The organism is Vibrio sp. 10N.247.310.23 (assembly GCF_041467155.1).
GTDB classification, from domain to species: domain Bacteria; phylum Pseudomonadota; class Gammaproteobacteria; order Enterobacterales; family Vibrionaceae; genus Vibrio; species Vibrio crassostreae_C.
Map to the genome: position 1 here is coordinate 1 of NZ_JBFSTZ010000012.1, position 57671 is coordinate 57671.

The following is a 57671-nucleotide window of genomic DNA, read 5'->3' on the forward strand; positions in this document are numbered from 1 at the left end:
CAGCTGATGCTGTTGGCTTAGTAGAAATACTGTCAACGTATTTTAGGACGAGACAAAAGCATAACTCAAAATACTCATATTCAGATACTTCAGCTCATAATACAAGCCGCTCATAGTCCAGAAGCTTTCAAAGCCAATATTGAACCTTAAAGCACATCTACTTAAAGATCTCAGAGCGATGAAAAAATGGCTATGAATTTTTCAATTTCTAAGTGATTGTTCCGCTGAAATAAATAACACTTTATTTGTGTGGGCAACCGACTAAATGATCATTGACCATACCTGTTGCTTGCATAAATGCGTAACAGATTGTTTCTCCTACAAACTTAAAGCCTCTCTTCTTCAAAAACTTACTCATCGCTTTAGATTGCTCTGTAGAAGCGGGAACTTGAGACATCTCAGTCCATTGATTCACGATCACTTCATTATCAACAAATTGCCATAAGGCATTAGAAAGAGAGCCGAACTCTTTCTGTAATTCAAGCGTTGCTCGTGCATTGTTGTATACCGAAGCAATCTTACCCCTGTGTTTAACCACATCGAAGTTTTCAATGATGTGCGGCACGTTGTCTTCATTCAGCTCAGCTAGCTTGTTTAGATCGTAATTATCGAACGCGGCACGATAGCCTTCACGCTTTTTAAGGATCGTAATCCAACTCAGACCTGCTTGAGCACCTTCTAAAGTAATGAACTCAAACAGAACTTGGTCATCATAAACAGGCACGCCCCACTCTGCATCGTGGTACTCCCTTTCAAGCTCATGTTTAAGCGCCCATGCACACGTTCTATCCACTGTATTAGCTTCCATTTCGATGGTCTCTTTTAGTAATCATACATAAAAATAATGCCCCAATTAGGGGCATTATTTCAAAGGTCAGTTGACGTTAAGCCACTTCAATTTTATGGAACAAACGATACAGCACAGGCACTACGATTAGCGTGAGTACAGTCGCAAAGCCTAAACCAAACATGATGGTTACTGCCATTGGTTTGAAGAAGATATCCGGTAGTAGAGGGATCATACCTAGAATGGTGGTAATCGCCGCCATACATACCGGGCGAACACGACTCAGAGCCGCATCAACAACCGCTACATACGGATCTTTACCAGATTTCATCTCAATCTCAATTTGATCAAGTAGTACGATACCGTTCTTCAGAAGCATCCCAGATAGACTCAAGAAGCCCAACAGCGCCATAAAGCCGAATGGTGTATTCAAGGCTAGCAAGCCTGTCGTCACCCCTATCAACGCCAATGGAACCGTTAACCAAACGATCAGAGGCTCTTTCACCGAGTTAAACAAGAACACAGTGATTAAGAACATGAACAAGTAACCCAGAGGCATGGTTGTGAACAGTGACGCCTGTGCATCTGCTGACGACTCATATTCACCCCCCCATTCCAATGAGTAACCCGGAGGCATCTCAATCGCTTCAATCTGTGGTTGTAAGCGTTTCTGTAGAGTTGAGGCCGTCTCTTCACCCAATAGATCAGGATCCGCCATTACCGTTAGCATACGCTTACGGTTCTTACGGATGATCAGTGGATCTTCCCATTCTAGCTCGTAACCTAACGTTACTTGTTGAAGTGGGATGTACTCACTTAATGCTGGGCTCCAGATCTTCATGCCTTCGATGTTACGAATATCGACACGCTCGTCTTCAGGCAAACGAGCCACAATCGGCATTAACGTTGTACCATCACGATACACACCAATCGACTTACCAGAGAAAGACATTGCTAGGAAATCATCAACGTCAGATTTAGTAATACCATAACGACGCGCTTGGCTTTCATTGAACTGAGGCTCTAATACCTTAGTTCTTTCACGCCAATCGTGACGAACGTTAAATGCGCCTTCATCAGCACGCATGATGTCCATCACTTGTGCAGCGATTGAACGTAAAACCGTTGGATCAGAACCCACAATTCGCGCTTCAATTTTCGCACCGCCACCAGGACCTAATTCGATCTGTTTAAGCTTGTAGTCAATCTCTGGGAACTGACCATTTACATGTTCACGGAAGCGTTTCATTAGCCCTTCAAGTACTTCATAACTTTTCACACGAACCGTTATCTCGCCGTAAGCGCTATAACTTTTCTCTGGCGCATAAGTCAGCATGAAACGTTGCAGGCCTTTACCCGCGGTTGTCGTGATATGTTCAACTTCGTCCTGCTCAGCTAGCCAACTCTCAAGCACTTTAAGCTTGGTATTGGTCGCTCGAATATCGGTACCTTCTGGCATCCACACATCCACTTGGAACATAGGTGTGGTTGAAGACGGGAAGAAGGCTTGCTTAACGAAACCAAAACCGTACACACTCGCGCCTAAACCAATAATCAGAACAAACATGGTTAACCAAGCACGCTTCATACAGAACTCAAGGAAGTTTTTGTAGATAACAAAAACCATCCCGTTGTATGGGTCCTTACCTTCGTTATCTGGATCGACCTTCTGACCTTTAAAGAACATGTCGGCAAAGAACGGCGTGAGCGAGATGGCAGTAAACCAACTCAGCATCAAGGAGATCAGTAACACCGTGAACAAGGTGCCACAGTATTCGCCTGTTGAGTCTTCAGATAAACCAATTGGAGCAAACGCAGTCACCGCAATAACCGTCGCACCAAGCAGCGGCCATTTGGTTTGGGTTACGATATCGGTGGCGGCCTGCATCCGGGTTCGCCCCTTCTGCGTGCCGATCAATATCCCTTCCACCACCACAATGGCATTATCCACCAGCATCCCCAAGGCGATAACCAACGCGCCCAGTGAAATACGTTGTAGGTCGATCTTGAAGTACTGCATGAAAATGAATGTACCGAATACGGTCAATAGCAGTATCAAACCAATCAATAGGCCCGATCTTAGTCCCATGAAGAACAGTAACACCACGATTACGATCGCAACCGCCTGCCCTAAACTCACCACAAATCCGCTTACCGACTTGTTCACCTCTTTAGGTTGGTTATAAACCTCGGAGATGTCGATACCGACGGGTTGTTGATATTTAAGCTCGGCGAGTCTTCGATCAAAGTCTTCACCCACTGCGACCACGTTCACGCCTTGCGCAAAAGAGACACCCAGGTTAAGCGCGAGTTCGCCGTTATAACCAATGATGTTACTCGGTACCTCAACGTAACCACGGGTTACATTCGCCACATCTTTTAGATAGATAAGCCCTTGAGCGCCACCTTCTGTCAGAATTAAATCGCCAAGCTGCTCAACATTCTGGAACTCACCCGTTGGATGGATTCGAATATATTCATCACCAATCCTTACCGCTCCTGCACTTGATACAATATTTTGAGTCGATAAAAGGTTAAATACCGTGCTTGGAGACAGACCCAGAGAGCTTATCCGTTTCATCGATATCTCAATGAACACTTGCTCTTGTTGTTGGCCGGAAACGGAGACTTTACTGACCCCATCAACCAACTCTAGCTCTCGCCTTAGGTAATCAATGTAATCCAGCAGCTCTTTGTAGCTATAGCCATCCCCCGTCACCGCCAGCAAAATACCGTAAACGTCACCGAAATCATCGATGACTTGAGGATCATTGACGCCGGGTGGCAGTTCAACCTTGAGATCATTCACTTTTCGGCGAAGTTCATCCCATATTTGCGGAAGATCATCTGGGCCGTAGTTGTTCTTCATCGTCACCGTTACCTGTGATAGGCCGCGGCTAGAGATAGAGTTCACTTCGTCCACATAGGTAAGTTGTTGAATCGCTTTTTCTAGTGGGTAAGTAACTTCTTCTTCAACTTGTTGAGGTGTGGCCCCTGGGTAAGAGGTCACAACCATCGCATCTTTGATGGTAAAGGCAGGATCTTCTAAACGACCCAAGCCGAAAAAGGCAGAGACACCACCAATAAGAAAGATCAGAGATAGCATCCAGCTAATGACTTTGTTACGTATAAAGTAAGAAGCAACACCTGTGATCTGATCATCACCCTGTTGATCGTCATTTTGGGGCTTGTTATTTACTTCACTCATTGTTCGTCTCCTGAGACAATACTTCCACTGTCATCCCATCTCGCAATCGCGATACGCCTGCAACAACGACATGCTGCCCCATTTCTAATCCTTTCATGATCTGCAATGTTTTCTGATTGGCTTTTCCTATTACGACTTGCTGTTTTGAGACGGTACTGTCGTCATTAAGCACCCATACAGAAGAGTTCTGGCGCGTTAAATCATCGCCATCCGCATTAAACACAGCTTCGATTGGGATAAGTACCCCAGCTTTTAACTCCAAGCCGATATCTCGCCCATTTGACGTCACCTCAACGGCCATACCATCCAGAATCAAATCATCTTCCGGCATAGGTAGAGCAAGCGTCACCGTGAACGTGCCCGTGCTTGGGTCAGGTTCAGTGGTAAACTCCTTAATAGCCGCCGTGTATTCATTGCCACTGGGTACTCTTACCACAGCCTCAACATTCGATAACAGCTGTTCGCTAGGCTGATTCACGTAAATCTGGTCAGGCAGTTGGATAACAACCTCAACATCCTCGACACTGTGAATGTTCACAACCTGCTGGCCTACCTGAATATTTTCATATTGATCGACACTGACACGAGAAATGATCCCATCAACAGGAGCACGAAGCTTAGTGAACGACAAGCGCAGTTTTGCGAGTTCCAGCTCGGCATAAGCGATCTGGCGTTGAGCAGCAATTTCATCAAACTGTGACTTCGCCAATAAGCCTTTCTTCACTAGCGGACTTGAACGTCTGTATTGGCTGTTAATTACCGTGTAACGCGCCTGAGCATTGTCGACATCCAGTTGATAATCGGTAGGGTCAAGCTCTGCAATGATGTCTCCTTGTGAAACACGCTCACCTTCTTTCACATCAAGCTTATTGATTTCACCAGCGACTCGAAAGCTGAGATGAGCCTTCTCGGCAGCGTTTGCAACCGCTGGGAAATAGAGTTTGTCGCTAAAGTCGATGACTGAAATCTCGATAGCTTTAACCAAGGGCGTGTTATTCACTTCTACAACTTGTTTATCTTCACAAGCCGTAAGTAAAGCCAAACACGACAGTCCAGCGGCCACTTTAAGTGTTTTCATGTTATAGCCCCCTTTCCTTGATCCACTCTCGAACTTTAACGCCCGGTTCAAGACCATTAACACCAGAAGTTACGATGCGATCACCATCGTTCAACCCTGAAACAATATGGCGCTTTTCATCGATGATGATTGCGACATTTTCAACAATACCGTCGCTATTCACGCGCCACACAGAGACATCATCGCCATCAGTCATCATTGCTGATGTGGGAATTTTTGTGGCGGCTGCTAACGCTGAAACTAAATGAACTGTGCCTGACATACCCGGCAAAATACCAACATCGGTGGGTCTTTCCATTACCATGGTGACTTTGTACGACCCGGTTTTGGGATCCGCTTCAGTATCAACTTCTTGGAATGCTAAAGCGTAGGAGCTACCAGGGAAAGCATCAAAAACCATGGTTGCATCCGTCTCAAACCCTGAAGAAAAGCGCGTGATAAGTTGGTCGGGTAATAAGAATACGACTTTGAGGATTTGATTGGTTTGAATATTCATCACGCCTTGTTTGGCAGCGATATATTCATGGTTTTCAGCAGGAATGATGGAGATAGTACCATCGTAAGGCGCAACCAAAGTGGTATAACGTAGGTTGGCTTTTGCTTGGTTAAGCACCGCTTTAGCAGAATTATGATTAGCTTTCGCTTGGTCGAAGTCTTGCTCAGATACGACGCGATCTTTGCGCAACTTAATGGAACGTTGGTATTGAACATCGGCAAGCTTAAAGTTGGCTCTCGCTTGCTTCTCTAACAACTGATATTCGTCAGGATTAAGCGTTGCAAGCCCATCACCTTTGGTAACCTGTTGACCAGATGTGACATCGATAGTCTGAAGTAGCCCTGGAACACGAAATGCCAGTACTGCTTTGTCACCAGCTTCTGTGGTGGCTGGAAAGCTACGTTCAAAAGCATTACTACCGACGGAGACAGTGAAGAGTTTGGCGGGTCTAGAATCAGGTTCAGGTACGGGAGGAAGCTCCTTACCACACCCAGACAACCCAGCTAAGGCTGTCAATAGGACAACGGAGGCTCTATACATTAGTGATCATCCATAACTATAAATATTTTTATAACATAGATTAATTACATGTAACTTACCAGTTAACGTAAGATTTATTTAGACAAAATTATTAAAAAAAATAACGGCTTGGAATAAATTTTCCTAAACCGTTATCTAATGTTTTTCAGGTTTACCACTACATGTTCTTAAATGCGCGGTCGACTTTGAAAGTATCCGAAGTCACATAAGCTTCCATATTGCGGACACTGGTCTCTAATTTCTGGAAATCACCCTCTAAAGTGCCCAGTAACGACTCTGCGGTTTGCCCTTTTTCCCAAGGTTTTTGCTTGAGCGTGTGCTCTTGTTTGGCCTTCATCTGATCGACATACTGAGGTGGTTGTTTTTCAAGCATAAATGTCAAAGCTACATACGCTAATAACACCAAAAAGCTACCACCAAGCAGTGCCGCCGAGATAACCAAGATGCGAACCAACCACACTTCAAGGCCAAAGTAGTTCGCTAACCCTGCACACACTCCAGACAACTTACCGTTAATAGGATCGCGATACAGTTCTCTACTCATAGTTTCGTCTCCAGTTAGGTGACTCCGCATCCAGTATTTTTTCTAGCGTTTTCACTCGATCTTGCATCGATTCAGCTTGAGCAGAAAGCTTGTGCAAACGCTGAAGATCCGTTTCTGAAAGACCATTACTGGATTTCTTCTTGCTGCGGTAATGTAAGAACAACCATAGCGGTGCCACGAAGATTAAAAAGACAATCAGTGGGCCTGCAATTAGAAATGTTGACATAGACAACTCCTAAAATTATTTATCGCGGTTTTCAACTTGTTGCTTCAGTTTCGCCAGCTCTTTTTCAATTTCATCTTGAGCTTGTAGATCTGCAAATTCTTGGTCTAACGATTTTGCGTTACCTGTTTTGGCGTAAACATCTGCTTCAGCTTCTAATTCATCCACTTTACGCGAGAATTGCTCAAACTTCGCCATTGCTTCGTGGGTTTTGCTTGAATGCAGATGCTTTTGAACATCACGACGATTGCTTGCCGCATTATTACGAATCATTAATGCTTGCTGCTTCGCACGTGTTTCTGCGATTTTGGTTTCAAGCTTGCCAATCTCACTGGTCAGCTTTTCGATGGTTTCGTGAACCAAGGTTTGCTCTGTGTGAAGGCTTTTGATTATATCTTCAAGTTTTTGCTTTTCTATTAGCGCCGCTCTAGCTAAGTCTTCACGTTGTTTAGTTAGTGCTAGTGTCGCTTTATTTTGCCAATCTAGAATCTGAGTTTCGATAGCTTCAACTTTACGCGCTAACTCTTTTTTATCTGCGATAGCTTTAGCGGAGTTAGTGCGAACCTCAACCAGCGTATCTTCCATTTCTTGGATAATCAGGCGAATCATCTTTTCAGGATCTTCAGCCTTGTCTAAAAGTGCACTGATGTTCGAATTTACAATGTCTGCAAAGCGAGAAAAAATACCCATGAGGAACTCCTTAATTACAATGATGGCAAATGCGTTTCAAATCGTTGTGCGACTTTATCAATCCACTTGCTCAAAAATTTACGTTTGTTGTTAAACCTACCATAAATAATCCAAGTAGCGTGCCAACTTTTAAGCCATTTATTATCAGTTACTTACAATAAAATGGTGATTAACTCGAACCATGCTATGATGAATTTAGCCAAGTATTGGTATTTTTCACCACTATGGCTCTTACATGACCTCTCCAGCGATTAATTCATACAAGGACCCGCTATGCAGCAGAACCTCATTGGTGAATCACCTAGCTTTCTCTCTGTGTTAGATAAAGTGTCCCAACTCGCACCAATCGAAAGACCGATTCTGATCATTGGAGAGCGTGGTACGGGTAAAGAGTTGATCGCACAAAGACTGCATTACCTTTCAAGACGTTGGGATCAACCTTTGATCTCATTGAACTGCTCAACCTTAAGTGAAGGTTTGATTGATTCAGAACTGTTTGGTCATGAATCGGGATCCTTTACGGGTTCGAAAGGGCGTCATCAAGGTCGTTTTGAAAGAGCAGAAGGCGGAACGCTGTTTCTGGATGAGCTGGCGACCACTCCCCTTGCGGTTCAAGAGAAACTACTGCGCGTTATTGAATACGGGCAATATGAACGTGTCGGTGGGCAAAAGGCGCTAAGTGCCAATGTCAGACTGGTGTGTGCAACCAATGCCGACTTACCAGACATGGCATTAAAGGGCGAATTCCGAGCAGACCTATTAGATAGACTGGCGTTTGACGTCATTACTATCCCTCCTTTGCGTGAGCGAAAAGAAGACATCATGCTACTGGCAGAATATTACGCCATTAAGATGTGTCGTGAATTGGAATTGGAGTTGTTTGTTGGCTTTGCCCCCTCTGCCGTTGAATCGCTTTTGGATTATTCTTGGCCAGGGAATGTACGAGAACTCAAAAACGTCATTGAGCGAGCTATCTATCAGCACGGAAAAGATCCATATCCTATTGAATATTTGGTGTTTAACCCATTTAAACCCGCATGGAAAACAGAGCAAGATTCCTCTCCGGAAACTGGCAATGAGCCGTCTAACAGCCATACTTCATCAGAGAGCTTGTTTTCTTTGCCGCTTGATTACAAAGCATGGCAAGAACAACAAGACATCAAGCTACTCAACCAAGCCCTCAAACAGAGCAAATATAACCAGAAACAAGCCGCAGAATTACTTGGGTTAACCTACAACCAATTGCGTGGAATGGTGAGGAAGTACGCGATTGTCGGACAAGCTAACGATAAATAGCTGTCCACGCTTGATTATTATTTGGAGCCGAATAAATAAAATGTTAAATTGTCCGGATCTTGAGGCTCCTCTAACGCCTCGTTTCGAAAAGTATTTCTTTTTATGAAAGCACTAATAAGACTATCACTGAGCATCTGTACGCTGAGCTTTCTCGCTGGATGTGGTGAGAGTGTGAATCACGAGCAAATCCGTGAAAAAGGCTTCATTTATTGCGGCCAAGGTAATCCTAGTACCTTCAACCCACAGCTGGTTGATAGTGGCATTACCGCAGAATCGCTGAGTCCTCAAATTTTCGATACACTGCTCACTCTTGATCCGATGACGTACCGACCAAAACAGAACTTGGCGACAAGTTGGTCTGTTGATAAATCAGGTACAGAGTACACGTTCAAACTGCGCCCAAATGTTGCGTTCCAAACGACAGACTGGTTCACCCCAACTCGTAGCATGAATGCACAAGATGTGGTGTTTAGCTTTGAACGTGTCATTGATAGTTCAAACCCATTTCATTATGTGGGTGGCGGCCTATACCCGTGGTTTGCCGGAATCGACTTCAAGACCCTGATTGTCGATATCACCGCGGTTGACGACCTAACAGTGAAATTCCAATTAAGTCGCCCAGACAATTCATTTCTCAATAACATCGCCACCAGCTATGCGGTCATTCACTCTAAAGAGTATGCCAATCAGCTCATTGCAGCGGATGAGAAAAATCGAATCGATTCCAATCCAGTCGGCACTGGCCCTTTCTACTTGGATGAATACCAAATCAACGACCTAGTGCGCTTGAAAAAGAACAAGCACTACTGGAAGGGTGAAGTACAAATGGACCAAGTTGTGTTCGATACTTCGCAACGTGGAACAGGCACACTTGCCAAGCTTCTGCGTAGTGAGTGTGACGTGCTCAACTCACCAATTTCTAGCCAAATCCCTATTATTCAGGCTCATGAAGAGTTGAAGATTTCTGCTACTCCGGCGGTTAATGTCTCTTTCATCGCGCTGAATACTGAGCACCCTGCACTGCGTGACTCTCGAGTTCGTAAAGCGCTCAACTTAGCCATCAATCGTCAGAACATTCTTGATTCTGTGTATTACGGTACAGGAACCAAAGCCTACACCTTGCTTCCTCCGACTTCTTGGGCTCACCAAAAAGACAGCGTTCAAGTTCGCTACGACCGAAACTATGCGGTTGCGCTTCTCAAAGAAGCTGGCGTTGAACCTGGGTTAGAGCTTTCAATGTGGGTACCACTAGAGCCACGCGCATACAATCCAAGTCCAAGAAAAACGGCAGAACTTATCCAAGCAAACTTAGCCGATATTGGTATTGAATTGAAACTCTATACCGACGACCGATTTGACCGCACACAGTTGTCCTCTATTTCCTCAACAGACTTGTTGCTTACAGGCTGGATAGGCAATACCGGTGACCCGGACAACTTCTTACGTCCGCTGCTCTCATGCAGCTCTGAGCGTGCAGGGTTAAACGTCTCGATGTGGTGTAATTCAGACTTTGATTTCCTTCTCGACTTAGCATTAGAGATCAATCAACAAAGGCACCGTGTGAACTTGTACCGACAAGCCCAAAACATTCTCAATGAAGAAGTTCCTGTGATTCCTTTAGCTCATGGCGTGCAATTTCGCGTGCACGATCGTTCGCTAACAGGCTTTAAAGCAAGTCCTTTCAATGCCCAACCTTTTGATCAAGTCAGAAGAGAGGTGCAGTAATGTTTTGGTATACATTGAGACGTGTAAACTTATTCGTTATTACGCTAGGAATTCTGACCTTGGTAGGTTTTTCCCTGCTTCGATTAGACCAAACCTCACCTTGGGCAATTCAAGATTTTTGGCCCGGTTGGATTAGCTATATCACTGAATTATCGACGCTAAACTTTGGCCTAAGCAAACAAGGTGTGCCTATCATCGATGAGTTGGTCCTGGTGTTCCCTGCAACGCTAGAGCTGTGCTTCTTTGCCTTTGTGTTGGCACTCATCATCGGTATCCCTTTCGGCACCATTGCTGGTATGAGACAAGGTAAATTTGTTGATACCACCATATCGTTCACCTCAATGGCCGGTTACTCTGCGCCTATATTTTGGGTCGCGTTGCTGATGATCATGGTGTTTTCACTGCACTTTGAAATGTTCCCAGTTGGTGGCCGATACGACCTACTTTACGAGATTGAACACGTGACTGGATTCGCGATGATTGACGCCTTTTTTGCCGAGGGTCGCTACCGTGCGCACGCACTACAAAGTGTTATCGAGCACATGGCGTTGCCTTGTCTTGTTTTAGCACTGGCGCCAACGACTCAGGTCATCCGATTGATGAGAGCGTCAGTGGCTGAAGTAATGACGCAAAACTACATCCGCGCTGCGCGAATTAAAGGTCTTTCCACTAGAGAGATCATCACGCAACACGTGCTAAGAAACGCGATACCTCCGATTATTCCTAAGGTCGGTGTTCAGCTATCGAGTATGTTAACGCTTGCTATTGTTACCGAGTCTATCTTTAACTGGCCGGGCATTGGCCGCTGGTTATTGGATGCCTTATCGAATCAAGATTACGTTTCAATTCAAGCTGGTGTAATTGTGGTGGCTACCTTAGTTTTGACCGCTAATATTCTGTCCGATCTACTGGGCGCGATGATCAATCCACTGGTAAGGAAGGAATGGTATGCTAACAAATAACGTCTACCAAGAAGAACAGATTCCAACCCAGTTCGAACGTTTCTGGCGCAGCTTCCGCAGCAATAATCTAGCGATGTTTGGCTTGTGGTGTTTGGTGCTTATCATTCTGGTCACCGTCACTTCACCGTGGCTAGCCCCGCATGATGCACAAGAACAAACCGGTCACCTATTAACGCCGCCCTCTTGGGATCCTGCGGGAACGGTAGAATACTTTTTGGGTACGGATGACTTAGGCAGAGATATTCTCTCTCGCCTAATAATTGGCTCTCAGTTAACCTTCGGCGCCGCGGTGGTGATTACCTTTATCGCAGCCGTCATTGGTTGTCTGATTGGCGTACTTGCTGGTATGACGCGCGGTTTACTATCAAGCACGCTAAACCACCTGCTTGATACTGTTATGTCGATTCCATCTCTTCTGTTGGCGATTATCTTCGTGGCATTCCTTGGCTTTGGGGAGTTTAATATCTTGCTCGCCTTGTGCTTGGCACTGATCCCGCGCTTTATACGCTCGGTGTACATTGCCGTGCATGCTGAAGTAGAAAAAGACTATATTCTGGCTTCTCGCCTTGATGGTGCGAACGATTTTTACCTGCTATGGAACTCAATCCTTCCGAACATCCTTACCGTGATCGCTCTTGAAGTTACGCTGGCACTGTCAGTCGCAATTCTTGATATCACGGCTTTAGGTTTCCTAGGGCTTGGCGCTCAAGCACCGAGTACCGAATGGGGCTCCATCTTGGGTGATTCGGTCGAGTTGATTTACCTTGCGCCATGGACAGTTACCCTACCCGGCTTAGCTATTATGTTTACAGTTATCGTGATTAACCTCGTCGGTGAAGGTGTTCGCCAAGCGCTAAATGCAGGAATCGAATAATGCCGTTACTTGATATTCGACATCTAACCATCGAGATTGAGACCCCTCAAGGGATGGTTAAAGCCGTAGATCGAATGAGTATTACCCTCAATGAAGGGGAAATTCGTGGCTTAGTAGGTGAATCAGGCTCAGGTAAGAGTTTGGTTGCAAAAGCGATCGTCGGAGTATGTAAAGAAAACTGGAAGGTTTCTGCAGACCGAATGCGCTTAGGTAATATCGACCTACTGCAACTGACGCCGAAAGAAAGACGCCGAGTGATCGCCCGCGATATCGCAATGATCTTCCAAGAGCCATCAACGTGTCTTGACCCTTCTGAAAAAGTAGGTAACCAGCTCGTTGAAGCGATCCCTTCCCATTCGTTTGAAGGTCGTTGGTGGCAACGATTTAAGTGGCGTAAGAAGCAAGCGATCGCATTACTACACAAAGTCGGCATCAAAGACCACTCTCGCCTAATGGACAGTTACTCTTATGAGCTGACAGATGGTGAGTGTCAAAAAGTCATGATCGCAATGGCGATCGCTGCCAAGCCAAAAGTCTTGATTGCTGACGAGCCAACCAACGATTTAGACCCAATTACACAGTCTCAAATATTGCGTCTTTTGAGTCGTATGAACCAGATCAATAACACCACCATCGTGTTGATCGGCCATGACTTAACCACCATTACCCAATGGGCGACTCGCATTACCGTGATGTACTGTGGTCAATCGGTAGAATCCGCTGATACACCGAAGCTGTTGGATGCACCAAAGCACCCGTACACCGTTGCTTTGTTAAAAGCGATGCCAGACTTTAACGACTGGATTCCCCACAAGGAGAAGCTCCAGTCTTTGCCGGGGTCAATTCCACCGCTGCAACATCTTCCTATTGGTTGTCGATTAGGGCCTCGCTGCCCATACGCACAAAGGCAGTGTGTCGAGATCCCACATACGAAACGTATCAAGAACCATAAGTTCAACTGTCACTTCCCTCTGAATATGGAGAAGAAAAAGAAATCATGAGTGCATTATTAGAAGTCAGTGATTTGTCTAAAGACTTTACGACTCGCTCTGGTCTTTTCCGAAAAAAGATTCATCAGGCGGTGAAGCCAGTTAGCTTTTCTCTTGAAGCAGGCCAGACAATTGGTTTTATCGGCCAGAATGGTTCTGGCAAATCAACATTAGCCAGAATGCTCGCAGGCATGGTGGAGCCAACCGCAGGCGAGATCCGCGTGAATGGCGAAAAGCTAGAGCACAAAGACTACTCGACTCGTTGTAAGCTGATTCGAATGATCTTCCAAGATCCGAATACGTCACTTAACCCGCGCATTCAGATCGGTCGAATTCTTGAAGGTCCATTAAAGCGAAACACCAACATGCCTCCAGAAGCTCGTATGCGTCGTGTGAAAGACACACTACTGCGCGTAGGCCTTCTACCGGAACATGCGTATTTCTACCCTCAGATGCTTGCTGCAGGCCAGAAACAAAGGGTTTGTTTGGCTCGTGCCTTAATACTTCAGCCATCCATCATTGTTGCTGATGAAGCTTTAAATGGTTTGGACATGGCAATGCGCTCGCAAATCATCAATCTGTTCTTAGAGTTACAAGAAGAGATGGGCGTATCGTTCGTTTATGTATCTCAACACCTCGGTATTGTTAAGCACATTACCGACAAGATTATTGTCATGCATGAAGGCAATGTGGTTGAGAGTGGGGAAACAGATCAAGTGCTAACCAATCCAACTCACCAAATCACCCAAAGATTGGTTGAGAGCCATTTCTCCAAAGCGCCGAACCACTAACCTGGAATCACGCTACATTTAGCAGAGGGGAAAAGTATGTATCGAACAGCTTCAATGCTTCCCCTCTTGTTGGTGCTGTTGTCCTTTAACGCGACAAGCACACCGCTCACATGGCTAGATAGAAGCTTCGTCTTAACTGCCTTTTATAACGTCGCGCTTCAACACGAATACTCCCAAGGCAACAAACCGCTCGCCAAGTGGAAACAACCGATCAAGATTTGGATCGATCATCGAGTGGGCGATGAGGAACTGCATCAAGAGCTCACAGAGCTTCATATCAAACACTTATCTGAAGTCACCCAACATCCAATAACAATCGTCAGTAAAGAGTCCGAAGCGAACGTTAAATGGATATACACAAGGCAGAGCCAGTGGGTATCTGAGGCGAAATCGGTGCTCAAGCTCAAATCAACTCAACATTTAAATAGCGCCATCTGCACGGCGGGCTATAGAACCAATTCTAAAGGCGAGATTGTATACGCTGGGATTGTAATCCCAGTTGATCAGGCAAGATCGCGAGGTAAGCTGGTCGCCTGTATCGTGGAAGAGATCACACAAGTTCTAGGCCTGCCGAATGATTCAGATAAAGCCTACCCTTCTATTTTCAACGACCACACGCCAGAAGACTTATTATCGCCGTTAGACGTAGTGCTACTGCAATTGCTGTATGAACCAGAATTGAAAGCTGGAATGACAAAATCTGAAGTAAAACCTATCGTTCGAAAGATACTCAAGAGATACAGCAAAACAGGTGTGCTTCAGCAAGCTTCTAAAGCCGCACAGCAAGCGCCTTTGTATCAGTTGATTGGGTATTGACGAATATACGTTGGAAGCAGCTTAGATGGGATAATTGAATGATAGCGCTGCCTAAGAAAGGCAACGCTGACTTACGATGTTACTGTATTACGAAAGAACTAGCGCTTAGCTGCCTGCTTTTTCAATTCGAAGTCGAACTCATCCGGGAACAAGATAACGCCTTCTTCTTGCTCGTTCGGGAATACTACAACAGCAAGTTCGTCGTCTTCTAGACCGTTCGTCCAGCGACTGTGCCATTTGTTCAACGAAATAGACTCAGCTTTACACTCAGACCAATCACCCGTTGCCCATGATTCTGCGAACTCTTGGTTTGGCCATACTGGAACACAATCTTCATCTTCTGTGTTCAGCATTACACAACCGTGTTCATCGGTTAAGATCCATACTTCACGGTTTGCTACGATTTCTTTCACACAGTATTTCAGGCGTTGCTCGCCCGTGTACTTGTTGATTTCAGCGATTTTTTTATCGTCTAGCTGTGTAGTCATCTTAATTTCCTACTTTAGTCAGTAACTTTGCTCTTAAAGCTATTTTATGCCGAGTGTTGTTAACTTCAAACATTATCGATGAAGAAGAAAGTCTACTTCAAAGAAAAACGCCTGCTAAATAAGCAGGCGTTTAATATTAAGCGACTTGATTAAACAAGCTCACCTTGTAGCCAAGGCCAGCCTTGCTTCTTACGGCTTAGTGTATTTTCCATCATTAATACGCCGCCTTTCTCGTGCTTAACCAATTTCTCAGCCCACTCACCTTTGTATAGAAGACGAGTTTGAGCAGTAGTGATATCTGTTAGCATTACCGCAGCGAACGCTAGACCGTCTTTCTCACAACGCTCTTCAAGATCAGCTTCTAGCGCTTCGATCATGCCGTCTACTTGCTCAAGAGTCGCAAGTTCAACTTGACCAACAACAACATCACGACCGTTGAATGGGTAGCCTTTAAGGTCTTTTTCTACTAGCTGTGCAGCAGATAGGCCTTCGATGTTTGTTTTTGCGATTAGAAGCGCTTTGATGAATGCATCAACGTCAGTTACGCCAGCAATTTCAGCAAGCTCAGCAACCGCGTCTTTGTCTTTTTGAGTACATGTTGGAGAAGCGAAACCAACTGTGTCTGAAAGAATTGCAGACATCATTAGTTTAGCGATTTGTTGAGAGATTGCGTGACCTTCAATCTTGAACATGTTGAAAAGTACAGTGTTTGTACAACCAACAGGCCAGATCCAAGCTTCCATTGGGTTTACTGTCATCACGTCGCCTAGACGGTGGTGATCAACAATACCTACGATCTCTGCATCAGCAACATCATCTGGTGCTTGTGCTAGATCTGAGTAGTCTACTAGCCAGATTTTCTCACCAGCAACAGAAGTACGAAGCTCTGGCTTTTCAGCACCAGCGACTTCTAGAATGTGTTGAGTTTCGCGGTTGATCTCGCCTTGGCGAATTGGTGTCGCTTCCTCGCCACGAGCCTTAAGAAGCTCAGTTGCAACTAACGCACTACAAATACTGTCACTATCAGGGTTTTTGTGACCAACAACTAAAATCATGTTTCTTCCTATTACACTAACAATTATGACTCTACCTTTAGAGCCTCTCTTTATTAGCCATACTTTACCTCATTTTTTTAGATTGGTCATGTTTCGTGGGTTTAGCCAATAGTAACAATAGATAAAAAAACAACAAATGCAATTGATAATTATTATCATTCGTATATATTTATCTTAAGCCACTAATTTTGAGTAACACCTATGGATCGACTAATCTCTTTTTTGCCAAGCAGTAGTGCTGCGAAAACAACTCAGTTTTCACTGTCATTTAAGCGCCTGCTTTTGCCTGTCTCACTTGCAGCTTTGGTTGCAGCCCCAGCTACACGAGAGCTGACGGTGACTACTTTGTCAGACGCGTTTTGGGCAGTGTCTTGTTATGTTGCTTTAACCTTGGCTATTTACCACTGGTTAAGTCTGTACATAAACAAAGATAACGTCTTCAATAAGCTCGTCCATCAATCTCGTTCAAACCAAGTGGTATTCGCGGCTCTCATGGGCGCGTTGCCCGGCTGTGGCGGTGCGATAGTGGTAACCACACAATTTATCTCGGGAAAACTCGGATTTGGTGCGGTAGTTGCGGTGCTCGTCTCAACCATGGGTGACGCGGCGTTCCTGCTCATAGCGAGCGAGCCTAAGACAGGTTTAGCCATGATGGCGATGGGCGTGATCGTGGGTACTGCGTCAGGCCGAATCATTAACTTGTTTCACGCAGACGACTTCTTACGCCCAAAAAAAGCAGAGAAAAATGAAGTGGTGAGCAGCTGTGCTTCTCAATCTCAAGACAAAGAATCGGTCTCTAAAAAAGCGATAAACCTGCAAGGTTACCTGTGGTCTGTACTGATTATTCCGGGTGCTGCCGTTGCCCTACTTGGCTCTTTTCAAGTCGATGTGAACGAGCTGCTCGCTTTGCCTGAAATGTCGATGGAATGGGCGGGGACAGTTTTGCTGATCAGCTCGATGTTTCTGTGGGGGCTAACCCGTGAAATTGAGGATTACAAATCAGCCGTGAGTGAGGACGAAAAGTGTATAGGCTCTCACCCATTGCAAAAGACCGCTCAAGATACAAACTTTGTCACCGCTTGGGTGGTGGTTGCCTTTCTTTTCTTTGAATTTGGCTCTGTGATAGCAAATGTTGATTTTGCGACGCTATTCTCAAGCTGGGGCATCATGCTCCCCCTGGCTGGCGTGTTGATGGGTTTGCTACCGGGCTGTGGACCGCAATTATTGGTCACTAGCTTATACCTTTCAGGCGCCCTGCCACTTTCGGCTCAGGTAGGTAACGCAATTTCAAATGATGGTGACGCGCTATTCCCTGCGATTGCGATGGCTCCCAAAGCGGCACTGGTCGCGACCTTATACTCTAGTGTGCCCGCACTAATCTGTGCTTATAGCTACTGGTTTATATTTGAGATCTAACTTGAGTAGAGTTAACTCCATAGGCTTCTGTAAGGTCGGTACTTTGTATCGGCCTTTTTGTTTCCGCCTGCTTAAGTCTTTCCACAGGTTCTTTTTACATTCCCTTCCTGCTTCACTGCTTCTACCACCTCTCTCAAACAGCGCGTTACAGCCTGTCTCAAAAACGCCCTCTATTAGCCCTGTATAATGCTTATTTAGAAACACCAACACTGATATCAAAAATACAAAAAGCCCCTGTAAGAGTGCTTACAGGGGCTTTAATTCAAGCTTTAATCTTGGTTCTTAAGACAAGACTTAAGAAACTTCGATTGGACCACCGAATGAAGTTACTGGAGGCAGTTTGCCTTGGAACTTCTCGAAATCAACCAAACATGTGTTTGCTGACGTTGCTTGAGCAAGTTCAGACGTACCGATATCTTGAGTCAGTGTGTTTGGATCGCCGTATGTATCTAGCGCGCCCACTTTCTCGTTGATCGGACCGTACCAAGCACCTTCTTCGATACGAACAACACCAGGAGCGTAGCTATCCATTAGAACAGCACCTGCTAGTAGTTGACCACGGTCGTTAAACACACGTACTACATCGCCATCTTTGATGCCTTTCTTCTTAGCATCTACTGGGTTGATGTAGATTGGCTCACGGCCTTGTACCGCGTAAGTCGCACGCCACTCTTCAGATTCACACATCTGAGAGTGAAGACGCTTGTCTGGGTGACAAGATTGTAGCCAGTACGGGTGCTTGTCAGAGCCTGGACCACCGTGTGAACGTTCAGATTTCTCGAACCACATTGGGTGTTCTTGACAGTGCTCGTAACCCATGTTGCCAACAGTACGGCTTGTGATTTCGATGAAACCAGAAGGCGTGCCTAGTGCGTTGATCTCTGGATCTTCACGGAATGAAGCGTGACGAGTCCATGGCTTACCTTTGCCGAAGTCTAGGAAACCTTTCTCCCAGAACTCAGCAAACTCAGGCATTTCGAAGCTACCTTCGTTTGATGCGCGACATTCGTCGTACAGAGATTTAACCCACTGCATTTCGTCCATACCACGCGTGTAATCGTCGTAACGACCCCAACGCTTAGTTAGGCTAGACATGATCTCGAAGTCAGTCTTAGACTGGAACAGAGGATCCACTAGCTTGTGCATTGCGATCAAACCACGGCCAGAGTATGCGCCATAACCATCAATATCGTTTCGTTCCCACTGAGTACATGCAGGAAGCACGATGTCAGAGTGACGACAAGTTGCAGTCCAAGCAAAATCAACAGCCACTACAGTTTGTAGGCTCTTGAATGCTTTACGCATCTTGTTGCGATCTTGGTGGTGGTGCCACGGGTTGTTACCACTAAATACCATCATCTTGATATCAGGTAGTGTTACCGTTGAACCATTCGCTTTGATCTTCTTACCAGGCTCTAGCAAGCTATCAACCCAACGAGCAACTGGGATTACGCGGCTGTAGCCGTTGTAATCTGTGTTGGTGTACTTAGGTGATTGACCTTGGTCGATGTTCAGCGGGAAAGAACCCGGAGCAGCGAAGCCAGTTGAAGATACACCGATACCAGAGTAGTGGTGACCGTAAGAGATACCACCGCCCGGTAGACCAATTTGGCCAACCATTGCTGCGATAACTGCACACATCCAGTAAGGCTGTTCACCGTGCTCTTGACGTTGGATACTCCAACCAACAAGAATCTGTGTACGACCGTTAACCAGCATCTTAGCGAAGTCACGAATAGAGTCCGCGCTTGCGCCACAGATAGCAGAAGCCCATTCTGGCGTCTTCTCAACTCTGTCTTTCGTTTCACCTTGAACGTACTTGATGAAATCTTCAAAACCTAGACAGTAAGTTTCGATGAACTTCTTGTCGTATAGGCCTTCGTTGTAAAGAACGTGAGCAACACCAAGCATGAACGCCACATCAGTTTGTGGGTTGATGTACATTTGCTCGTTTTCTAGGTAACGACCTGTTTTGTTTTTAACAGGGTCAACAGAAACAACGTTGATCTCTTTCTTAGCAACTTTTTCTTTCAGCTGTTCTAGGTATGCGAACGACTCGTGAGTCTCACATGTCCAACCTACTTGAAGGTTTTTAACTGGATCGTTACCCCAAAGAACAATGTTGTCACTGTTTTCTAGGATAAGTTCCCAAGATGTACCTTGTGCGTAAACTTCAGTAGAACCTAGCACGTAAGGCATGATCGTTTGACCAGCACCTGTTGAGTAGTCACCGATTTTCTTCACAGAGTAACCGTGAAGTGCCATTGCACGTTGCATGTGGTTAGTACAGCTATGGAACTGACCTGTTTGTCTCCAACCAGTTTGACCTGTGTGAAGCGCCCATGGACCGTAATCTTTCTGTACGCGCTCTAGCTCGCGGTAAACAAGGTCTAGTGCCTCATCCCAAGTCACACGAATAAAGCGGTTGTTACCACGCGTGTCTGCGCTGTACTTATGCTTCTTCAACCAATCTAGGCGAACCATTGGGTAACGCACACGTGATGGGCTGTAGATAATACCTTTAATACCTTTCAGCATCTCTGTTGGGTGCTGATCGATTTCTAGAGGTTTAATTTCTTGTACTTTACCCGCGTAAACGCGAGCTCGGAATGCACCCCAGTGAGAACCAGAGACTTTCCACGCGCCGTCTGTTTCTGCAGCAGATGCTGAAGCCGACGCCAATAAGCTTGGACCGATAACCGATGCCGCACTTGTCGTCGCGACACCTTTCAGAAAACTTCTTCTTGTAATTGCCATTGTGTTACTCCAATTGACGTCTTATTAGTGATGGCCTTCAGAAAAATCTGATGAGTGCTTCTGTAGATACTTAAGAACAAGTGCTTCTGTATCTGTATCGAAGTTAACGAATGCAATCATACCATCTAGCATGCCTACCCAACCGTTAGCGCTGAAGTGAGCTTCATCTGGCTGTGAGTGACACGTTGAACAGTTAGATTGGTACGCTTGACCAGCTGCGTTCCAGATTGCATCGAAGTTATCAACCATAGACTCTTTCTTCATCCAAAGTGCTAGGTTAACTTCTTCCCAAGGAAGGCCAGTTAGCTCATCTTCTTTCTTCTCACCAACAGTGATTACGTCACTTTGAGATACTTCTTTCGTCAAGATTGCAGTCGAGATGTTCATACCGAAGTCTTCTTGGATTACACGTCCGAAGCCTTTCGCTTTACGCCAACCGTCGATTTGAATCTTGATCATGTCGCCTTTTTCGTCGATCACAGCAACTTTACTTGCAGGGCTTAATAGACCCGCTTCAACTTCAGCTGTTTCATCTGTGTACATTGGTAGGTGACGAATAGAGATCACGTCTGAACCATTTGCGTAAGATGTGCTGCTTGCTACGTTTTCTAGCTCGCCAACAATACCGCTCGCTGATGCCATATCTAATGGAAGGTTGTGAGCAATACCTTTGTGACAGTCAACACAGCTTTGATCACGCTCTGCCGCGTTCTTCATCTGGATACGCGCTGTTGGGCGCATGTTTTCGAAATCCATTGAATCGTAGTTGTGGCAGTTTTTACACTCTAGAGATTTGTTCGAAGAGAAGCGATCCCATTCGTGTTTAGCCAGTTCGATACGACGAGCTTCGAATTTCTCAGGCGTATCTAGGTCACCAAATACTTGAGCGAATACTTCTTTAGAAGCTTGCATCTTACGAGCGATTTTTGCTGTCCATTCATGTGGAACGTGACAGTCAGGACAAGTAGCACGTACACCAGAAGTGTTTTTCCAGTGAACCGTTTCTTGTAGTTCTACGTATACGTTGTCACGCATGGTGTGACAGCTTACACAGAATTCTTCTGTATTTGTGTGCTCTAGAGCTGTGTTAAAACCGCCCCAGAAAATAACACCGGCGATAAAGCCACCCATAGTTAGTACACCAAGACTGATGTGTACTGCTGGGCGAGTCATTGTGCGCCATAATTTAACTAAAAATGATTTCATGTTTAGCTCTCTTAAATATTGATTTTAAAAAATGTTGTTACTTAGAGGGCATTACATGCCGCCGTGAGCACCTGGAGGTCCGAATACAAACACTTGCAGTGCCCAAACTAGGAAGCCGTAACCGCCTACAAAAGCCACACTTAATATTGGGAAGAGAACCACCGCGATGAAGAGGAAAGACTTCCACTCCAGCGAATGTTTTTCGCTAGTTTCAATTTTATTAACATCACTCATACATTTTGCCTATTTTGTATTTAGTAATTTCGAGTAACCCATTCTATGGGGCTAAAGTTCTTAAGTATCTAACGACAAATTTTAGACCATACTCAAAGTAGGGTTCAATCAAATCTCCCGTTATAACCCTTGCTAATCAATACTTTTTTGAGCTCATCCAAAGTTGTTTTTAGTTAAACAAAGTTATTAAAAAGTATTAACAAATGTGAAGAATTAAGTATATTTCACAAATGTTAAATTCCAACACCTGCGCAACCGTATTGTAACCAATTTTAACGTTTTACCTACTAAGTAGTAGCCAAAAATGCCTCAAAAAACCAATATTTTGTGGTTTGATTGTTAAATTATTGATCGTTTTTCGAATCGATGACTTTGCAGTTGAAATGCATCATTTGGCACTTTCATATATGATAGAAGCCTTATTAAAAGGAAGCATTATGCAAGACGTTATTGATATATCTTGGTGGCAATTATTGTTTTTCAGTTCACTTCTCTTGCTGCCAATTGTAATCAACTACAAGCTAAAACTTGGCCTTGGCAAAGAGGCTTCTATCAGCATCATTCGCATGACTGTTCAGCTATTTCTGGTTGGCCTCTACCTAGAATACCTGTTCACTTTGAATAGCTTGTGGGTCAATTTACTGTGGTTATTTACGATGATTATCGTTGGGGCAAGCTCGATTGTTGAAAAGTCCAAGTTACCCCGAAACCTCTTGTTAGTCCCAGTCGCTGTGAGCCTAGCGGTAACCTGTGTACCCATTGTCTTGTTTATCTGCTTATTCATCATTAAACCAACACCGGTTTTTAACGCACAGTACTTAATCCCTATTGCAGGGATGCTGTTAGGTAATAGCTTAAGCAGTAACATCGTGGCATTGCAGAACTTGTTCGGTGCTTTTGAAACGCAGAAATCAGAGTACGAAGCGGCTATCGCTTTAGGTGCCTCTCCTTCCTATGCTGCAGCGCCTTTTGTGCGTAATGCTATACAGAAAGCGATGTCTCCTATTATGGCCTCAATGGCAACCACAGGCTTGGTAACGCTACCAGGAATGATGACAGGACAAATCTTAGGGGGTGCTTCACCAATGATCGCGATTAAGTATCAACTGATGATCATGTTGGCTATTTTCGTGATGATGAGCTGCTCCTTAGCGCTTGCACTTCACCTATCGTTAAAGACTTCTCTGACCAAAGAAGGGCGAGTTCTCGCTCAAATACAGCCTTCAAAATAACCTCCCGACTCATCTTAGATCTGGTTACTCACTGAATTTGATACAGGTTATCCACAGAAATTGTGGATAACCAAATCAATATAGATCCTTTTTTGTCCATTTCGGCTCGCGCAAAGATCATTGCCATTGATCCTTCGGTGATTTCAAAGACATATACACACGTGCAGAACTGCGTTGTTAAGCGTTCAAATGATAATTTAAGAATTCAACGAGTAAGTTTTCCACAAATAAAAAACGGCCTGCAATGCAGGCCGTCTTGTAAATGTCATAAGTCAGTTCAATGTTTCCACTCTGAGCTTTAACTAATCTTGTCACTGAGCTAGTCACACAAGCTTTGTTGATCCGCCATCTTTATTAATCGCGTAAATAAATCAACCAATACCACATGCCAACAAAGATACCGCCGCCGATGATGTTACCGATAGTAACGGGCAGCAAGTTGTTCATCAGAAAGTCCATCATGTTTAGGTCAACATAGTCTGCTGGATTAGCCCCTGTCATTGTCCAGAATTCAGTTGGAGCAAATGTTTTGATACCGATAGCTAAAGGAACTTGGAACATATTCGCAATACAGTGCTCAAAGCCCGATGATACAAACATCGCGACAGGTAAAATCAGTACTGCAATTTTGTCAGTCAGTGTTCGTCCACTAAACGTCATCCATACCGCGATACAAACCAATACGTTACACATGATGCCAAGCGCGATAGCTTGGATAAAACCATGGTGCATTTTGTGCTGAGAGATGGCCATGGCATTCAAACCCACTTGCCCATGGTCGAACATGTACTGTTTAGTCAGAAGCATGCATGCCACTAGCAATAAAGCACCAATAAGGTTACCGATATAAACGGTCGCCCAGTTCTTTACTAGGGTTCCCCAGCTAATCTTGCCACTTGCACGAGCAACAAGAGTGAGCACCGAACTGGTAAATAGTTCACCGCCAGTAACAACAACGAGGATTAGGCCCAAGCTAAATGCAAGGCCACCTAGGACGCGAGTAATACCCCACGGCAAATCACCAGCACCAGTCGTTACGATGGTGTAAAACACAAACGCAATACCGATATGTATGCCAGCGGAAATCGCTAGGAGAAAAGATTTGGTTGGATCTTTGGTTGCTTTACCTACGCCAATATCTGCAGCGCGCTCAGCCATTTGTGGCGGTAATAATGAGTCAAATTGGTTTAGATTCATGATGATTTACATTTTGAAACATGTTGTCGGGAGCGCGATAATCCTCTCTTTCATTTCTGAATTCAAGAGCTATTTGGGACTCAAAATACCTCCCACAACCTTGTGGAAAGGAAATAGCCCAAGTTATTCAAAATTCATACGACTTTAGTAGTAAAAAGAAAACTATGCTGAATGATTAGTTATCAGCATAGAAAATAACACATCTATAAATATCAACAAGTTACGTTAAAAATAAAAGAATAACGTACACTAAAATGGCTCACAGAGCGCTTTTATTTCTAGATTTTGACATAGATCAACAGAACGTAAAAAAGCGCCCTAAGGCGCTTTTAACTCAATCACAAATAAAGAAATTAGTGATGCTAAACCGAAGGTTCAATCACTTCTTCTGATGATTGTTCTAGGGTTGAATCCTCTAGAGTAGATTCAACAGCTGGGGACATCACATCAGAGTCACTTTCGTTGGCCACTTTGCCACCTAAGCTTTTCAAACTATCCACTAACTCTTCTAAGCTTTTAATGTGAGCATCACTCTTGGTAATCTGCTCACCGAGCAACTCACTGTGCTTGGTCGCTTCAACCAATTTCTGTGTTTGTTTCTGATTCTCACTTTCTAACTTAGCGAGTCGTTCAGTCAAAGTTTTAATCTCTGACTTTAATGACGCCGTCATGTCTGAGCCTTTCAGCGCTTTAACACTCGCTACAATTTTTTGAGACTGAAGGCGCAATACAACATCACGGTGATCTTCATCATTAACCACTTGTGAAATGCTCAGCAACTGATTCTCTGCATTCAAAACCGATTGTTCGAACTTGTCGCCTTTTACACTCGCGAGCACTTTTACTTCATGAGCGACACTGCGCACGTGGTTCAACTCAAACTCCGCAGCGTGTACCGCATCTTCAATGATCGACTTTTCACGGGGACTGGCTTTGACTTGGCTTTCTGCCAAAGCAATTTGAGATGCTGCTTTAGCAAACGTCAGTGGAGCAACGTCATCGAAATCTTCATCTTCCAAGAACTCTAATTCGTTCTTCAAAGGTTCGATGTATTTCTTATGTGCCACTTTAACTTCTAGTAAGCGAGCATTGTTAAGAAATTCCACCTGCGCTTCTTGAGCGTCTTCAAGCTCATCGACCAGAACATACTCAAACAACTCGCTGTATTCTGAATACAAACGTTTGTAGCTCGAGGTAAACATGGTATCTGCGCCAAGAAACTTCAGGTAATCCATTTGGACAATCGAATCCGCGAGTACTCGATCAGCCTTCTTCTTTAACACTAAGATCGAGTCATAGTTTGATTTGATCAAAGCGATTTTTTCATCGAAGGCTTCAGCGTAAGTTAGGCTCGAAAAAATGGAGTAACTCTTGGTTATCCGAGTTTCGTCTTTAAGTAAGTCCGCATAAATGCTTTCAGCATCATCCCATGCGTCTAATAGTTCATTGTAATTCTCTGGTGCATAGAGAGACAATTGAGCATGGTCTTCAAGCTTAACTTCCCATTCGGAGTAAACGCTTTGGACAGACTGAAATGAACGGACCTCTATTGTCGATTCATTATTGTTGTTTGTGGTTTGGTTCGCGTCTGTCTGCTCTGAGGGTGTACTTTGACAACCTGAGATAGCAAATAGCATACTGATCGTTAATGCTACTTTGTTCGCTCTCACTTATGCATATCCTTTTTATACAATATTCGCTCAATGCAAATTATTTCTAGTCACAATATATTACAACCACTTAGCAATAAACATCACTGATGATTTAAGTGGGTGCAAATCACCCAATATAACCAAAATAAACTCATCACTCGATGATTAATCAATCAATTTGGTATCACTTATCAATTCTCTTTATTTGCTATTGCCTGAGCCGAGAATGCGCACTAAGGTGAAGGTAGAGAACGTTATGAATATATAGGTCAATTATGAAGTACAACGCTGAACATATTGCTGATTTAAACCTCCTTCTTCAATTTGATGTAAGTAGTGCAGCTACTGGAATTAAAGTCCATCAAGAGGCAGCTCAAGAAACTCAAGACGCTGTTAAGCGCCTATTCGAAAAAAACCTTTGTACTCAGCCAGACGGCGGTTACCTAACAGATGAAGGTATCGAGATGGCAGAGCGCGCAGACAAGCTTCTTCGCGTACTAAACTAAAGCTCCATTGTTCTAGTAAAAACTCCACTTGCTTCGGCCGTGGAGTTTTTTCATTTTTGGGCAAAGCTTTGTTAGGCTTATTGTAAATTCGTCATTTGCAGTTGTGAGGAACACATGGCTTCTATATTTATTGTCGGTGCAGGATGGGTAGGTGCACCTTTATCTGAACATTTAGAAAAACATGGTAACCGAGTAGTGGTCACGAAAACGACCCAAGCGGGAGCAGATGCCATTGGTAGCGAACAAATTCCATGTGAAGTGTTTAGCTTTGATTCATCCGATCCACAACAGACTATCGGGCGACTCTATTCATTGTTACTCGAAAACAACACTGAAATTGTGATTGGCAGCTTCCCTCCTGGCTTTAGAAAGGGAGCAGGACAAGAGTATGCCGACTACTGGCAGCAACTCACCAATGCATGCCAAAAGGCCAACATTAAAAAGCTCATTATGGTTAGTTCAACTACGGTATACCCAACTAAGCCGGGTGTGCTGAACGAGCTGGATGCATCACTCCCCCTTTCGACCTCAGATAACGAGCACGCGTCTTTATTTTCCGATAACGCACGAATCATGCTGCAAGCTGAACAGTCAGTGATTGATTCCGGTATCGACTACACCATTCTTCGCTTTAGTGGCTTAATCGGCCCAAGCCGTCACCCATCACGCTTCGCAAGCAAGTTAAAACAAGTCAGCACTCAAGCTCCAGCCAACATGCTGCACCTTGATGATGCAATTGGTGCTGTCGATTTCGCTATCAGTCAACTGCACAATGAAATAGTTAACGTGACCACACCAAATACAGTCAGTAAAGCGGAGTTTTATGCCGCGGCACTGAAAAGCGCCAACAGCAGTGAGCCTCTGCCCGCTGTTGTTGATACCCCAGACAAGTTAATCTCTTCGAAGAAGATTCTCGACTTAGGTTATTCATTTAAATTCGAATCCACACTGGACGCACTTCATGACTGAACAATCTATTGCTAACAAAAATCCCAACATAAAACTGCATCGCTCAGTCGACACCCTTTGGAACTTTATGTCGATGGGTCACAAGGTTACGCCTTCCGACTGTATCTTTGTATTGTGTAGCAACGATACTCGCGTAGCTGAATATGCAGCCGAGCTTTATCACCAACAGATCGCGCCTTACATCGTTTTTTCTGGCGGTGTGGGGCGCTTTACCGAAAGAAGCTTTGAACGCTCAGAAGCAGAAACATTCGCTTCTATCGCACGGGATTGTGGCGTGCCTGACTCTGACATTATCATAGAGAAACACGCAACAAATACTGGGGAAAATGTACGATTCACTCATGAGTTGCTGACAGAAAAAGGGTTATCGCCGAAGAGGCTAACCTTAGTTCAGAAGCCCTTCATGGAGAAACGTACCTACGCAACCTTCAGTAAACAATGGCCTGACGAAACTTCCGAGATTACCGTGACGTCGCGATGGCAAACTTGGGATGATTACTTTAACGAAGAGTTGCCGTTAGATATGGTGTTAGGCGCATTAATTGCTGATTACGAGCGAATCAAATCCTACCCAGAGAAAGGCTTTCAGATTGAGATGCCGATCCCCGACGACGTTGACCACGCCTATCAAGCATTGAAGAAGCTCGGTTTCGAATAAGCAAAAGTTAGACTTTGAACAAAGTAAAAGCTCGGCAGGAAATAAAACAAAAGCTCGGCTTGGAAGAAAGCAAAACACAGGCCCAATAAACAAAAACGGTGACACTTGGTCACCGTTTTTCGTTCTTTCGCGTTAGCAAATAGAGCTGCTTATTTACCTAACGCTTCTTTGTAGTGCAGACGGCAAACAGAAACGTATTTGTCGTTACCGCCAATAGCCACTTGGTCGCCCTCAGCAATCGCCACACCGTGCTCGTCGGTACGAATTACCATGTTCGCTTTACGGCCACAGTGACAAATTGTTTTAAGCTCAACAAGTTTATCTGCCCAAGACAGTAAGTAACGGCTACCTTCAAACAGTTCACCCAGGAAATCGGTACGTAGGCCGTAACAAAGTACAGGGATGTGCAGCTTATCAACCACTTCTGTTAATTGGTACACCTGCTCCTTCGATAAAAATTGGCACTCATCGATCAAAACACAATGACGCTTTTCTTCCTCATTGAGCTTTTTGATCGCATCAAACATGTTGGTGTCATTTTTAAACAGCTGAGCTTCAGATTGCAGACCAATTCGTGAGCTCACTTTACCGATACCATAGCGATCGTCCAAAGCTGCCGTAAAGATCACTGGCGTCATGCCACGTTCTTGGTAGTTGAATGAAGATTGAAGAAGCGTTGTTGATTTACCCGCATTCATTGCCGAGTAATAAAAATACATCTGAGCCACAGAAATATTCCTGTTAATTAAAAGTTGAAGATAGAAAAGGTGAAAATAGAGAATTCGTGCTAGAAAAAAGGGCTGAAAATCAGCCCTTTTTATAAGATTTACTTACGACGCCAAGTCGTACCTTCTGGGCCATCTTCCAGAACAATACCCAACTCGTTTAGCTTATCACGTGCAAGGTCGGCATTTGCCCAATCCTTTGAAGCACGAGAGTCGTTACGCAGTTTGATCAACGCTTCGATTTCAGCCACTTCGTCGTCGTTACCTGCCGCATCACCTTGTAGGAAGGCTTCTGGCTCTTGGTGAAGAATACCGATGATGTCTGCTAGTTCACGCATCAATGCACCCAGTCCGCTTGCTTTTTCAATGCTTTCAGGCTTGATACGGTTGATTTCACGAGCCATTTCAAACAGTACTGAATAAGCTTCAGGTGTGTTGAAATCATCGTTCATCGCTGTAGAGAATCGAGTCACGTACTCTTCGCCACCGGCAGGAGCGGCTGTAAGGTCTAGGCCACGAAGTGACGTGTATAGACGCTCTAGTGATGCGCGAGCTTGGTTTAGGTTATCTTCGCTGTAGTTTAGCTGGCTACGGTAGTGACCAGACATTAGGAAGTAACGTACCGTTTCAGCATCGTAATGTGCTAGCACGTCACGGATAGTGAAGAAGTTACCCAGTGATTTAGACATCTTCTCTTTGTCTACCATCACCATACCACTGTGCATCCAAGTATTTACATACTGAGTGCCGTGCGCGCAGCAAGACTGTGCGATTTCGTTTTCGTGGTGAGGGAACTGCAGATCTGAACCACCACCGTGGATATCGAAGTGGTTACCAAGAATAGACGAGTTCATTGCTGAGCATTCGATGTGCCAACCTGGACGACCCGGGCCCCATGGCGATTCCCATGTAGGTTCACCTGGCTTAGACATCTTCCAAAGAACGAAGTCTAGTGGGCTGCGTTTTGCAGATTCAACATCAACGCGAGCACCCGCTTGAAGCTGATCAAGGTCTTGCTTTGAAAGCTTACCGTATTCGTCGAATTTCTTTACTTCAAACATCACATCGCCGTTGCTTGCAACGTATGCGAAACCACGTTCAATCAGCTTTTCAACAAGCTCGATGATTTCAGTGATGTATTCTGTCGCACGAGGCTCAACATCTGGACGCTTCATGTTCAATGCATCAAAGTCAGCGTGCATCTCACCGATTAAACGCTCAGTCAGAGAGTCACAAGACTCACCGTTTTCGTTAGCGCGTTTGATGATTTTGTCATCGATATCTGTGATGTTACGAACGAAATTCAAATCGTAACCAAGGTAACGAAGGTAACGAGTTACTACGTCGAAAGAAACGAACGTACGACCATGACCAATATGACAGAGATCGTATATGGTTACCCCACAGACATACATGCCGACTTTGCCAGCTGTAATTGGTTTGAATTCCTCTTTCTGTCTTGTGAGCGTGTTATATATCTTCAGCATGATCTCTATCTATTTTATGGATTAATCAAAATAAGCTCGCAGTATAACAAGTCATACCTTAATAGGTAATCCCTAAAAGCAGGAATTATACCAATCACGGTAAGTAGATGGTCATAAATAGCGCAGAAAAAATGCTTGAGAACAAGGAAGCTCTTTTCGACAAAAAGTTTCGATAAGTAGTTATTCTACATTCAAAATTTCTAACGACGTTATCAAGTGTTTTAACAAGCTAGGATGGCCAGTTATTTACTACGATTGGTATTACCTCAAACATCCGAGTTAAGTTAATGATTTGGTGATTTGAAAGTCTGCCAACATGCGCTAGAATTCGAACTTCATATTAAAAAGACAGTAAGGTAACAATCATGATCATCCTTCACACAAATTTTGGTGATATCAAAGTTCAACTTAACGAAGAAAAAGCACCAGAAACATGCGCAAACTTTCTACAGTATTGCCGTGACGGTTTCTACGACAACACACTATTCCACCGTGTTATCGATGGTTTCATGATTCAAGGCGGCGGCATGACTTCTGGCCTTAAAGAAAAGGCAACTCGTGCAACGATCAAGAACGAAGCAAACAACGGTCTAGCGAACAAAGTTGGTACGCTAGCAATGGCTCGTACTATGGAACCGCATTCAGCGAGCTCACAGTTCTTCATCAACGTTAACGACAACTCTTTCCTAAACTTCCGTAGCGAAAGCCTAGACGGTTGGGGCTACTGTGTATTCGCAGAAGTTGTTGAAGGCATGGACATCGTAAACAAGATTAAAGGTGTTAGCACTGGTTCTATGGGTATGCACCAAGATGTACCTCTAGAAGAAGTGATCATCACTGGTACTACAATCGAAGCTTAATTCATCGCTTTCGGTTAGTATTGATGAGCCGATAAAATCAGGATATAGGGAGCGAATCGCTCCCTTTTTTTAGACCTATGAAAACATATTTTATATCAGATCTGCACCTTTCTCCGTCACGAGAAGACATCACAGACTGCTTCTTAACCTTTATGAAGAAAGAAGCCGTAGAAGCGGATGCACTTTACGTATTAGGTGACCTTTTCGAATTCTGGATTGGTGACGATGATAAGAGTGAATTCGCGACTTCTATCCGCCAAGCGTTTATCGACTTAGTGAAAACAGGCGTGCCTTGTTACTTTACTCAAGGGAACCGCGACTTCTTAGTCGGCAAAAAATTTGCTAAGCAAACGGGCGTACAACTTCTCGACGAAGTTTCTACGATCGATATCTACGGGCAAAAAGCGGTAGTATTGCATGGAGACACTCTATGTACTGAAGATGTAAAGTACCTCGCCTTTCGCGAAAAAGTGCATCAGCCATGGTTACAATGGGTCTTCAACCGAATTCCATTTTTCATCAAGAAGAAAATTGTTTCAAAGGTTCAATCAGATATCAAAGATGACAAGCAGACCAAGTCTCTCGACATCATGGATGTGACACAGCAAGAAGTCGAAGATGTGATGGAACGAAACAATGTCGATCTGATGATCCACGGCCATACTCACCGCCCAGACATCCATACATTTAATGCTAACAATTGCACTAAAACCCGTATCGTACTTGGCGATTGGTATACGCAAGGCTCAGTGCTGGTGTTCACGCCGCAAAGTTTTGAACTACAGAATCGAGCGTTTAGCAATAGCTTTTAACATAACGCTTAAACTTTCACTTTGATTATTATTGTCGGTCAGACTTTCTTAGAAAGTGTATGGTAATTTCTAGTGAATTAGCTATTATCTCTCTACCAGAAATAAACCGAACACAGTACCAAGTTGAAATATTCATACGTAGCGCGTCAACCAATACTCGACACAGGCAAGAAAACCATAGGTTACGAGTTGCTATTCAGGGATGGTCCTAAGAACACTTTCCCTGAAGTAGAGCCGGAGCTCGCTACTAGCCGTTTGCTTTCCGATCACTTCTTATCGACCCACTATAATACGTTGGGTGATAAGCTTGGGTTCGTGAACTTCCCATATGCAAGCCTAATCAACTTAGTCCCTACTCTGTTCCCCAAAGAAAGCCTCGTTGTTGAGGTTCTTGAAGACTGCGAACCAACAGACGAATTACTTGAAGCAATCAAAACCATCTTTGACGCGGGTTATACCATTGCGCTAGACGACTTTGTGCCAAGTAAAGCTTGGAAGCGCTTCTTACCCTACGTTTCAATTATCAAGTTCGATATCCGTTTGACGCCAATTGCCAAAGCAGCGATGTTTATGAACTCTCTCAAAGGGCTAGATATCAAGTTCCTTGCTGAGAAAGTAGAAACGTACGAAGAATACCAAGAAGCGAAAAAAGCAGGCTTCACCTACTTTCAAGGTTATTTCTTTAGCAAGCCAGAGATGATCCAAACGCGTGCGCTCAACCCGGCATTCCTGACGACTGTTCAGCTGTTAAAAGAGATTGCGCACGACCCTATCGACTTTGGTGAAGTAGAGCGTTTGATTACGCTCGATGTGACCATGTCGTATAAGCTACTTACCTACGTAAACTCCGCTGGCGGTTCACCAACAACGATTCGTTCATTCCGCCAAGCGCTTATTTACCTTGGTGAACAAAAGCTGCGTAAGTTCGTTTCACTGGTGGCTATCGCATCCGCGAAAGAAGACAAGCCGGACTCACTCTACGGTTTAGCGGTATTACGCGCGCGTCAATGTGAGCTCTTAGTCGAGAAGATGAATGTGAAGGTTGAGCCAGGACAAGCCTTTTTGACCGGTATGTTCTCGCTACTGGATTCACTGTTTGACCAACCGTTGAAGCAAGTACTGGACTCAGTGCCAATCGACGATGAGATTAAACAGGCCCTTATCCAACGTAAAGGCGTGTTAGGTGCGATTTTGGCCATGGTTATTGCTTATGAACAAGCCCGATGGGACGAAGCAACGCGCATTCGTAAACTTCTCAAGCTAAGTGAGGCTCAACTAGGCCAAGCTTACGATGAAGCAACGACTTGGACACAAGAGCTATTGTCTCCAGCCTTGAAATAGTAAACTTCGCGCTAACACTTTGATAATTTCAATAACTTCAACAGAAACCAAACTTTGGTGAGCGATCGTTTCTTGGTAAACTCCCACGCATTCACTTATGGCCTCTTAATAGAGGCCATTTTTACAGGATCTGACTATGTCTTTATGCCCATGCGGTAGCAAAAATACTTACCAACAGTGCTGTGAATCAGCGCACCTTCACCACAGTGCTGTTGAAACGCCTGAACAGTTGATGCGCTCTCGTTATTCAGCGCACGTGTTGGGTTTAGTTGACTATGTTGTTGCGACTTACCACCCTAGCTGCAACACAGAAGCGCAAAGAGAAGGTATTGCCGAATCTATCAACAGTGATTGGGCAGGACTAGAAGTCATCGATACTGCGGTAGGCTCGCACCAAGACGAAGGCTTTGTTGAGTTTAAAGCTTACTTCAATGAAGAAGGCGCACAATACTGCATGCAAGAACGCTCTCGCTTTATACGTGAAGACGGTCTTTGGTACTACATTGATGGTACCTTCCCAGAGCAGGAACAAACTACACAACCAGAAATTGACCCACGCTTAAATCAAACCGTTGAGAGCTTTAAAATCGGCCGTAATGATCCGTGTATTTGTGGCAGTGGTAAGAAATACAAGAAGTGCTGCGGGTAACTCGTTCGACTAAGAAGTCAGATTAAGAGAAGAGATTCCTGATGTCGCTTAGGCTCCTCGGAATGACGCAAAGTCAGAGGTTAGAAAAGTGACGTAGGGCTTAGAAATCTTGAAATCTTGAAATCTTGAAAATTAAAAAACTAAAAAGCCCCGTAAACATGTTTGTTTGCGGGGCTTTTGTCTGTCTTTTACGCGGTTCTATTAATCTAAAGAGAGCTTACTTATGACGCTCTTTCAGCTTGTTTACCACATCATCCATCGATAAGCCTTGGTCTTGAAGAAGAACCATTAGGTGGTAAATCAAATCTGCTGATTCACACACTAACTCCGCCTTATCGCCCGACGTCGCCGCAAGCGCGACTTCAACGCCTTCTTCGCCCACTTTTTGCGAAATACGCTTGGTGCCACGGGCATATAGACTGGCAGTATAAGAAGATTCAGGATCGGCGTCCTTGCGGGCAGCCAATAGCTGCTCAAGCTGATGAAGCCACACCATCTGAGACTCTTCTTGCTTGTCTCCATCCCAACACGTTGTTGTACCTGTGTGGCACGTTGGACCAATGGGATTAACTTTAACCAGTAAGGTGTCGCTGTCACAGTCCAAGGCGATGTTTTGCAGTTGCAATACATTGCCCGACGTTTCACCTTTCGTCCAAAGACGCTCTTTTGTGCGAGAGAAAAACGTCACATTGCCAGTTTCACCCGTTTTCTCAAGTGCGGCTGGGTTCATGTATCCCATCATTAGCACTTGGCTTGACTGGTAATCTTGAACAATCGCTGGCACTAAGCCATCTACTTTTTCCCAGTTAATACGCTCTGACAATGCGCCTACTTCTGTTTTTGATAAGCTTACGGGTTCAAAACTACTCATAGTCGCACCTCTACATCTTGTTGTTTTAAATACTGTTTAAGTTCACCAATATTGATGACTTGTTTGTGGAATACCGAAGCCGCAAGTGCTCCATCCACGTTGGTCTTTTTATAAGCTTCAGCAAAGTGCTCCATTGCACCAGCGCCACCAGAGGCAATCAATGGCACATTACACACTTCACGCACCATGTTTAACTGATCGATATCATAGCCGTTACGAACGCCATCTTGGTTCATCATGTTTAACACAATCTCACCTGCGCCACGCTTCTGTACTTCCTGCACCCAATCTTTGGTTTCCCATTTGGTTGCTTTAGTACGCGCTTCATCGCCTGTAAATTGGTAAACCTGATATTTACCGGTTTCTTTGTCGAAGTATGAATCGATACCGACAACGATACACTGAACGCCAAACTTATCAGCAAGGTCAGTAATCAGCTGTGGATTAGCCAATGCCGGTGAGTTGATTGACACTTTATCCGCACCAAACTCAAGAATGCGCGCTGCATCTTCTGCTGATTTAATACCACCAGCGACACAGAAAGGGATATCGATCACTTCAGCTACGCGTTTCACCCAGCTTTTATCGACCACACGGCCATCACTTGATGCGGTGATGTCATAAAATACCAATTCATCGGCGCCCTCTTCTGCATAGCGTTGTGCTAGCGGAACGATGTCACCAATAATTTCGTGGTTACGGAACTGAACGCCCTTAACCACTTGTCCGTCACGGACATCCAAACAAGGGATTATGCGCTTTGCCAACATGCAAATGCCTCCTCTGCGGTAAACTTGCCATCAAGTAGTGCACGACCCACAATCACACCCGCAACACCGCTGCCTTTTAGCGCTTCGATATCAGCTAGGCTGCCAATGCCGCCCGATGATTGGAATTGCACTTGTGGGTACTGCTTACAAAGATCAACATAGAGCTCTACGTTTGATCCTTCTAGCGTGCCATCGCGTGAAATATCGGTACACAGCACGTGTTTAAGACCAACTGTGAGGTAGTCTTCAATCAGCGCTTCAATGGTCACACCTGAATCTTCTTGCCAACCTGAAATCGCCACTTTACGTATGCCGCTTTCGTCAATATTGATGTCCAGAGCCAGCACGATTTTTTCCGCGCCGTACTTCTCCATCCAACCTTTCACCAACTCAGGTTGCTTAACGGCTGTAGAACCAACCACAACGCGCTGTGCGCCAGCTTCTAGCAGATCAACGACATCTTGTTCGTTACGCACGCCACCACCAATCTGGATGTTCGCAGGCGTGCTAGCAAGGAGCTTAGCAATCAAGTCTAACTGACGAGCCGTTGTGTCTTTTGCGCCCGTTAAGTCAACAAGGTGCAGCCAGCCAGCGCCAGCTTGGTGGTACAGATTAAACTGCTCTGCTGGGTCTACTTTGTATTCTGTTACTTGCCCGTAGTCTCCTTGGAATAAGCGAACTACTTGGCCTTCAATTAAATCTAACGCGGGAATAATCATTTACATTCCTTATATGGCAACGTTAGCCGCTGCCTAATCCTTATTACAATTCCAAGAAGTTCTGAATCAGCTTAGAGCCAGCTTTCGAAGATCGCTCTGGGTGGAACTGAACACCATAATAATTGCCACTTTGAACCGCCGCAGTGAACGGATTACCGTAATCACATTGTGCGATTGTGTAGTCGCCCACTGGCATTGCGAAGCTATGAACAAAGTAGAAGTATTCGCCTTCTTCAATGTCTTTAAATAGAGGATGATTAGGTGTTGCCGTTACGGTGTTCCAACCCATGTGTGGTAATGGCAAGTCGCCCGTTTCAAGTAAACGAACTTCGCCATCACACAAACCTAGGCATTCAACTAACTCATCAGCCTTTTGACCTTTCTCTTGAGACAGTTTGCCTAACAGCTGCATACCTAGACAGATACCCAGCAGAGGCTTCTCAACTTGCTTGACAAGGGTAACAAGGTCACGCTCTTGCAGGTTCTTCATTGCCTCACTTGCTGTACCTACACCGGGTAGGAATAGCTTGTCGGCAGCAAGAACCACTTCTGGTTCTTTTGAAATTTCAACTGCGTAGCCCAAACGTTCAATCGCAAACTTCACCGATGAAACGTTGGCACAACCAGTATCAATAATAACGACTTTTTGCTCTTTCATACCGAACCCTTACAGAACGCCTTTGCTGCTTGGTAACTCGTTACCTTCAACTTTGATTGCTTGGCGAAGAGTACGGCCAAACGCTTTGAACAGGCTCTCAATGATGTGGTGATCATTATTGCCATCAGAAGAAAGGTGTAGCGTACAAGCCAATGTATCAGTTAGAGAACGGAAGAAGTGAACCACCATCTCGGTTGAAAGATCACCCACTTGCTCACGGCTGAACTTAGCATCGAACTTCAGGTATGGACGACCAGAAAGGTCTAACGCACACTGAGCCAAACACTCATCCATTGGTAGGCTGAAACCAAAACGGCCAATACCACGTTTGTCGCCTAGTGCATCTTTCAATGCTTGGCCTAAAGCCAGAGCGGTATCTTCGACTGTGTGGTGATCATCAATGTGCAGGTCGCCCTTCACAGTCAGGTTCATTTGGAAACCACCGTGTGTCGCGATTTGATCAAGCATGTGGTCGAAGAAACCCATGCCGGTATCGATCTTGTTGCCACCGGTTTCATCAAGGTTTACTGCAACCTTGATATCGGTTTCTTTAGTAGTACGAACTACTTCAGCAATACGCGCATTAACCGTCAGATCTTTAACGATTTGTGGCCAGTTAAGCGTGCCTTCAGTTTCCGCATCCGGGCTATATTGAATACCGCGGATTGCCATGTTCTCTGCCAGTTGAAGATCCGTCATTCGGTCGCCAATCACAACAGAGTGTTGGAAATCGACTTTACCGCCTTGTAGGTACTCTTTAACCATACCCAGTTTAGGCTTACGGCAAGAGCAGTTGTCTTCGTCAAAGTGAGGGCAAATAAGCACGTCGTCAAACTTAACGCCTTGAGATTCGAAGAACTCCATCATCATATTGTGTGGTGCATCGAAATCTTCTTGTGGGTAGCTATCGGTACCTAAACCATCTTGGTTAGTCACCATCACTAGACGGTAACCAGCATCTTGCAAAGCAAGCAGGCTAGGAATTACTCGCGGTTCGAATTTTAGCTTGTCTAAACGGTCTACTTGAAAGTCAACTGGCGGCTCAACAATTAAGGTGCCGTCACGGTCTATAAAAAGTATTTTCTGTTGTTTACTCACTTGAACTTCCTTTTAATTTTAAATCTGGTGGCCTAGCTAAAATCAAACGCTAACCCAAAATATTGGTTTCACTTGCCAGCCCAATTAATCAACTCAAACTGGCAAATGTTATTACTGGTAAGCCTTTCATTACTGATAAAAGTTACGAATGAATCCAAGTGTCTTTTCGCACTCTTCGCGGTTACCAATACTAATACGAACACAGTCTTCAATAGGTGAATTACGCAAAATAATGCCCGTATCCCAAGCCGCTTTAAATAACTCATCGCCGTTCGGGAATTTCACCAGTAAGTAGTTACCCCAGCCATCAAAAACCGTCACTTGAGGCATACCTAATAGACCCGCCTGCAAATACGCTCGGTTAGCACTTAAATCCAGAACTTGGAACTTAGCTCGCGCGAGTCCTTGCTCTGAAAGTGCTTGAACGGCAATGTCAGCAACAGGGATTGGCACTGGATAAGGAGCAATCACTTTCAACAGTACATCGATAAGCTCTTTGTTCGCTAGCGTAAAGCCACAACGTAAGCCCGCCAAAGCAAAGGCCTTCGACAAGGTGCGCAGAATCGCTAGGTTTGGATATTGCTCAAGCAAATCAACGGTTGACGCTTCTGGACAAAAATCGATATACGCTTCATCCATCACCACAATCGCTTTGTCTTGTGTCATTTCAAGCAACTTGATGATGTCTTTGCGATCAACCAAATTACCGGTTGGGTTATTTGGGCTACAAACAAACACCACTTTTACGTTGTCGAGCTGAGCTTCGATAGCTGGAAGATCCAATTGCCATTCAGAAGTCAGAGGCACAACCTTACGCTCAACACCAATCGTCTCTGCACTGATTGCGTACATACCGTAAGTGGGTGGGCAGTAAAGAATAGCGTCTTCGTTCGGCTCACAGAAAGCACGAATCAGTAATTCAATACCTTCGTCAGCACCACGCGTTGTCAGAGTTTGCTCTGATTTCACGCCTGCGTATTGAGCGTAAGCATCAATCAGCTCTTTTGGCTGACATTCGCTGTAACGGTTAAGACGAGACAAGTTCAGGTTGTACTCGTTATCAAACGGAGATTCGTTGGCGTTTAGCCATACATCACCAGTACCGCCTATGCGTCTTGCAGACAAGTAAGGTGTTAGAGCCTGAACTTGTTTTCTTGCTAACTTTTCCATGCCCTACCCTTATTTCGCTTTATTTAACTTTTCAACTCGGATAGTCACAGCGCGTTTGTGTGCATCCAAACCTTCGGCTTCCGCCATTGTTACTACTGTTGGCGCTAGGCCTTTCAACCCATCGGCTGTTAGCTCCTGCACCGTCATTCGCTTAGAGAAATCAGCCAAACCTAGGCTTGAATACGTCTTGGTATAACCGTAAGTCGGAAGAACGTGGTTTGTGCCGGATGCGTAGTCACCTGCAGATTCTGGAGACCAGTCACCAAGGAAAATTGAGCCTGCATTATCTAGCAATGGCAGCAATTCACGTGGGTTCTTGGTTTGAACGATCAAGTGCTCAGGACCGTAGAAATTCGAAATCGCAATCGCTTGAGTGATCGATTCAGCAATGATGATTAAGCTTGAAGCCAATGCTTGCTGAGCGATGTTCGCACGAGACAGTTCTTTCAGTTGCTTTTGAACCGCTTCTGTTACTTGGTCTGCAACCACTGGAGATGGAGTTACCAATACTACTTGAGAGTCAGGCCCGTGTTCCGCTTGGCTCAACAAATCCGCTGCAATGAAGTCTGCATCAGCTGTTTCATCAGCAATCACTAACACTTCAGATGGGCCAGCTGGCATATCAATAGCTGCTCCGCGGAAGTCATTACTCACTTGGCGCTTTGCTTCCGTAACGTAGGCATTACCTGGGCCGAAGATCTTATCGACTTTAGCCACACTCTCGGTACCGTAAGCCATTGCTGCAACCGCTTGACCACCACCAACGTTGTAAACTTCGTCGATCTTACAAAGCTTAGCGACATACAAGATTTCATCAGCGATTGGCGGAGGTGAACAAAGCACAACCTTACGACAACCTGCGATTTGAGCAGGAACACCTAACATAAGAACCGTTGACGGTAGTGGCGCACTGCCACCGGGAATATAAAGGCCAACAGTATTAATCGCGCGCGTCACTTGCTCACACACAACACCAGGCTGTGTCTCAACCTTAATTGGCTGCGGCTTTTGAGCTTCGTGAAACTTAGCAATGTTGCTATAAGCTTGCTCTAACGCTTGCTTCATCTCTGGTGTTAGACGAGCACACGCCTCTTCAATCTCACCCGAACTGACTCGGATAGATTCTGGAGTTACACCATCAAACTTTGCAGTCAGCTTTTTAAGCGCGGCATCGCCTTCATTTCGTACTTTTGCAATAACATCAGAAACAGTCGCTGTGATGTTTGCACCTTCAGTAATAGCTGGACGCTCTAATACCGAGTCTTGCTGTGATTCACTTAAAGATTGCCAAACAACGGTTCTCATCGTCACTACCCCATCATTTTTTCGATTGGTAATACTAGAATCGAGCTTGCACCCAACTCTTTCAGCTGTTCCATTGTTTCCCAGAACAAGTTCTCTGTACTTACTAGGTGCACGGCAACTTTGTCTTTGTCTGTAGATAGAGGAAGAACCGTTGGATCTTCAGCACCAGGCAGTAGTGCTTTGATTTGCTCTAGTTGAGAGGTTGGCGCGTGAAGCATGATGTACTTCGACTCTTTCGCTTGTTGAACACCCTGCATACGAGTCAGTAGTTTTTCAATCAGTGCGGTCTTGTCTGCGTCGAAGTCGCCAACACGTTGAATCAGTGTTGCTTTCGATTGGAAGATAGCTTCTGCTTCTTTTAGGCCGTTCGCTTCAAGCGTTGCACCTGTAGAAACTAAATCAGCGATAGCGTCTGCAAGGCCAGCGCGAGGCGCGACTTCAACCGAACCTGTTAGCATACAAGTGCTGAACTCAACACCCTGCTCGTCCATGTAGGCTTTAAGTAGTTGTGGGTAGGTTGTCGCAATACGTTTGCCCGCTAAGTCTTGTGGGCCGTTGTATTCTTCGTCTTTATTAATAGCGATTGAAAGGCGGCAACCACCGAAGTCTAAACGACGTAGTGTGCGGAACTCTGAAGGCTCTTTAAGAGCAACACGATCTAGACGAACTTCTTCTAGTTCATTTTCACCGATGAAACCAAGGTCAACTACACCATCCATGATAAGACCTGGGATGTCGTCATCACGAACGAGTAACAAGTCGATTGGCATATTTAGTGAGTGAACCACTAGGCGCTCACCCATGATATTAAATTTAACACCACATTTTTTAAGTAGGTCTTGGCACTCTTTACTTAAGCGACCTTTCTTTTGAATTGCGATTCTTAGGCGTTGTGTCTGCATTGCTGTATCCCTGTGCAAATATTTGAATTTATTGATTATTTAAAAGCGCTAAAACTAAAAAACCCTCGGGGACTTTGTCATCCCGAGGGTTTAAATCTAAATTCTTTTGACTTAACCTCCGGGAGTAATCTTGCTCCCGGGTATACGTAAATCTCCCCGAAAGACTAGATAGGGTGATGATGGTGATGAATGTTCATTACTAATTTACGCATACTTATCAGCTCTTAGGTTGTTTGCTGTCTTGTCTCCACACTAACTAAGCTGACATCCTTTTTCAACCATTTATTCGAACTTTTTTCACGAAACTTAAAATTAAATTAACAGGCACAAAAAAGGGAGGCAAACGCCTCCCTGATAGTTTACTGATTAACTTTCAATTTTAGCTTTTGCACGTCGCCATTTTGCAGCGAGAGAAGTAAGCCAATGCAAAACATACAGCAACAAACGTTAGAGACGCTGCGCCAAATGCGATGCCAATTGAAGATGTCATACCTAGAGTGATGAAACCAATGCACGATACGAACGCTACAGACAACGCGTATGGAAGCTGAGTCGAGACGTGGTCGATGTGGTTACAACGAGCACCAGTAGAAGACAGAATCGTCGTATCTGAGATTGGAGAACAGTGGTCACCAAATACTGCACCCGCTAGAACCGCACTTAGCATTGGAAGAATCAGTGCGATATCCGATGCTGCAGCCATGTCACCTGCGATAGGTAGCATGATACCGAACGTACCCCATGAAGTACCTGTAGAGAACGCCATAACGCCCGCTAGAAGGAACAAGATAACTGGTAGCCAGTGGTAATCGATGCTGCCCGTTACTAGAGATGATAGGTACGAACCTGTTTTCATGTCGCCGATTACAGAACCGATAGTCCATGCGAATACAAGGATTAGGATTGCGCCAAACATAGAGCTTGCACCAATCCACATTGTTCTTGCGATATCGGCCATAGATAGCTTTTGCTTGAATACTGTCGCTAGTGCTACTAGTAAGCCGATAACACCACCGTAAACAAGAGATTTACCAACATCTGTATTTTCGAATGCACCAAGTAGGTTAAACGCTTGACCATCAGCAGCTAACGCTTGACCGCCTGTGTAAAGCATCGCAGCTACAGTCGCTACGATCAATGAAACGATCGGCATGATTAGGTCAGAAACAGAACCGTTCTCGCTCTCTTCGATGTCTAGCTCTTCGTTTAGATCGTGAGCTTGCTGGCTATCGTTGTCGCCTTCAAAGCCACGACCTTGAGACGCTTCGATCTCGTGATCGCGCATCTTACCAACATCTAGACCGAACCACGCCACTGCGAACACCATCAATAGTGCAAATACCGCGTAGAAGTTCATTGGAATAAGACGAACATAAGCACCTAGAGCAGAATACTCTGTCACACCATGTGTTACTAAGATGCCACCAATAATAGTAATGATGTAAGCACCCCAACTAGAAGCTGGCATGATCACACACATAGGAGCCGCAGTAGAATCAAGAATATAAGCTAGCTTAGCGCGAGATACGTAGAAACGGTCTGTAACAGGACGAGAGATTGCACCCACTGCCAAGCTGTTGAAGTAATCATCAACAAAGATGAATACACCTAAAAATGCAGCAAGCAGTTTTGAACCACGCTTGCTCTTAACTCGAGACTGAGCCCACTCAGCGAATGCACGAGTACCACCAGAAAGCGTTAATAGCGCTGTTGTCATTCCAAGAATAATTAGGAAAGCAATGATGCTCATGTTCCAAGTATTGATACCACCATCTTCGATGAAAACACCAGATGCTTTAGTAAATACGTAGCTAGCGGCATTACCTACTGAATAGTCAGCCAGTAAGATGGCACCCATAACGATACCGACACCCAAAGAAACCAATACACGGCGGGTAACAATAGCAAGGCTCAAAGCCACAAGGGGCGGAAGCAAAGATAAAGGTGATGTTGCAAAATCTATTAAATTCATGATCTTCAAAAACCAGTTTTTTATTTGGCTAGAGATCTACTGCAGACAAACTTGATACGGCTGACCAAGCTCATGTTGAACTAAGCGAAAGGGAAGTGAACACTTCACCCAACCCTACAGTAGCGCTCCATAGTTTAAAATTAAGACTATGGCAGTGTTGTACCTATTGAGCACAACCCCAGCAAATTGCTTAGATATACAATTTACTTCGGCAATTACACCTTTCATTCCCGTTCATTGGCATCACCCCAACGGAAGTTACTTTTTATAATTGCACCTCTACGTGCGATAACATTATTAACCGTGTAAACCAGAGTTTAACAACAAATTAACCAACACCTCGCATCAGGTAGCCGCAATTGTACTCATCAAGAGCAACAATGCAACATATCATTCCGAGAAAAATAGCTTTTTGTTAATGAACTAATCAATAGAAGAATAGTCTACATAAGTTGACTACTCCACCTGTCACATATCATTTTTTAAGATATTCTTAATAATTATTATAAATTCAATAGAAATACTGCTCTGAATTTTCAACTATTCATCTCACTTTTATATTTAAATATGTAATAGAAGAAATACTATTTGTTTTATTCCTAGGCTCTGTTTATTATTAGGAAGATTATTTAGTTTACCTTGATGGAAAATATCATGTCTGAATTAACAAAAACTCTATTAAATATCCGCAGCCTTCGTGCGTTCTCACGTGAATTAACTCTTGAGCAACTTGAAGAAGCGCTAGACAAGCTGACTATTGTTGTACAAGAGCGTCAAGAGTCTGAAGCTGAAGAGCGTGCTGCTAAAGCAGAGCAAGAAGCTAAGCTTTCTGCTATTGCTGAACAAATTGCAAAAGACGGAATTGATGTTGCCGATCTTATTGCTGCACTTTCTGGTGAAGCAAAATCTAAAACAACAAAAGCTAAACGCGCTCCTCGCCCAGCGAAATACAAATACGTAGACGCAAACGGCGACGAGAAGACTTGGACAGGTCAAGGCCGTACGCCTTCAGCTATCCAAGAACAGCTAGATGCTGGTAAATCTCTAGAAGAGTTTGCTATCTAAACATTTAGTTTACTTAGTGAGTAATCAATTACACGCTAAGCGATAGAATTAATATTTAAGTCGACCAAAGTATTATTTACGACTTCAATATATTCAGAAACAAAAAAGGCTCCTTTCGGAGCCTTTTTTATATTTGTACTATCAGTATTAGAAACCAACTGATACTGATAGTACTACTGATTAAAGAAAGTAACTTATCTTTCCCAGTACGCTTCTTCTAGGCTATCTTCTCTTTCAGGAAGGCCACGAGATAAACGTGGAGAGTGTTGAACCAACACTTCATAGCTTGCACGGTTAGAATATTTACAAACTTGTGAGAACGAAGAGTACGTCAAGAATGAATGTTGGTGCTTACTTGAGTTTGGCACGTTTTCTTTGTGGTACTTATTCGCAGCCATATCATGTAATAAAGCAGATAACGCAGCATCACCTGCACCATTGGTATTTTTGATCTTTTCTGGTCCACCCATGTATGGCGCAATGTGCGAATACACTTTAGTTGGGTTTTCACATAAATCTTTATGCGCAGGACGGCTAAATTCAAAACGGTTGAATTCCGCAATTGAACCTGGAAGTAAAGGCAGTGACGTTTCACGCTTAGCTGCATCTTCTGTATAACCAGCCATAAATAGGCCAACAGGTCCCGCAGTACATAGAACAAGGTCTACCCAGTCTAGCGCTTTATCTGATGCAGCCAGTGGATCGCTTTCACCCGTTAACGCTTCAGCTTCGTCTTCATTCATTGCAACAACCGTTACGTGTTGCTCAAGGAAATCTTTCCAGAATTCTGGATCATCTTGAATAACGAACTTAGTACCTAGTGTAAGAACGACTGGCACATCGTATTTCTTCGCGTATTCGATCGCTTTCATTGTTGCTTCAGGCATCGGGTCGCCTGGCTTACAGCGAACTAAATAAGCCGTTAAAACTAAAGCAGAAGCACTTTTGAAGATTTTTTCAGGAATGCTTTCTGGTTTTAATTGGTTCATTTGTCCTTCGCTAATTGCGAAAGTACGTTCACCGTCTTCTGTAATTAATGCAAAGCAGCGACCAATTGCGCCATCTACCCCTTGTAAATGGTTCAGATCCATTCTGCTTGATGTATTACATAAATAGCGATAACCGTAACTACCAATCTTAATATCTTGGCTCATTACACCTAACAGTGTAGAACGGTCATCCGCTAGCACTGAATAGTTGTGTAATGTGTTACCAATTGTGCCACCAGCGTATTCATTGGTAATCAGGCACTGCTCTTTTAATTCTTGATACAAAGATTCAGCGGCTGCGTCGCCAATAACCAGTGAATGTCCCTTGCTCAAACCATACTTCTCAATAAGTTCAGAACTCACCTTTGCTTCAATATCCACCAATGTTTGGTCAATACCGATAATATGAGTGCGTGACATTCTTTTACTGCTTTGAGCTTGGCTCACTAGAGGATCACGAGCGTGAACCGGAAAGTAGTGCTTTGATTTACGTTGTCCAGGGAATTTCATAGGGCTAGTCTAAGTCAAGGGGAAATAGGTGGCGGATTCTACCGCGCTATATTTAACGCGGCAATCTTTCAAACTATAGCAAACGTTTGCTGAAGGTTTTTTTTATTCGCCTTCCATAAAGCTTAAATCAGGCAGCATGCCCAAATGCTCCGCGTAACGTTTTTGATTAAACTCCGCGCCGTTTTTCATAACGTCAAATACTTCAATTGCCAGTGCACATGCCATAGCCGCAATTGCTTCTTCACGTGGAGTGCCTGTCATCATTAAACGCATCAACGTCTCTTTCACTTTCACTGGTTCGCCATCTTCAAGCTGGTTCTCGATGATCTCAATCAGCTCTTCTTCTTGCATAAATTCATTTTGTTCAGACATTTTTTTATCTCAGGTCTTGGATTTCGAGCGACTATGCCACATATACTTCTGACATCCTAGCGACTCACCTCGCTCTCATGCGATTCTCTAACAAAGTCAGCGCACTATTTGTGCAAATGAAACTGTGATTCCGGTCTCGGATCTGTCACGGCGTTTCTCTTTCTGTTAGAATCTGCGACCAAGTAATAGTAACGGTGTTTAGACATGTCAGATATCAGCTCTGGAAACAGCGAAAAGAAAGTAATTGTCGGTATGTCCGGCGGTGTAGATTCGTCAGTATCGGCGTATCTTCTTCAGCAACAAGGCTATCAAGTAGAAGGCCTTTTCATGAAAAACTGGGAAGAAGACGATAACGAAGAATACTGCACGGCAGCTGAAGATCTTGCTGATGCTCAAGCGGTATGTGACAAACTAGGTATCCACCTTCACACTATCAACTTTGCTGCAGAATACTGGGACAACGTATTCGAATACTTCCTTGAAGAGTACAAAGCAGGTCGTACACCTAACCCAGATATTCTTTGTAACAAAGAAATCAAATTTAAAGCATTCTTAGAGTTTGCGGATGAAGTGCTAGACGCAGACTACATTGCGATGGGTCACTACGTTCGTCGTACTTTCCCAACTCAAGAAGAGCTTGATGCTGGCGTAAAACCAGAAATGCTACGCGGTCTAGACAGCAACAAAGACCAAAGTTATTTCCTATACACGCTAAGCTCAGATCAAGTGGCACGCAGCCTATTCCCTGTCGGTGAATTAGAGAAGCCAGAAGTGCGACGTATTGCTGAAGAGCAAGACTTGATCACAGCTAAGAAGAAAGATTCAACAGGCATCTGCTTTATCGGTGAGCGCAAGTTCACTGAGTTCCTAGGCAAATACCTACCAGCACAACCGGGTAACATCGAAACACCTGAAGGCCAAGTGATTGGTCAACACCAAGGTTTGATGTACCACACGCTAGGTCAGCGTAAAGGCCTTCATATTGGCGGCACTAAAGGTGGTGGCGGTAACGAAGAACCATGGTTTGTTGGTGAAAAAGACCTTAAGCGTAATGTACTTATCGCAGTACAAGGTAAAGACCACCCTCTTCTGAAATCAGAAGGCTTGATCGCATCTCAACTTCATTGGGTAAATCGCACACCAATTACTGAAGTTATGACATGCACGGTAAAAACACGTTACCGTCAAACAGATATTCCTTGTACAATCATCCCAATTGATGATGAGAACATTAAGGTTATTTTTGATGAGCCACAAATCGCAGTGACCCCAGGTCAATCTGCAGTGTTCTACCAAGGCGAAGTATGTCTTGGTGGTGGTATCATCGAAAAGCGCATCTAATCAATCAAACGACAAACGATAGAAGACAACTAGGAGTTACTACGTGGCTAATACACTTTATGACCGTACTATTGCTTTCGCCGGAATTTGCCAAGCTGTGGCTTTGGTTCAACAAGTAGCGAAAGACGGCCATTGTGATAAAGATGCCTTTGAAGCTTCACTCAGTGCCATTTTAAATACCAACCCATCGAATACCGTGGGCGTATTTGGACGTGAAGCGAACCTAAAGCTTGGCCTTGAGTGCTTAGTAAAAGGTATCGATAGTACTCCAGCAGGTAGCGATATCACGCGTTACATCATCAGCTTGATGGCGCTTGAGCGTAAGCTGTCTTCTCGCAACGACTCTATGTCTCAGCTTGGTGACCGCATTCAAACTGCAGAGCGCCAAACTGAACACTTTGATCTGTTTGACGAGCAAATGATCAGCAACCTTGCAAGTATCTACCTTGATGTCGTCAGCCCTATCGGCCCTCGCATTCAGGTTTCTGGTACTCCGTCTGTACTTCAGCAGACATCGAGCCAACATAAGGTTCGCGCACTGCTTCTATCAGGGATTCGAAGCGCTGTGTTATGGCGTCAAGTTGGCGGTAAACGTCGCCACCTTATCTTCGGTCGTAAGAAGATGATCGAGCAGGCTCAAATCCTACTAGCTCGAATGTAGTTTATTAGCTCGCGCCTCGTCGCGAGCTTGTTTTTTGTATCAACACAACTCTCACGCAAACGATTGCGCAATGTGCGTGACAATTGAGATTGTTACTGGTATAAACCTCTCAAAATTTAGAAAACTCAATTCAGGAGAACACCATGGAACTGTCAGCATTGACTGCTGTTTCACCAGTAGACGGCCGTTACGGAAGTAAGACTATTGCATTACGCAGCATCTTTAGTGAGTTTGGACTACTAAAGTACCGCTCTATCGTTGAAATTCGTTGGTTACAAAAGCTTGCAGCAACTGATGCAATCAAAGAAGTACCAGCGTTCAGTGCAGAAGCTAACCAGTTTCTTGATGAACTAGCCGCTAACTTCAGCGAAGAAGATGCTCTACGTATCAAAGAGATCGAGCGCACGACTAACCACGACGTTAAAGCGGTTGAGTACTTCTTGAAAGAGAAAGTTGCTGGCGTTCCTGAACTTCACGCTGTAAACGAATTTATTCACTTTGCATGTACTTCTGAAGACATCAACAACACCTCTCACGCGCTTATGCTTAAAGAAGCTCGTGACACAGTGATTCTTCCAGAAATCCGTAACGTAATTGATGCTATCAAAGCACTTGCGAACGAGTACCGTGATATTCCATTACTGTCTCGTACACACGGTCAGCCAGCTTCTCCTTCTACTATGGGTAAAGAGATGGCTAACGTTGCGTACCGTATGGAACGTCAATACAAGCAAATCGAAAACGTTGAGATCCTAGCGAAAATCAACGGTGCTGTAGGTAACTACAACGCACACCTTTCTGCATACCCAGAAGTTGAATGGCACCAGTTTAGCGAAGAGTTCATCACTGAATCTCTTGGCGTAACTTGGAACCCGTACACAACTCAAATCGAACCTCACGATTACATCGCTGAGCTATTCGATGCAATTGCTCGTTTCAACACTATCCTTCTAGACTTCGACCGTGACGTTTGGGGCTACATCGCTCTTGGTCACTTCAAGCAGAAGACTATTGCTGGCGAAATCGGTTCTTCGACAATGCCGCATAAAGTTAACCCAATTGACTTCGAAAACTCTGAAGGCAACCTTGGTCTAGCGAACGCAGTATTCAGCCACCTTGCACAAAAACTTCCAGTTTCTCGCTGGCAGCGTGACCTTACTGACTCTACGGTTCTTCGTAACCTAGGTGTGGGTGTTGGCTACGCAATCATTGCATACACTTCGACTCTGAAAGGTATTAGCAAGCTTGAAGTTAACCGCGCTGCGCTACTTGCTGAACTAGACAAGAACTGGGAAGTATTGGCTGAACCAGTACAAACAGTAATGCGTCGTTACGGCATCGAAAAACCATACGAGAAGCTAAAAGAGCTAACTCGTGGTAAACGTGTAGATGGCGAAGGCATGCGTGCATTCATCGATGGTCTTGAGATTCCTGCAGACGAGAAAGTTCGTCTGAAAGAGATGACTCCAGCAAACTACATCGGTCAAGCAATCGAGTTAACTGACAAGCTGTAATATTCGAATTTCGAATCGCAGAATAGACTAAGGCTTCCCATGTGGAAGCCTTTTTGTTGAGCGGAACAAAGTGTATTGAGCACAAGAGACGTCAGCAAAATAATACAAAGCAACCCAGTATCATTACCCTACTCATCTCAATCCGTGCGATATCAACCAATCAATATCGTAATGCTTCATCACCAGTAACCCTCTATCGCCAGACACCTATTCCTCGAATACTTACTGTCTTAGATGCCAAGATCAAAAAAGACCTCCCGAAGGAAGCCTTTCAAATGTATCTTGTCGATTAGCGACTGAAGAATACGTAGCGATTACATGTTACGTAGAGAAGCAATACGCTTGTCTAGCGGCGGGTGGCTCATTAGAAGCTCTGTTAGAGACTTCTTACCGTTGATACCAAATGCCATCATAGAACCTTCTAGTTGTGGCTCATGGCTCACCTTTAGGCGCTCTAGCGCTGCAATCATCTTCTCTTTACCTACTAGGTTCGCTGCACCTGCATCGGCATGGAATTCACGGTGGCGGCTGTACCACATGGTAATGAAGCTTGCTAAGAAACCAAATACCAATTCCAACACCATAGACACACCGAAGTACACCATCATGTTGCTGCCACCCTCTTCTTCGTTGTCATTCGACGCAACAATGTTGGCGATGAAACGAGATAAGAAGATAACGAACGTGTTCACTACACCTTGCATTAACGTCATGGTCACCATATCACCGTTCGCGATGTGGCTCACTTCATGCGCTAATACTGCTTCAGCTTCATCACGCGTCATGTTGTGCAGCAGGCCTGTTGATACCGCTACCAATGAATCGTCACGCTTAGCACCTGTCGCGAATGCGTTGATGTCTGGCGAGTCGTAGATCGCTACTGTTGGCATACCAATACCAACTTGTTGAGATTGACGGCTTACCGTCTCCATCAACCAATGTTCTGTTTCGTTACGTGGGCTTTCAATGACCATGCCGCCTACCGAGCGTAGCGCCATTTTCTTCGACATCATTAATGAAATGAATGAGCCGCCAAAACCAAATACCGCAGCCATCACCAATAAACCTGAGAGGCTACCGGGTTGCATACCTGTAACTGCGTATACAACATTAAGAACAACACTTAGTACCAATACAACCGCTAGGTTAGTTGCAAGGAACAACATTACTCGCTTCATTACTTATCTCCGCATGAAAGCTGTTTTTATAAAACTTATTGTTATAGACAAGGCAGACAGCAATAGATTCCAACCTTGAAGACTTATACTTACTTATACATATAGTCTTAGATTAAGAAAACAAGGTTAAGCATTAAATTGCAACATTTGATTACGAGACCGTATCCGAATTAAATCCACTCTATTAGACCTAAGTCGTATGGTGTCGATATAACAATCCGTTTACAGTGACTTCAGATGATTTATTGGCTAGTCCATGTACAAAAAGGAAAGGATCATGGTTGAAGGTACTAACACTCAAATGGCTATCGATTTACTGTGCTGTCACCTAGGGATTACTGAAGAAGAAGCGAAAAAGCAGGTTGGAATCCTAACACCGCAAACGGCACAGACAAAAATCACAGAAACTCAGCAAGCTTTAATGGGACTGACTAAAGAACATTAGTTCTAAGCTTGTTTATTAAAAGACCGGTTGTTTATCAACTCAAGGTCTAAAGGCTTAAAATAGCAAAAGGGCTGCAATCGCAGCCCTTTTCTTATTTAGTACATAACGTGGTAATTAAAGCGCAAGCAAAGGCTGCACATCAATGTACTTACCAATGTTTTTAGACTTCGCTTTTGGGACGTAAGGGATTTCACCTAACTTAGGTGCACCTAACTTATCTTCAAGCATCGCAATAATATCTGCGTAGTGCTCAGTACCTGGATTGATACGGTTTGCGACCCAACCTACTAGGTTTAGGCCATCAGCACGAATCGCTTCTGCCGTTAATAGAGCGTGGCTCAAACAACCAAGTTTAATACCCACAGTCAGTACCACTGGCAGTTGCTCTTTTTTAACCCAGCTAGAAAGATATTCATCGTCTGAAACCGGGACTCGCCAACCACCAGCACCTTCAACTAACACGATGTCAGAGTTTTTCTTATGCTCTTCTAGCTTCGCTGATAATACCGCCTCATCAATTACAACACCATCATGCTTAGCAGCGATGTGAGGCGATGATGGTAGCAACAACGCGTATGGATTGACGTCTTCGTAAGCAATATCTTGCGTCGCCGCTTCTTGAAGATGCAGTGCATCACTATTACGTAGTCCTTCAGGGGATTTTTCACTCCCTGCAGCAACTGGCTTGTAACCAATTGTTGATAAATCTTGTGCGGCCAAAGCTTGAAGAATCGCTTTTGAAACCACAGTTTTTCCCACTTCGGTATCCGTACCTGCAATGAATAATGCATCAATCATAATTGAATAACCCCTAAACAAACTTGATATGTTGCTGGTAAGAAACCTTGATGGTTCTTAAACTCTCGATATTCCCGATCAACAAGCTGCAACATGCGACGACTTGTTAAACCTTGTGAGCGACCACTTACGTGATTAGCGCCGATACCTTTAAGGTCGCGCATCAGTTCAAACGCAGTGTCGTACCAAACGGTGATGGTGGGCAAGTCTAGTTGATGAACGGTACAGCTAGATTGCGCTAACGCAATTTTTACCTTATTGATTGTAATAAAATGGTTAACGTGTTGATGTGCGTCAATTTTGGACCACGACTTTTTCAGTTCAAACAGCGACCCATCAAGCAAAGTTGAGAAAATAACACGCCCACCAGCCGCTGTAACACGCTTCATCTCTCTCAAAGGCGACGACAAATCGTCACACCATTGCAACGCAAGGCTAGAGAAAACGATGTCAAAGCACCCATCTTCAAACGGCAATTGTTCGGCATCGGCTTGTTGATATAAAGATACAGATGCACCACACCGCTTCTCTGCTGTTGCTAGCATTCCAACAGAAAGATCAGCGCAAACCACTTCGGCGCCTCGTTTTACAAGTTGCTCGGAGAAATAGCCAGTACCACAACCTAGATCCAGCACCTTAAAGCCTGACAGATCGCTGGGTAATTTATCCAGTAATCGGTGGCCAACATCGCGTTGAAATTCAGCGTGTTTGTCATAGGTTGTTGCCGCTTTACCAAAGGCTTCGGCAATCGCACTCTTATCTTGGCCAACGTAATTATGCACTACTGCTTCTTGTGACATTTACTGAGCCTCTTTATTTGATTCAAAGCTTGGATGGATACCCGGTTCAGTGCTTAAGTCGATGTTTCGTTCAATGGCTTGATGCAACGACCTGGTTAACTGGAGAATCTGTTTTGGGCTATGGTTAGCTGTTAAGGTGATTCGTAATCGAGCAGTTCCAGCAGGTATGGCTGGCGGCCTTATTGCGGTCACCCAAACTTGGTTTTGCTTTAACTCTTCAGCTATTGATAATGCCGCTTGTGCTTCACCTATCACAAATGGCTTAATCGGAGTCTGAGTATCCACAAATCCTTTCAAGCCGCTCACCTGCTCTGCATAGAGAGACCCTAACTCAGTCAGCTTTTCTCGGCGCCACTCTTGAGTTTGAGTCATCTTACAGGCATGAGATAAAGCCACCGCTTGTGAAGGTGGCATCGCCGTCGAGTACACATGATGACGAGCAAACTGAGTTAAGTAATCACCCACTTCTGACGAACAAAGAATCGCAGCACCAGAAACGCCAAATGCTTTGCCAAAGGTCACCACCAAAATATCGGGGGAGATTTGTGCTGCACTGCAACTCCCAGCTCCTTTATCACCTAATACGCCGATACCGTGGGCATCATCAACCGCCAACCAACTGTCGTATTGATGAGTCAGGTTAGATATCTGGCTGAGAGGCGCTTGATCGCCGTCCATGCTGAATACGCCCTCAGTGACGACCAAGGATTGTAGAGATCGGCTTAATAGAGACTCTAGATGCTGCGTGTCGTTGTGTTTAAAGCGTTTCATGGTTGCATGAGAAAGCATCCCCGCTTCCATCAAAGAGGCGTGATTAAGCTTGTCTTGCAGCAGAGAGTCGTCTTTTTCGAGCAGAGAAAACAACAAGGCTTGGTTCGCACTGAAACCAGAACTAAAGAGAATCGCACGTTCAAAGCCCAACCATTCACACAGCTGAGCTTCTAAATTTCTATGAGCAGGACTAAAACCCGTGACCAATGGCGATGCCGCACTGCCAGCACCATAAAGGGAAAGCCCCGCTTGCCACGCCTCTACCAATTCAGGGTCGTTCGCCAAGCCTAGGTAATCATTACTCGAAAAATTAATAAAGCGAGCACCTTCGCAATTAAGCAAAGGACCATTACTGTTTTCAAGCACTTTAAGTTGACGAGTTAGCCCCTGCTCACGGCGTTGAACAAGGGCATCTTTGATACGGGATTTAAACAGTGGCATCGTAGAACATGTCATCTTTCGTTGGACGAGCAGCAACGCGCTCCACTACTTGATCTAACAGTTCGTTTTCTTGAATTTCATCAGGCTTCTGAGCCACTTGTTGGCTGTTGATGCCTAACTTCTTAAACAGCTGCATGTCCGTGTCTTCATCTGGGTTTGGCGTAGTCAGTAGCTTACAACCGTAGAAGATAGAGTTCGCGCCAGCCATGAAGCACATCGCCTGCATCTGTTCATTCATATTCTCGCGACCTGCAGATAGACGAACCGCTGACATTGGCATCATGATACGAGCAATCGCAATCAACTTAATGAAGTCAAAAGATTCAACATCATCGACGTTTTCCATCGGTGTGCCTTTCACTTTCACGAGCATGTTGATTGGCACACTCTCAGGGTGTACCGGAAGGTTCGCTAGCTCTACCAGCAGGCCTGCACGGTCATTGGTACTTTCACCCATACCAATAATGCCACCAGAACAGATCTTCATACCGGCATCACGTACGTGAGATAGCGTATCTAAACGATCTTGGTAAGTACGAGTGGTGATGATGCTGCCGTAAAACTCGGGAGACGTATCAAGGTTATGGTTGTAGTAATCCAAGCCTGCATCCGCTAACTCGCCAGCTTGATCAGGGGTTAACATGCCTAGTGTCATACAGGTTTCTAGACCCATACCTTTCACACCTTTGATCATATCAGTCAAGTGAGGCATATCGCGTTCTTTCGGGTTTTTCCACGCCGCGCCCATACAGAAACGAGTCGAGCCCGCGTTCTTGGCTTTTTGCGCCGCATCCAAAACACGCTCTACTTCCATTAGGCGTTCTTTGTCGACATCCGTTCGGTAGTGAGCACTTTGAGGACAATACTTACAGTCTTCAGGACAAGCACCAGTCTTAATCGATAGAAGCGTACTCACCTGCACGTGGTTGTGCTCTTGGTACTGTCTATGAACCACTTGAGCTTCAAACATTAAATCCATAAACGGTTTTTCAAGCAGTGCTGTTACTTCAGCAACTGTCCAGTCATGACGAACTTCCACGTGTCGATCCTTTTTTATTATTTGATGTTTCATCTCTATCAATAGAGATTGCATTTATGCTTGGCTAGTCTACCGACAAGCTTTAGACTGTCAACACATTGATAATATCAAAAGTTTACATCTGGTTATTTTTTAACCACACCAAGAATGGAAGTTACTATGGATCTCGCCTTTGATCGCCAGCATATCTGGCATCCCTACACATCAACGTTAACACCTCTGACCTGCTACCCAGTCACCAACGCAGACGGTGTTTACCTAGAATTAGAAGGCGGAAAACGAATTATTGATGGTATGTCATCTTGGTGGTCAACCATCCACGGCTACAATCACCCTGAGCTAAACGCTGCAGCTCATAGTCAAATCGATAAGGTTTCACACGTTATGTTTGGTGGCATCACCCACCAGCCCGCTATCGATCTATGTAAGAAGCTTTTGAATCTCGCGCCAAGTAATCTTGAGCATGTATTTTTGGCCGATTCAGGTTCAGTTGCCGTAGAGGTTAGCCTCAAGATGGCATTGCAATATTGGCACGCTAAAGGACAACCTCGTTCAAAGTTCCTCACACTAAGAGATGGCTACCACGGTGATACCTTTGCGGCGATGTCAGTGACCGACCCTGACAATTCGATGCACAGCCTCTACAAAGGCTTTTTGCCGGAACATATTTTCGCTGATTCGCCAAAAACAGGCTTTTGGGATGAGTGGAACTCAAGTGACATCGATAGTTTTAAAGAAAAGCTGGCAGCACACCATCAAGAAGTCGCAGCGGTGATCTTAGAGCCTATCGTTCAAGGGGCTGGCGGCATGCGCATCTACCACCCTGAGTTCCTAAAACAAGTTCGCTTGCTGTGTGATGAATTCAACGTATTGCTGATCTTGGATGAGATTGCGACCGGATTTGGCCGCACAGGGGAACTGTTCGCTTGTGAGCATGCCGATGTTCAACCGGACATATTATGCGTAGGCAAAGCTTTAACTGGTGGCTATATGACATTGTCAGCGACGCTTGCGAGTAAGGAAGTTGCTGACACGGTATGTGGCGGTGAAGCAGGCTGCTTTATGCATGGGCCAACCTTTATGGGCAACCCATTGGCTTGCGCAGTCGGTGCGGCAAGTTTATCCATCATCGAGCAAGGCCATTGGAAAAATCAGACTCAACAGATTGAACAGCTCTTTTCTGAGTTGTTACCACCGTTGCGAGAACATGAACTGGTTAAAGACGTGCGTTGGTTAGGCGCTATTGGCGTCGTTGAAACTCACACACCCGTCGATATGGAAGCCATTCAAGCTCACTTTGTAGAGCAAGGCGTTTGGATCCGTCCGTTTGGTAAGCTAATTTATATGATGCCTCCGTTTATTATCAAACCACAACATATTGAGCAATTGGTCGCTGCTATCGACACTGCATTACAAAATACTCATTGCTTTAAATAAGGCGTTTATTGCTCTAAACAAGAGCGACGATTATTTCTATATATCTTCATTAATAAATCATTTAATTAAACTAAAAGGCCTTACATAAAAGTAAGGCCTTAACTGCTTGAAGGTAACCGTCAGTTTAACGTAATTGGCTATCTTTACTTGCTCGACGGTTAAACAATGAATGTCGATGTGCGTCATGCTCTAATATTGACTGACATTCTATACACAAACGAACGCCTTTGATCGCGCGTCGTCTTTGTTCCGGAATCTCATCACCACACTCATCACAATAACGCAAACCCTCACCACCTCGAAGGTTTCCTCTTACACGAGAGATCTCATCATCAATGGTATTTTGTATTTGCTGGCTGACACTATCGTCACCAGCCCATCCTACGGCCATAAGCCCTCCTCAGTATTTGAACGAGAAAATCTATACCTACCGCGGTAAGAGCATATTATAGCCACATTTAAGGATTGTAATAATTATCAAAATCAATAAAACACTATTACACATAGGTAACAAAAATTATTTATTTCTCGCCACTGCACTATTCTATAGGCAATAAAAAACCCAGCCTGTTGGCTGGGTTT

General features: G+C 44.5%; 55 protein-coding genes, 1 riboswitch and 1 other annotated feature. Of the genes, 22 read left to right on the top strand and 33 right to left on the bottom strand.

Annotated features, from left to right (window positions below):
- Positions 1 to 241: 241 nt before the first annotated feature.
- From AB6D93_RS10915 to pspA, 7 genes are all read right to left on the bottom strand, one after another.
- Positions 242 to 808 (bottom strand): DNA-3-methyladenine glycosylase I, encoded by a 567-nt coding sequence (locus AB6D93_RS10915; RefSeq protein WP_017065337.1) that lies wholly within the window; start codon positions 806 to 808, stop codon positions 242 to 244.
- A 76-nt stretch (positions 809 to 884) separates the two neighbouring features.
- The gene (locus AB6D93_RS10920) at positions 885 to 3995 is read right to left on the bottom strand and encodes an efflux RND transporter permease subunit (protein ID WP_017060313.1); all 3111 of its coding nucleotides are present in this window, start codon (positions 3993 to 3995) and stop codon (positions 885 to 887) included.
- Positions 3988 to 5073: an efflux RND transporter periplasmic adaptor subunit gene (locus AB6D93_RS10925; protein ID WP_102332937.1), complete on the bottom strand. Its 1086-nt coding sequence runs from the start codon at positions 5071 to 5073 to the stop codon at positions 3988 to 3990. Before AB6D93_RS10925 ends, AB6D93_RS10920 begins: the two co-directional genes overlap by 8 nt.
- 1 nt (position 5074) lies before the next feature.
- Positions 5075 to 6109, bottom strand: a complete 1035-nt coding sequence (locus AB6D93_RS10930; RefSeq protein ID WP_017086192.1) for an efflux RND transporter periplasmic adaptor subunit — start codon at positions 6107 to 6109, stop codon at positions 5075 to 5077.
- 157 nt (positions 6110 to 6266) lie between these two features.
- Entirely contained in the window at positions 6267 to 6653 is a 387-nt protein-coding gene (gene pspC / locus AB6D93_RS10935; RefSeq protein WP_029222097.1) for an envelope stress response membrane protein PspC, read from the bottom strand.
- Positions 6646 to 6879 (bottom strand): envelope stress response membrane protein PspB, encoded by a 234-nt coding sequence (gene pspB, locus AB6D93_RS10940; RefSeq protein ID WP_004734605.1) that lies wholly within the window; start codon positions 6877 to 6879, stop codon positions 6646 to 6648. Before pspB ends, pspC begins: the two co-directional genes overlap by 8 nt.
- A 15-nt stretch (positions 6880 to 6894) precedes the next feature.
- Positions 6895 to 7566, bottom strand: coding sequence for a phage shock protein PspA (gene pspA, locus AB6D93_RS10945; protein WP_004734604.1), 672 nt, complete (start codon positions 7564 to 7566; stop codon positions 6895 to 6897).
- A gap of 273 nt (positions 7567 to 7839) precedes the next feature.
- Between pspA and pspF the strand changes: the two genes are divergently transcribed.
- From pspF to AB6D93_RS10980, 7 genes are all read left to right on the top strand, one after another.
- Complete coding sequence (gene pspF / locus AB6D93_RS10950; RefSeq protein ID WP_017060309.1) at positions 7840 to 8862, top strand: phage shock protein operon transcriptional activator; 1023 nt, start codon at positions 7840 to 7842, stop codon at positions 8860 to 8862.
- A 102-nt stretch (positions 8863 to 8964) separates the two neighbouring features.
- A complete protein-coding gene (sapA, locus tag AB6D93_RS10955; protein WP_017060308.1) occupies positions 8965 to 10587 on the top strand; it encodes an ABC transporter substrate-binding protein SapA in 1623 nt (540 codons plus the stop codon).
- The gene (locus AB6D93_RS10960; protein ID WP_102332938.1) at positions 10587 to 11549 is read left to right on the top strand and encodes an ABC transporter permease subunit; all 963 of its coding nucleotides are present in this window, start codon (positions 10587 to 10589) and stop codon (positions 11547 to 11549) included. The genes sapA and AB6D93_RS10960 overlap by 1 nt, the downstream gene beginning before the upstream one ends.
- Entirely contained in the window at positions 11536 to 12423 is an 888-nt protein-coding gene (sapC, locus tag AB6D93_RS10965) for a putrescine export ABC transporter permease SapC (protein ID WP_017065331.1), read from the top strand. The genes AB6D93_RS10960 and sapC overlap by 14 nt, the downstream gene beginning before the upstream one ends.
- A complete protein-coding gene (locus AB6D93_RS10970; protein WP_017060305.1) occupies positions 12423 to 13424 on the top strand; it encodes an oligopeptide/dipeptide ABC transporter ATP-binding protein in 1002 nt (333 codons plus the stop codon). Before sapC ends, AB6D93_RS10970 begins: the two co-directional genes overlap by 1 nt.
- Positions 13421 to 14203 (top strand): ATP-binding cassette domain-containing protein, encoded by a 783-nt coding sequence (locus tag AB6D93_RS10975; RefSeq protein WP_017060304.1) that lies wholly within the window; start codon positions 13421 to 13423, stop codon positions 14201 to 14203. Before AB6D93_RS10970 ends, AB6D93_RS10975 begins: the two co-directional genes overlap by 4 nt.
- Before the next feature lie 36 nt (positions 14204 to 14239).
- Complete coding sequence (locus tag AB6D93_RS10980) at positions 14240 to 15019, top strand: DUF2927 domain-containing protein (RefSeq protein ID WP_102332939.1); 780 nt, start codon at positions 14240 to 14242, stop codon at positions 15017 to 15019.
- Between the two features lie 98 nt (positions 15020 to 15117).
- Here the strand turns inward: AB6D93_RS10980 and AB6D93_RS10985 are convergent, their stop codons facing one another.
- Positions 15118 to 15507 carry a DUF2750 domain-containing protein gene (locus AB6D93_RS10985; RefSeq protein ID WP_004734596.1) on the bottom strand — a complete coding sequence of 130 codons (390 nt, stop codon included), beginning with the start codon at positions 15505 to 15507 and terminating at the stop codon, positions 15118 to 15120.
- Between the two features lie 149 nt (positions 15508 to 15656).
- Positions 15657 to 16562: a manganese-dependent inorganic pyrophosphatase gene (locus tag AB6D93_RS10990; RefSeq protein WP_017065328.1), complete on the bottom strand. Its 906-nt coding sequence runs from the start codon at positions 16560 to 16562 to the stop codon at positions 15657 to 15659.
- A 201-nt stretch (positions 16563 to 16763) separates the two neighbouring features.
- Between AB6D93_RS10990 and AB6D93_RS10995 the strand changes: the two genes are divergently transcribed.
- Positions 16764 to 17978: a putative manganese transporter gene (locus AB6D93_RS10995; RefSeq protein WP_102332940.1), complete on the top strand. Its 1215-nt coding sequence runs from the start codon at positions 16764 to 16766 to the stop codon at positions 17976 to 17978.
- 294 nt (positions 17979 to 18272) lie between these two features.
- Here AB6D93_RS10995 and torA read toward each other — a convergent pair whose 3' ends face one another.
- The 3 genes from torA to torE are packed head-to-tail and all read right to left on the bottom strand — an operon-like array spanning position 18273 to position 22175.
- The gene (gene torA / locus AB6D93_RS11000) at positions 18273 to 20735 is read right to left on the bottom strand and encodes a trimethylamine-N-oxide reductase TorA (RefSeq protein ID WP_102320260.1); all 2463 of its coding nucleotides are present in this window, start codon (positions 20733 to 20735) and stop codon (positions 18273 to 18275) included.
- A 24-nt stretch (positions 20736 to 20759) separates the two neighbouring features.
- On the bottom strand, positions 20760 to 21941 hold the full coding sequence (gene torC, locus AB6D93_RS11005; protein WP_102332941.1) for a pentaheme c-type cytochrome TorC: 1182 nt from the start codon (positions 21939 to 21941) through the stop codon (positions 20760 to 20762).
- Between the two features lie 51 nt (positions 21942 to 21992).
- The gene (gene torE, locus AB6D93_RS11010) at positions 21993 to 22175 is read right to left on the bottom strand and encodes a trimethylamine N-oxide reductase system protein TorE (protein WP_017060298.1); all 183 of its coding nucleotides are present in this window, start codon (positions 22173 to 22175) and stop codon (positions 21993 to 21995) included.
- Between the two features lie 437 nt (positions 22176 to 22612).
- Between torE and AB6D93_RS11015 the strand changes: the two genes are divergently transcribed.
- The gene (locus AB6D93_RS11015) at positions 22613 to 23407 is read left to right on the top strand and encodes an ABC transporter permease (protein ID WP_102332942.1); all 795 of its coding nucleotides are present in this window, start codon (positions 22613 to 22615) and stop codon (positions 23405 to 23407) included.
- Between the two features lie 354 nt (positions 23408 to 23761).
- Here AB6D93_RS11015 and focA read toward each other — a convergent pair whose 3' ends face one another.
- Together focA and AB6D93_RS11025 are read right to left on the bottom strand one after the other, a co-directional pair.
- Positions 23762 to 24604, bottom strand: a complete 843-nt coding sequence (focA, locus tag AB6D93_RS11020) for a formate transporter FocA (protein WP_065583873.1) — start codon at positions 24602 to 24604, stop codon at positions 23762 to 23764.
- 362 nt (positions 24605 to 24966) lie between these two features.
- Complete coding sequence (locus AB6D93_RS11025; protein WP_102332943.1) at positions 24967 to 26274, bottom strand: ATPase; 1308 nt, start codon at positions 26272 to 26274, stop codon at positions 24967 to 24969.
- 257 nt (positions 26275 to 26531) lie between these two features.
- On the opposite strand from AB6D93_RS11025, the gene AB6D93_RS11030 reads away from it, so the two are divergent.
- From AB6D93_RS11030 to AB6D93_RS11040, 3 genes are all read left to right on the top strand, one after another.
- Complete coding sequence (locus AB6D93_RS11030) at positions 26532 to 26762, top strand: TIGR02647 family protein (RefSeq protein ID WP_017060280.1); 231 nt, start codon at positions 26532 to 26534, stop codon at positions 26760 to 26762.
- 114 nt (positions 26763 to 26876) lie between these two features.
- Complete coding sequence (locus AB6D93_RS11035) at positions 26877 to 27731, top strand: NAD(P)H-binding protein (protein ID WP_017060279.1); 855 nt, start codon at positions 26877 to 26879, stop codon at positions 27729 to 27731.
- Positions 27724 to 28389 (top strand): YdcF family protein, encoded by a 666-nt coding sequence (locus tag AB6D93_RS11040; RefSeq protein ID WP_032545711.1) that lies wholly within the window; start codon positions 27724 to 27726, stop codon positions 28387 to 28389. The genes AB6D93_RS11035 and AB6D93_RS11040 overlap by 8 nt, the downstream gene beginning before the upstream one ends.
- Before the next feature lie 149 nt (positions 28390 to 28538).
- Here the strand turns inward: AB6D93_RS11040 and AB6D93_RS11045 are convergent, their stop codons facing one another.
- Complete coding sequence (locus AB6D93_RS11045; RefSeq protein ID WP_017060277.1) at positions 28539 to 29117, bottom strand: thymidine kinase; 579 nt, start codon at positions 29115 to 29117, stop codon at positions 28539 to 28541.
- Positions 29118 to 29215: 98 nt separating this feature from the next.
- Positions 29216 to 30601: a cysteine--tRNA ligase gene (gene cysS / locus AB6D93_RS11050; protein WP_017060276.1), complete on the bottom strand. Its 1386-nt coding sequence runs from the start codon at positions 30599 to 30601 to the stop codon at positions 29216 to 29218.
- A gap of 365 nt (positions 30602 to 30966) precedes the next feature.
- On the opposite strand from cysS, the gene AB6D93_RS11055 reads away from it, so the two are divergent.
- From AB6D93_RS11055 to AB6D93_RS11070, 4 genes are all read left to right on the top strand, one after another.
- Complete coding sequence (locus AB6D93_RS11055; RefSeq protein WP_102332944.1) at positions 30967 to 31461, top strand: peptidylprolyl isomerase; 495 nt, start codon at positions 30967 to 30969, stop codon at positions 31459 to 31461.
- A gap of 77 nt (positions 31462 to 31538) precedes the next feature.
- Complete coding sequence (lpxH, locus tag AB6D93_RS11060; protein WP_017060274.1) at positions 31539 to 32273, top strand: UDP-2,3-diacylglucosamine diphosphatase; 735 nt, start codon at positions 31539 to 31541, stop codon at positions 32271 to 32273.
- 123 nt (positions 32274 to 32396) lie between these two features.
- Entirely contained in the window at positions 32397 to 33614 is a 1218-nt protein-coding gene (locus AB6D93_RS11065) for an EAL and HDOD domain-containing protein (protein ID WP_102332945.1), read from the top strand.
- 136 nt (positions 33615 to 33750) lie between these two features.
- Complete coding sequence (locus AB6D93_RS11070) at positions 33751 to 34263, top strand: YchJ family protein (RefSeq protein WP_102332946.1); 513 nt, start codon at positions 33751 to 33753, stop codon at positions 34261 to 34263.
- Between the two features lie 217 nt (positions 34264 to 34480).
- On the opposite strand, the gene hisIE is transcribed toward AB6D93_RS11070, so the two are convergent.
- The 9 genes from hisIE to AB6D93_RS11115 all read right to left on the bottom strand — a co-directional run bounded on the left by hisIE (position 34481) and on the right by AB6D93_RS11115 (position 43728).
- Positions 34481 to 35134, bottom strand: coding sequence for a bifunctional phosphoribosyl-AMP cyclohydrolase/phosphoribosyl-ATP diphosphatase HisIE (gene hisIE, locus AB6D93_RS11075; protein ID WP_102332947.1), 654 nt, complete (start codon positions 35132 to 35134; stop codon positions 34481 to 34483).
- Positions 35131 to 35904 (bottom strand): imidazole glycerol phosphate synthase subunit HisF, encoded by a 774-nt coding sequence (gene hisF / locus AB6D93_RS11080; protein WP_017060270.1) that lies wholly within the window; start codon positions 35902 to 35904, stop codon positions 35131 to 35133. The genes hisIE and hisF overlap by 4 nt, the downstream gene beginning before the upstream one ends.
- A complete protein-coding gene (hisA, locus tag AB6D93_RS11085) occupies positions 35886 to 36623 on the bottom strand; it encodes a 1-(5-phosphoribosyl)-5-[(5-phosphoribosylamino)methylideneamino]imidazole-4-carboxamide isomerase (RefSeq protein WP_017067391.1) in 738 nt (245 codons plus the stop codon). Before hisA ends, hisF begins: the two co-directional genes overlap by 19 nt.
- A 43-nt stretch (positions 36624 to 36666) precedes the next feature.
- Entirely contained in the window at positions 36667 to 37281 is a 615-nt protein-coding gene (hisH, locus tag AB6D93_RS11090; RefSeq protein ID WP_017060268.1) for an imidazole glycerol phosphate synthase subunit HisH, read from the bottom strand.
- A gap of 9 nt (positions 37282 to 37290) precedes the next feature.
- Positions 37291 to 38379 (bottom strand): bifunctional histidinol-phosphatase/imidazoleglycerol-phosphate dehydratase HisB, encoded by a 1089-nt coding sequence (hisB, locus tag AB6D93_RS11095; RefSeq protein WP_017067390.1) that lies wholly within the window; start codon positions 38377 to 38379, stop codon positions 37291 to 37293.
- Positions 38380 to 38508: 129 nt separating this feature from the next.
- Positions 38509 to 39549 carry a histidinol-phosphate transaminase gene (hisC, locus tag AB6D93_RS11100; protein ID WP_017060266.1) on the bottom strand — a complete coding sequence of 347 codons (1041 nt, stop codon included), beginning with the start codon at positions 39547 to 39549 and terminating at the stop codon, positions 38509 to 38511.
- A 9-nt stretch (positions 39550 to 39558) separates the two neighbouring features.
- Positions 39559 to 40860 carry a histidinol dehydrogenase gene (gene hisD / locus AB6D93_RS11105; protein WP_017065318.1) on the bottom strand — a complete coding sequence of 434 codons (1302 nt, stop codon included), beginning with the start codon at positions 40858 to 40860 and terminating at the stop codon, positions 39559 to 39561.
- Positions 40860 to 41756, bottom strand: coding sequence for an ATP phosphoribosyltransferase (hisG, locus tag AB6D93_RS11110; protein ID WP_017060264.1), 897 nt, complete (start codon positions 41754 to 41756; stop codon positions 40860 to 40862). The genes hisD and hisG overlap by 1 nt, the downstream gene beginning before the upstream one ends.
- A 53-nt stretch (positions 41757 to 41809) precedes the next feature.
- Positions 41810 to 41945: a sequence feature (His leader region), on the bottom strand.
- 190 nt (positions 41946 to 42135) lie between these two features.
- On the bottom strand, positions 42136 to 43728 hold the full coding sequence (locus AB6D93_RS11115) for a Na+/H+ antiporter NhaC family protein (protein WP_102332948.1): 1593 nt from the start codon (positions 43726 to 43728) through the stop codon (positions 42136 to 42138).
- Between the two features lie 112 nt (positions 43729 to 43840).
- Positions 43841 to 44018, bottom strand: a riboswitch (Lysine riboswitch).
- Positions 44019 to 44382: 364 nt separating this feature from the next.
- On the opposite strand from AB6D93_RS11115, the gene AB6D93_RS11120 reads away from it, so the two are divergent.
- Positions 44383 to 44793: an H-NS family nucleoid-associated regulatory protein gene (locus AB6D93_RS11120; protein ID WP_017060262.1), complete on the top strand. Its 411-nt coding sequence runs from the start codon at positions 44383 to 44385 to the stop codon at positions 44791 to 44793.
- Positions 44794 to 44987: 194 nt separating this feature from the next.
- Here the strand turns inward: AB6D93_RS11120 and AB6D93_RS11125 are convergent, their stop codons facing one another.
- A complete protein-coding gene (locus AB6D93_RS11125; protein ID WP_017060261.1) occupies positions 44988 to 46292 on the bottom strand; it encodes an inosine/guanosine kinase in 1305 nt (434 codons plus the stop codon).
- Between the two features lie 102 nt (positions 46293 to 46394).
- Positions 46395 to 46664 carry a hypothetical protein gene (locus tag AB6D93_RS11130; protein WP_010439986.1) on the bottom strand — a complete coding sequence of 90 codons (270 nt, stop codon included), beginning with the start codon at positions 46662 to 46664 and terminating at the stop codon, positions 46395 to 46397.
- A 204-nt stretch (positions 46665 to 46868) separates the two neighbouring features.
- Here AB6D93_RS11130 and mnmA point away from each other — a divergent pair, with 204 nt between their 5' ends.
- The 3 genes from mnmA to purB all read left to right on the top strand — a co-directional run bounded on the left by mnmA (position 46869) and on the right by purB (position 50180).
- On the top strand, positions 46869 to 48005 hold the full coding sequence (gene mnmA, locus AB6D93_RS11135) for a tRNA 2-thiouridine(34) synthase MnmA (protein ID WP_017060260.1): 1137 nt from the start codon (positions 46869 to 46871) through the stop codon (positions 48003 to 48005).
- A 43-nt stretch (positions 48006 to 48048) separates the two neighbouring features.
- On the top strand, positions 48049 to 48666 hold the full coding sequence (gene hflD / locus AB6D93_RS11140) for a high frequency lysogenization protein HflD (protein WP_017060259.1): 618 nt from the start codon (positions 48049 to 48051) through the stop codon (positions 48664 to 48666).
- A 143-nt stretch (positions 48667 to 48809) separates the two neighbouring features.
- A complete protein-coding gene (purB, locus tag AB6D93_RS11145; RefSeq protein WP_017065316.1) occupies positions 48810 to 50180 on the top strand; it encodes an adenylosuccinate lyase in 1371 nt (456 codons plus the stop codon).
- Positions 50181 to 50494: 314 nt separating this feature from the next.
- Here the strand turns inward: purB and htpX are convergent, their stop codons facing one another.
- Positions 50495 to 51358, bottom strand: a complete 864-nt coding sequence (htpX, locus tag AB6D93_RS11150) for a protease HtpX (protein ID WP_029235495.1) — start codon at positions 51356 to 51358, stop codon at positions 50495 to 50497.
- A gap of 277 nt (positions 51359 to 51635) precedes the next feature.
- Between htpX and AB6D93_RS11155 the strand changes: the two genes are divergently transcribed.
- Positions 51636 to 51803 (top strand): hypothetical protein, encoded by a 168-nt coding sequence (locus tag AB6D93_RS11155; RefSeq protein WP_017060256.1) that lies wholly within the window; start codon positions 51636 to 51638, stop codon positions 51801 to 51803.
- A gap of 114 nt (positions 51804 to 51917) precedes the next feature.
- On the opposite strand, the gene bioD is transcribed toward AB6D93_RS11155, so the two are convergent.
- The 4 genes from bioD to bioB are packed head-to-tail and all read right to left on the bottom strand — an operon-like array spanning position 51918 to position 55652.
- Positions 51918 to 52601: a dethiobiotin synthase gene (gene bioD / locus AB6D93_RS11160; RefSeq protein WP_017060255.1), complete on the bottom strand. Its 684-nt coding sequence runs from the start codon at positions 52599 to 52601 to the stop codon at positions 51918 to 51920.
- Complete coding sequence (gene bioC, locus AB6D93_RS11165) at positions 52598 to 53401, bottom strand: malonyl-ACP O-methyltransferase BioC (RefSeq protein WP_017060254.1); 804 nt, start codon at positions 53399 to 53401, stop codon at positions 52598 to 52600. The genes bioD and bioC overlap by 4 nt, the downstream gene beginning before the upstream one ends.
- Positions 53402 to 54613, bottom strand: a complete 1212-nt coding sequence (bioF, locus tag AB6D93_RS11170; RefSeq protein ID WP_102332949.1) for an 8-amino-7-oxononanoate synthase — start codon at positions 54611 to 54613, stop codon at positions 53402 to 53404.
- Positions 54600 to 55652, bottom strand: a complete 1053-nt coding sequence (gene bioB / locus AB6D93_RS11175) for a biotin synthase BioB (protein ID WP_016792500.1) — start codon at positions 55650 to 55652, stop codon at positions 54600 to 54602. Before bioB ends, bioF begins: the two co-directional genes overlap by 14 nt.
- A 159-nt stretch (positions 55653 to 55811) precedes the next feature.
- Between bioB and bioA the strand changes: the two genes are divergently transcribed.
- Complete coding sequence (bioA, locus tag AB6D93_RS11180; protein WP_102332950.1) at positions 55812 to 57089, top strand: adenosylmethionine--8-amino-7-oxononanoate transaminase; 1278 nt, start codon at positions 55812 to 55814, stop codon at positions 57087 to 57089.
- A 124-nt stretch (positions 57090 to 57213) separates the two neighbouring features.
- Here the strand turns inward: bioA and AB6D93_RS11185 are convergent, their stop codons facing one another.
- Positions 57214 to 57480 (bottom strand): DksA/TraR family C4-type zinc finger protein, encoded by a 267-nt coding sequence (locus AB6D93_RS11185; protein WP_017060251.1) that lies wholly within the window; start codon positions 57478 to 57480, stop codon positions 57214 to 57216.
- Positions 57481 to 57671 lie beyond the last annotated feature (191 nt).

Coding starts and splice junctions, on each gene's coding strand:
- AB6D93_RS10915 (WP_017065337.1), bottom strand. CDS start 808: ATGGAAGCTAATACAGTGGATAGAACGTGTGCATGGGCGCTTAAACAT.
- AB6D93_RS10920 (WP_017060313.1), bottom strand. CDS start 3,995: ATGAGTGAAGTAAATAACAAGCCCCAAAATGACGATCAACAGGGTGAT.
- AB6D93_RS10925 (WP_102332937.1), bottom strand. CDS start 5,073: ATGAAAACACTTAAAGTGGCCGCTGGACTGTCGTGTTTGGCTTTACTT.
- AB6D93_RS10930 (WP_017086192.1), bottom strand. CDS start 6,109: ATGTATAGAGCCTCCGTTGTCCTATTGACAGCCTTAGCTGGGTTGTCT.
- pspC (WP_029222097.1), bottom strand. CDS start 6,653: ATGAGTAGAGAACTGTATCGCGATCCTATTAACGGTAAGTTGTCTGGA.
- pspB (WP_004734605.1), bottom strand. CDS start 6,879: ATGTCAACATTTCTAATTGCAGGCCCACTGATTGTCTTTTTAATCTTC.
- pspA (WP_004734604.1), bottom strand. CDS start 7,566: ATGGGTATTTTTTCTCGCTTTGCAGACATTGTAAATTCGAACATCAGT.
- pspF (WP_017060309.1), top strand. CDS start 7,840: ATGCAGCAGAACCTCATTGGTGAATCACCTAGCTTTCTCTCTGTGTTA.
- sapA (WP_017060308.1), top strand. CDS start 8,965: ATGAAAGCACTAATAAGACTATCACTGAGCATCTGTACGCTGAGCTTT.
- AB6D93_RS10960 (WP_102332938.1), top strand. CDS start 10,587: ATGTTTTGGTATACATTGAGACGTGTAAACTTATTCGTTATTACGCTA.
- sapC (WP_017065331.1), top strand. CDS start 11,536: ATGCTAACAAATAACGTCTACCAAGAAGAACAGATTCCAACCCAGTTC.
- AB6D93_RS10970 (WP_017060305.1), top strand. CDS start 12,423: ATGCCGTTACTTGATATTCGACATCTAACCATCGAGATTGAGACCCCT.
- AB6D93_RS10975 (WP_017060304.1), top strand. CDS start 13,421: ATGAGTGCATTATTAGAAGTCAGTGATTTGTCTAAAGACTTTACGACT.
- AB6D93_RS10980 (WP_102332939.1), top strand. CDS start 14,240: ATGTATCGAACAGCTTCAATGCTTCCCCTCTTGTTGGTGCTGTTGTCC.
- AB6D93_RS10985 (WP_004734596.1), bottom strand. CDS start 15,507: ATGACTACACAGCTAGACGATAAAAAAATCGCTGAAATCAACAAGTAC.
- AB6D93_RS10990 (WP_017065328.1), bottom strand. CDS start 16,562: ATGATTTTAGTTGTTGGTCACAAAAACCCTGATAGTGACAGTATTTGT.
- AB6D93_RS10995 (WP_102332940.1), top strand. CDS start 16,764: ATGGATCGACTAATCTCTTTTTTGCCAAGCAGTAGTGCTGCGAAAACA.
- torA (WP_102320260.1), bottom strand. CDS start 20,735: ATGGCAATTACAAGAAGAAGTTTTCTGAAAGGTGTCGCGACGACAAGT.
- torC (WP_102332941.1), bottom strand. CDS start 21,941: ATGAAATCATTTTTAGTTAAATTATGGCGCACAATGACTCGCCCAGCA.
- torE (WP_017060298.1), bottom strand. CDS start 22,175: ATGAGTGATGTTAATAAAATTGAAACTAGCGAAAAACATTCGCTGGAG.
- AB6D93_RS11015 (WP_102332942.1), top strand. CDS start 22,613: ATGCAAGACGTTATTGATATATCTTGGTGGCAATTATTGTTTTTCAGT.
- focA (WP_065583873.1), bottom strand. CDS start 24,604: ATGAATCTAAACCAATTTGACTCATTATTACCGCCACAAATGGCTGAG.
- AB6D93_RS11030 (WP_017060280.1), top strand. CDS start 26,532: ATGAAGTACAACGCTGAACATATTGCTGATTTAAACCTCCTTCTTCAA.
- AB6D93_RS11035 (WP_017060279.1), top strand. CDS start 26,877: ATGGCTTCTATATTTATTGTCGGTGCAGGATGGGTAGGTGCACCTTTA.
- AB6D93_RS11040 (WP_032545711.1), top strand. CDS start 27,724: ATGACTGAACAATCTATTGCTAACAAAAATCCCAACATAAAACTGCAT.
- cysS (WP_017060276.1), bottom strand. CDS start 30,601: ATGCTGAAGATATATAACACGCTCACAAGACAGAAAGAGGAATTCAAA.
- AB6D93_RS11055 (WP_102332944.1), top strand. CDS start 30,967: ATGATCATCCTTCACACAAATTTTGGTGATATCAAAGTTCAACTTAAC.
- lpxH (WP_017060274.1), top strand. CDS start 31,539: ATGAAAACATATTTTATATCAGATCTGCACCTTTCTCCGTCACGAGAA.
- AB6D93_RS11070 (WP_102332946.1), top strand. CDS start 33,751: ATGTCTTTATGCCCATGCGGTAGCAAAAATACTTACCAACAGTGCTGT.
- hisIE (WP_102332947.1), bottom strand. CDS start 35,134: ATGAGTAGTTTTGAACCCGTAAGCTTATCAAAAACAGAAGTAGGCGCA.
- hisF (WP_017060270.1), bottom strand. CDS start 35,904: ATGTTGGCAAAGCGCATAATCCCTTGTTTGGATGTCCGTGACGGACAA.
- hisA (WP_017067391.1), bottom strand. CDS start 36,623: ATGATTATTCCCGCGTTAGATTTAATTGAAGGCCAAGTAGTTCGCTTA.
- hisH (WP_017060268.1), bottom strand. CDS start 37,281: ATGAAAGAGCAAAAAGTCGTTATTATTGATACTGGTTGTGCCAACGTT.
- hisC (WP_017060266.1), bottom strand. CDS start 39,549: ATGGAAAAGTTAGCAAGAAAACAAGTTCAGGCTCTAACACCTTACTTG.
- hisG (WP_017060264.1), bottom strand. CDS start 41,756: ATGCAGACACAACGCCTAAGAATCGCAATTCAAAAGAAAGGTCGCTTA.
- AB6D93_RS11115 (WP_102332948.1), bottom strand. CDS start 43,728: ATGAATTTAATAGATTTTGCAACATCACCTTTATCTTTGCTTCCGCCC.
- AB6D93_RS11120 (WP_017060262.1), top strand. CDS start 44,383: ATGTCTGAATTAACAAAAACTCTATTAAATATCCGCAGCCTTCGTGCG.
- AB6D93_RS11125 (WP_017060261.1), bottom strand. CDS start 46,292: ATGAAATTCCCTGGACAACGTAAATCAAAGCACTACTTTCCGGTTCAC.
- AB6D93_RS11130 (WP_010439986.1), bottom strand. CDS start 46,664: ATGTCTGAACAAAATGAATTTATGCAAGAAGAAGAGCTGATTGAGATC.
- mnmA (WP_017060260.1), top strand. CDS start 46,869: ATGTCAGATATCAGCTCTGGAAACAGCGAAAAGAAAGTAATTGTCGGT.
- purB (WP_017065316.1), top strand. CDS start 48,810: ATGGAACTGTCAGCATTGACTGCTGTTTCACCAGTAGACGGCCGTTAC.
- htpX (WP_029235495.1), bottom strand. CDS start 51,358: ATGAAGCGAGTAATGTTGTTCCTTGCAACTAACCTAGCGGTTGTATTG.
- AB6D93_RS11155 (WP_017060256.1), top strand. CDS start 51,636: ATGGTTGAAGGTACTAACACTCAAATGGCTATCGATTTACTGTGCTGT.
- bioD (WP_017060255.1), bottom strand. CDS start 52,601: ATGATTGATGCATTATTCATTGCAGGTACGGATACCGAAGTGGGAAAA.
- bioC (WP_017060254.1), bottom strand. CDS start 53,401: ATGTCACAAGAAGCAGTAGTGCATAATTACGTTGGCCAAGATAAGAGT.
- bioF (WP_102332949.1), bottom strand. CDS start 54,613: ATGCCACTGTTTAAATCCCGTATCAAAGATGCCCTTGTTCAACGCCGT.
- bioA (WP_102332950.1), top strand. CDS start 55,812: ATGGATCTCGCCTTTGATCGCCAGCATATCTGGCATCCCTACACATCA.
- AB6D93_RS11185 (WP_017060251.1), bottom strand. CDS start 57,480: ATGGCCGTAGGATGGGCTGGTGACGATAGTGTCAGCCAGCAAATACAA.